Below are 43,704 nucleotides of genomic sequence, written 5' to 3' on the forward strand. Positions count from 1 at the left end.
CTCAACCAGATCCGTCATGCACTGCTCAACGAACGATCACGCCATCAGAAACGGCGCCTAATAGGGAGCTGACGAACATGGCCGACCTTATCGCGCGTGCCCTCGCATGCCTGTGTGCGCTGCTGCTGCCCGCCCGGGGGGACGGGCGAACCAGCACCGCGAAGTAGTGCGCCGCGGCGCTTGGTCTCAGGTGTGGGGGAGGACCCGCCGGCGTGCCGCCGACGCGCTCGCCGAGGCATACGACACCGCGCACGCGGCATGGGTTCGCAGTGGCAAGCCCGAAGGCCGTGAACCGGCCCGCGTCACCATTCCGGAGGGCGCCAGCCTGCACGACCTACGGCACTTCTACGCGTCGCTCCTCATCAAGCACGGGGAGAACGTCAAGACCGTTCAGAAGCGACTCGGGCACACCAAGCCGTCGATCACGCTCGACACCTACACCCACCTGTGGCCCGACGAGGAGGACACAACGAGGGCAGCGGTCGAGGCCGTTCTCGGCGACGTGCCCCCGTTGTGCCCTGCGAAGTCTGCCTAGCTCCGTCTGCGCAGGTCAGAGCCGTTCATCAGCGGTAGTTCACGAACTGCAGCGCGAAGTCGAAGTCCTTGCTCTTCAGCAGCGCGATGACGGCCTGCAGATCGTCACGGCTCTTGGAGGAGACGCGCAGTTCGTCGCCCTGCACCTGTGCCTTCACACCCTTCGGGCCCTCGTCACGGATGATCTTCGCCACCTTCTTGGCGTTCTCCTGGGAGATGCCCTCCTGGATCGTGGCGAAGATCTTGTACTCCTTGCCCGAGAGCTGCGGCTCACCCGCGTCCAGGGCCTTCAGCGAGACGCCACGCTTGATCAGCTTGGACTGGAAGACGTCGAGGACGGCCTTCACCCGGTCCTCGGAGTTGGCCTCCATGAGGATCTTGTCCCCGGACCACGAGATCGCGGCGCCAACGCCCTTGAAGTCGTAGCGCTGCGAGATCTCCTTGGCGGTCTGGTTGAGGGCGTTGTCGACCTCCTGCCGCTCGACCTTCGAGACGATGTCGAAACTGGAGTCGGCCATGTCCTGTGGCTCCTTGTATCGGGGTGCGTATCGGCTGCGGGCCGGATGCGTACCTGCGTACCTGGGGCGGCCATCGACCCGGTTGCCGGTCCCCGGCCGCATCCGGACAAGCCTAGCCACCCCCCGTCCTCCGGGTGGCGATCAATCGGGTGGCGAACCACCCCCGTCCATCAGGTATTGTTTACGTCGTTGCCGGGGAGCACCGCGGAAACGCGGTACCCGAGCAGCAACCCAGGCGGTGTGCCCGAGCGGCCAAAGGGAGCAGACTGTAAATCTGCCGGCTCAGCCTTCCCAGGTTCGAATCCTGGCGCCGCCACGCTGAGAAAGTTGAAAAGAGACCCCCTCCGAACTGCGGAAACGCAGGACGGAGGGGGTCTTGCTCGTTGACCGGCCCGCCCTGATCGTTATGGGCGCTTTTTCCCAGTGTGTCTCACCCTGATTCGGGTGCTGACCAGTCCGTGTGGGGCAGGCGTGGGGCAGCTTCGGCCCCCTAGTTGCCGCTCCTCAGTGCCCGCTCGATCCGGGCGTTCGCTGTGGCCGCACCGCCGTCCAGGCACTTGGCGTACACCCGGAACAGCACGGCCACACTGTGGCCGGCGCGCGCGGCTACTTCCTGCGGTTCCACCCCGGAACTGAGCCAGGTGGACACGGCCGCGTGGCGAAGATCATATGGACGCTTGGCGAGCGGCGACGCGCACTGAGCGGGCGTGAGATGGGGCGGCCAATGCCTGCGCCCGTTCCGTCATAGACCGCCATGGCTCGTTGCGGCAAGTTGTGCTCAGCGGCGCCCGGTAGGCGTCCCAGACGGCCACCGCGACCAGCACCGCGACCACGGCCACAATGAGCCAGAGAGGGCGTCCGGGGCCAGCACGATCGACAGCGACGCCGTCACCAGCAAGGTGGCCCCGGGTAGGAGCAGCTGCACCATGATCCCTGTGCTGCCGCCATAGTACCGCGGGACTGACGGGGCGGGTACATGCCAACGGCGCCGCTGTTCCCCGAAGTGTCGCACGGCCATTGGCATCAGCACCCCGACCTTGCGTCGCAACTCCCCGATTCGCCTGCGAGATCGGGCAAAGTCGATCCAGAGCACGGACAGCGACTTCGTAGGAGCCTGAGCATGGGACGCATCGACTACCTGCACGATCCCGACGCTCCGCCGGCCAACTCGGTCGTGCCGTCCGTGGTCGCGTTCGTGCGGAACGAGGCGGGCCAGGTACTGATGATCCAGCGGTCCGACAACGGGCGTTGGGCGCTGCCCGGGGGTGGGCACGACGTGGGGGAGTCGATCAGTGACACCGTCGTACGTGAGGTGCGGGAAGAGACCGGCATCGAAGTGGAGGTCGTCGACGTCTCCGGGATCTACACCGACCCGGGGCACGTGATGCAGTACGACGACGGAGAGGTCCGGCAGCAGTTCAGCATCTGCTTCCGGGCCCGCCCGGTCGGCGGTGAGCTGCGTACGAGCAGTGAGACGACACAGGTCCGCTGGGTCGACCCGGCGGATCTGCCCAAGCTCGACGTCCACCCCACGATGCGCCTCCGCATCGAGCACGCCGCGGACGACGCCCGGACGACCCCCTACATCGGCTGACGCTCGGCTGTGGGGCACTTGCCAACACGCGGGACGTACCCGCCAGGATCTCCGGCTCGGCCCGGCGGATGAACTGCCCGATCAGGCTGCCCGGTCCGTACCGTTCGGCGATCTCCTTGACCCCGTCGACCAGATTCGGCGGCGTGTCGTCCGGCGTGCGTCACCCCTGAAGGTCGCCGATACGAAGAGAGCGAGGCCCTCGAGGGTCGCCCACACGAAGATGGCGTCGCCCTCGAAGGTCGCTGACTCGAACATGGCGTTGCCCTCGAAGGTCGCCGACACGAACCAGGCGTCGCCCTTGAAGGTCGCCGACGTGAGCATGGCGTTGCCATCGAAGGTCGCCTCATGGAACGCGGCTTTGCCTATGCAGGCGTTACCGGTTGCAGGGCCCCGGAGGGCGTTGAGCAAAGCGTTGAGGAGGGGGTTCGGTGAAGGTGGTGCCGCGGTGGTCGATGCTGGCGCCTGGAGTCAGGGCGGCCAGATAGGCGTCACGGTCTGCGTCGGCAAGATGGGCGAGGCACGCGGTGTGGCCGGGGACGTGGATGCCTCGGCACCCAACGGGGTCGTAGGGTCCGCCCCGTGTGCGCAGTGCGGCCAGGGTGGCGGTTCGGATGTGCTCACTGTGCGGCGACTCCAGGTGTCAGGGTGCCCGTATGGACGGCCCTGGGGTCGGAAACGGTTCAGGCTCGACGGTGACGGCAGCGTCGGGGACGTCCCACCCTGCGGAGATGCGTACATGCCTGACCAACCCGTAGGCAGTAGCGATGAGAGATACATGCCTATCGCCCGCTCGACACCCGAGATCACAGCCAGACGCAGAGGGGGAGGCGTATGGAGCGCCACGCTCCTGCCGCGCTGAGGTGTGCGGGAAGGGAGAGGCCTGCATAGTCTGATGGTGCTCGGGGCTGCATCGGAAGGACGTGTGCCATGCCCCGCACTATCTGGAGCGGCGCCATCTCCTTTGGCCTGGTCAGCGTGCCGATCAACGTGGTCAGCGCGACGGAGGACCACTCCGTGCGGTTCCACCAGTACCACCTGGAGGACATGGGACGTGTCCGGGTGCGCAAGTTCTGCGAGGTGGAGGACCGCGAGGTCAGCAGCGACGAGATCGGCAAGGGCTACCAGCTCACCAAGGAGCAGGTCATCCCGATCAGCGACGACGAGCTGAGCAATCTGCCGCTGCCGACCGCGAAGGCCATCGAGATCGAAGCGTTCGTGCCGCTGGAGTCGGTCGACCCCATCCGGATCGGTGAGGGCTACTACCTGCAGCCCTCGGGGCAGGTCGCGGCCAAGCCGTACAAGCTGCTGCGTGATGCGCTGGCCCGCTCGTCGAAGGTCGCCGTGGCCAAGTTCGCCTGGTCGGGCCGCGAGCGTCTGGGCCTGCTCCGGGTGCGTGACGACGTGATCGTGCTGCACGCGATGCGCTGGCCGGACGAGATCCGTGACCCGTCCGAGCTGGTGCCCCCGCCCGTCGACCTCTCCGAGGAGGAGATCGAGGGTGCCTTGGCGCTGATGGAGACCATGACCCGCGAGGACCTGGAGGGCGAGGAGTTCCGGGACACCTACACCGAGGCCCTGGAGCAGATCATCGAGGCCAAGCGCGAGCATCAGGAGCTGCCGGAGGCGCCCGAGCCGGCCGAGACGTCGGGCCAGGTCGTGGACCTCATGGCGGCTCTGCAGGAGTCCGTGAAGAAGGCCCGTTCCTCCCGGGGCGAGCGGGAAGCCGACGTGCACGAGATGCCGAAGCAGAAGAAGACCGCGGGCAAGAAGACCGCGAAGAAGTCGGCAGCGAAGAAGACGGCAGCGAAGAAGACGGCAGCGAAGAAGACCGCCCGGAAGCCGCGCAAGACCGCCTAGATGTGCTGTCGGGGGAAGCCCAGCTCGCTGTCCGGCCGGGGAGTGGGAAGGGGGGTGGGGCTGCGGATACCGATTCCAGTCCCGAGCCGGCTGCCGGGGACCTTCCTACCCACCCCCCATGGCCGCGAGTCCCCAACGATCTCCGTCCGGCCCAGCAATCGCGCACCGTAGCCGAAGCCACTGACAACGCCCCCTTCGATAGAGACTCACCCCTGCACAACGCCCCCCTCGATGGTCGCCCCGCCCTGCACAACGCCCCATGGAGCCGGTGCTCCTAGCCGTCGATGAAGCCGAGTTCGTTGTCCGGACGGCAGGCCCCGCATGCCTTGACTCCGTCCGCGAGGGCTCGCAGTGCCTCGTCCCGGCTGATGCCCCTGGACCGCTTGCCGGCGTTCCAGCAGCCGCCCACGTGTACCTGGACGGGCGGTGCGTCGCGGCTGAGCCCCAGTTCCAGGAGCCAGTCCGGCGCCGGCGGGCGGGCCTGGATGCCGCGCTGCCGTTCGGCCTCCCGCTGCTCGGCGTGGGCGATGGCACGCCGTACCTCGTCGAGGAGGAGCTGGAGGTAGGTCTCCAGGGTGCGGAGTCTGAGCAGGTCGGGCGGGAGGGTGGTCACGCCTCCAGCTTGCCTCAAAAATCGAACAAGGTTTCTACTGGGGGCATGGTCAGGCGTAAGGTTCAGCACCTCACCGAGACGCAGGAGCGGATCCTCCGCGAGATCCGCCTGGCCATCGTCGACCAGGGTGACGCTCCCACGATCGCCGAGCTCGCCGACACGGTCGGCCTGCGCTGGTCCTCGGTGCACTATCAGCTGCGCGAGCTGGAGGCCAAGGGGGCGATCATCCGGGAGCCGGGCCGACCACGTGGGATACGGCTCGCGTGAGCATGCTGGATCCCAGACCGGCAGAACACCGGGCCACACCGGTTCCGTCGACCTGCTCAGGTATCTCATATGCCCCCGACAGGTCACCACGGAGGGCAATCGGCCGGTCACCGTACCAGGGCCAGCGCAGCGGCCCGCTCTGCTTCCTGCGGTGTGAGGTCGGTACGGGAGAGCAAGGACTCCAGGACGAAGCGGCGACCGTAGGCTGCGGCATGGAGCTCCACCCACTCCAGCGCCATGGACACGGCCCGCCGCACCTCCTCGTTTCCCAGGTCGCGGCGAGCAAGCAAAGGCGCTACGACGAAGCTTGCGTCCGAGGCGGCGCCATGGCGTTCCAGCCAGGCCAACGCCACCGGAACCGTCCGCCGCACGTCTTCGTCGCCGAGATCGGGGCGGGCGAGCAACCGTCCCAGGACGAAGCTGGCCTCGGCGGTTTCGACATACCTCTCCAGCCAGCTCTGCGCCTGGTCCATCGCCTGCCGTGCTTCCCCGGCCTCCAGGTCGGAGCGAGAGAGCAACGCGCGCAGGACGAAGCAGGCATCGGCGGTCTCCGTGTACTTCTTCAGCCAAATCTGCGCACCGTCCATCGCCGGCCGCGCTTCCTCGCCCGCGAGGTCGGAGCGAAGAAGCAGCGGCCACAGGACGAAGCGCGCCTCAGCGGATCCGGAGTTCGCCTTCAGCCAGGTCACTGCCCGGGACACGGCCCGCCGCACCTTCTCGACCTCGAGGCCACCCTGGGGGTGCAGTGCGCGCAGGACGACCCGCGCCTCGGTGGTTTCGGCGTACTTGTCCAGCCAGGTCACGGCCGCGGAGATCGCGCGCTGCTCATGCCCTGCCTGGAGGTCGGAGCGGGACAGCAGCGCCTGGAGGACGTAACGAGCCCTGACGGTTTCGATGTTCTGGTCCAGCCAGGCCAAGGTGAGGGAGACCGTCCGCCGCACGTCGTCGGTCCCGAGGTCGGAGCGGGCGAGCAACGGAGCCAGGACGAAGCTGGCTCCGGCGGTCGCAGCGTATTTCTCCAGCCAGTTCAGCGCATGGGCCACCGTCCGCCGCGCCGCCTCTGCCCCGAGGCCGGAACGAGACAGCAGCCGATCCAGCACGAAGCGAGCCTGACCAGTTCCCGCGTTTCCGTCCAGCCAGTTCAGCGCCACGGCAACTGCCCGCTGCGCATTCTTCTCCTCGAGGTCGGAGCGAGTGATCAGCGCGCGCAGGACGAAGCTGGCGTCGGCGGTTTCACCATGGGTCTCCAGCCAGGTCAGGGCCGCGGCGACTGCCTGCTGCACCTCCTCGGCGCCGAGGTCGGAACGGCTGACGAGCCCTTCCAGGACCCAACTGGCCTCCGGAGCTCTGGGGTGCGTCTCGAGCCAGGTGAGCGTTCTGGTGATCGCCCGCCGGAGTTCCTGGGCCTCCAGACGGCGGTGAGCAAGCAGCCCTCCCAGGACGAAGCTGCCCTCTGGGACGCCGGCGTATGTCTCGAGCCAGTCGAAGGCTCGGGTGATCGCCTGCCGGAGTTCTGGGGCCTCCAGACGCCGGTGAGCAAGCAGCGCTCCGATGACGGGGCCGTCCTCCGCGGAAGCGGCGTCCTCCTCGAGCCGGGTGAGCGCCACGGCAACTGCCCGCCGTGCGTCGTCGGCCGTGAGGTCGGAGCGAGGGAGCAGTGCGCGCAGGACGTAGCCGGCCTCTCGGGTTCTGGCGTATGTCTCGAGCCAGGTGAGTGCTGCGGAGATTGTCTGCCGGGCCTCTCGGGTCTCCAGAACGGAGCGGGATGACAATGCTGCCAGGACGAAGCTGGCCTCAGCAGTCTCCACGTTCTCGTTCAGCCAGGTGAGCGCCACGGCAACTGCCCGCCGTGCGTCGTCGGCCGTGAGGTCGGAGCGAGCGAGCAGTTCGCGCAGGACGAAGCTGGCCTCAGCAGTCCCCACGTTCTCGTTCAGCCAGGTGAACGCCACGGCAACTGCCCGCCGTGCGTCGTCGGCCGTGAAGTCGGAGCGAGCGAGCAATTCCCCGAGGACGAAGCTCGCCTGAGTGGTTCTGACGTATCTGTCGAGCCAGGACAGTGCCGCGGAGGCCGCGTGCTGCACGTCGTCGTCCCGTAGGTCGGGGCGGGCGAGCAACGGAGCCAGGACGAAACCGGCTTCGGCAAGGTCGCTGTGACCCTCCAGCCAGGTGAGCGCCACGGCAACGGCCCGCCGTGCGTCGTCGGCCGTGAGGTCGGAGCGAGCGAGCAATTCCGCGAGGACGAAGCTCGCCTGAGTGGTTCTGACGTATCTGTCGAGCCAGGACAGTGCCGCGGAGGCCGCGTGCTGCACGTCGTCGTCCCGTAGGTCGGGGCGGGCGAGCAACGGAGCCAGGACGAAACCGGCTTCGGCAAGGTCGCTGTGACCCTCCAGCCAGGTCAGTGCCCTGGACACCGTTCGCCGTGCGTCCTCGGCCGTGAGGTCGGAACGGCCGAGCAGCCCGCGCAGGATGAAGTCGACCTCCGCGGTTTCGGCGTACATCTCCAGCCAGGTCAGTGCCCTGGACACCGTTCGCCGTGCTTCCTCGGCCGTGAGGTCGGAGCGGCCGAGCAGCCCGCGCAGGACGAAGTCGGCCTCCGCGGCGCTGGTGTGCCTCTCCAGCCAGCTCAGTGCGGCGGCAACTGCCCGCTGCGCGTCCTGGGCCTCGAGGTCGGGGCGGGCCAGGATGGCCCGCAGGGCGAAGCCGGCTTCGGCAACCTCGGTGTTGTCCTCCAGCCAGGTCAGTGCCGCGGCTACGGCTCTCCGCGCGTCGTGCGCCTCGAGGTCGGGGCGGGCCAGGAGGGCCCGCAGGGCGAAGCCGGACTCGGCCGGTTCGGTGTTGTCCTCCAGCCAGGTGAGTGCCGCCGTGACTGCTCGCTGTACGTCACCGGTCTCGAGGTCGGAGCGAGAGAGCAACGCGCGCAGGACGAAGCCGACCTGGACGCCTGCAGCACTCTCCTCCAGCCATGACAGCGCTGCGGCCACTGCTCGCTGCGCCCCCTCGGCTTCCAGTCCGGGGTGAGCGAGCAGCGGTCCCAGGATGAAGCGGGCGTCGGCGGTTTCGGTGTGGCCGTTCAGCCACCTCAGTGCCGCGGCTACGGCTTCCCGTGCGTCCTGGGGCTCGAGGTCGGAGCGAGCAAGGAGCGCGCGCAGAACGAAGCCGGCCTCGGCGGTCTCGGCGTACGTGGCCAGCCAGGTCAACGTCCCGGACACCGCATCTCGCACCTCCTCGGCCGTCAGGTCGGGGCGCGAGAGCACCCGCTCCAGCACGAAGCGAGCCTCGGTGGTCCCGGTGTTGTCCTCCAGCCAGGTCAGGGCTGCGGCGACTGCTCGTCGTACGTCCTTGCCCTCGAGGCCGGGGCGCGCCAGGAGCGCGCGCAGGACGAAGTCGGACTCGGTCGAGCCGAGGTGGCGATCCAGCCAGCGAAGCGTCCACCGCACAGACCGCTCCAGAGTGTCAGGGGGGAGGTCGGTGCGGTGGAGCAGGGAACTGAGAACGTAGCTGGCCTCCCGCCGCCGGCCGTGGATGCCGAGCCAGTCGAGGGCGACCGGTACCAGGAGCAGGGCACCCGCCGAAGGAAGGTGGCGCAAGCCCCGGTAGAGCAGGTGGCGAGCGTTGACGCCCGTGCCGAACCGTGCCAGCCAGGGACCGACGATCTCTTCCCAGCAGAGGACGGAGGCGGTGTGCCAGGGAGGACCGGAGCAGACGGCGCCAAGGGCGTAGCTGCCCACATCGGCGTCGTACCGCATGACGCGGCCGATGGCCGACGCGTTCTCGGCGAACCAGTCGTTCAAGGCCGTGGACAGCGCATCGGCACGGTCGACGAGCGACAGATCATTGACGAGCCGGCCGAGGTTCACGGCGTAGCGGCCGATGGTGCGCGGGTGGGTGAGACAGCCCGCCAGCAGGGCGCGGATTCCGGAGAGGTCCGGGGAGGCGTTGCGTTCGGGCAGGACGACGGACTCGATGAGCTGGTCGGACACCACGTCGTGCGCCACCGTCACGACATCGTCCTCGACCTCGAACCACTCGAGCGAGACAAGCGTCGCAACGATGTCCTCGGCCTCCGGCGCTTCACCTGGCGCTTCGGCAAGGGCGGCGCGAGCGGCCGCCGTCACCTCCGATCGCGGCTGGGGGCAGGCGGCCGCAGCCGCGGCCGCGGCCACCAGACCGTACGAGGCGCGGGCGGGTGTGAAGGTTTCGGTGCGGCCGCGGACCGTCAACCCGTCCTCGGCAAGCCTCCGTTCCAGCCATCCCGGCAGTTCTCCGCCGGAGCGCAGGCCCGCGGTGAGGGGTACGGAAAGACCGGCCTCGACCCGGCGTTCGATCTCGCGTGCGATCAGGAGAGCGATAATGGGCCGGTTCCCGCATATCTCCATCATGCGGTCCTTGCCCAGCTGGTGTACTGCCCTGGGTGCCAGCTTCGTCAGCGCCGTGAGGGCGACTTCGCGCCTGAACTCGTCGTCCTGCCGCAGCTCCACCTCGTCGAACAGTTCGTGCAGCGGCGCACGGTCCACCTTCTGCAACCACCCGGGCCGAACGGACGCGAGCAGCGCCATCGGAATGCCCTTGCGGTGGGCGGCGGGTATGAGACGGTGCCGCAGTGCCGGCAGATCGAGTTGTGACTCGTTGAGGTAGTCGATCACCACCAGGACGGGGCCGGGCTCGGCCAGGACGTGCTCGGCCAGTTCGTCGGTGAGGCTGTGATTCTCACCGGGCAGGACATGCAGCACGCGCCAGCCGGCCCGCAGCGCCAGCCGGCCCACTTCGAGGCCCGTACGCGTCTTGCCGGTACCGGCTGCCCCCACCAGCAGGACGCCCCGGTCGGACCCGACCAGCTTCTCGAACAGTTTCTGCGGATCGGCCGGGTGCTCCTTGCCGGGTGAGACAAAGCGCAGATGATCAGGGGTGAGGTTCTTCTTGAACTCCCCCAGCCCTTCGACAAGGTCCTCCTGTGACACCACGGCCGGCAGGGAGTGCCCCGGCTCGTTTCCGGGAGGTTCTACGGGCACTGGCTGCGGCCGTACGCCGTCGAGCGTGACGGTACGTACGAATTCGGGGTCGTCCAGTGCGGCGGCGATGGGCTCACCCTCGGCGCTCCCGGTACCCGCTGCGGGAAGCCGGTGCGCCTGCACGCCGATCAGCAGCGTGTTGTCCTGGGCGAAGAGTGCCGTACCCGAGATGCCCTTCCAGGGGTCTTGCCCATCAGGTCCTCTGTCGACGGGCGGGGAGGTGGTGAAGATCAGGTCCAGGAGCCCGGACTTCATGTTGGAACCCAACTGGACGTACCCCTTGACCTCCCTGCTGTCCCGCCGACGGAGCCCTCGTACCAGGCCGGACTCGGGCCGCGTCGCATACGCCGGAAACCCGATCCCGTTGAACAGCACGCTGCCCGGGCCTTCCGGCAGCCGGCCCAGGGCGATCGGCGGCACGACCCCGAGTGTCCGGTCAGCGGCCCTCTCCGCGTCCTCCGGGGAGGACAGCCGTAGCAGCGCCAGATCCCTGCCAGCGGCGCGCCACACCGGTGAGGCGGGGTGCTCTGTGTCGTTGCCGCCGAGCCGGACGGTGCAGTCCGGACTTTGCTCTGGGGGGCCGAGCAGATGCTTCACGGTCAGGACGAGGTGGGTGCTGATGCGGTAACCGGACCCGTATTCCGTGCGGTTCCCTCGTCTGACGACTACTTCGGCAACTCGGGCTTTGTCGAACGGCCGCATGGTGCGGTCAGCCCGCGGAGAGCAGGTCCGAGACGTCGTCGCCGGTCAGCACGGGATCGCCATCGCGCGTTTGGGCGTCCAGACTGAGCCTGATCGTGTGCGTGTGTGCCGACTTGGCGCTCCCACCACCGCCGGCTGAGACCACCCAGAACCGCACCCCGGCCTTGGCCTCTGCCGACTTCTCCACCGCCACCTGAAGCTCCAGATCGATGGAATTGATGCGGAAACGTACGTCCTTGCCGGCGGCGTCGAGCCGGGCCCTGTCGATCTCAGAACGCAGTGACGCGAGCAACTCGGCCAGCTCGATGTTCATGCAGCCCCCCGGCGAAGCAGCTGTTTCGGTTCAACACCTTTCCTGCAAACTACAACTGACAGCACGCCAGGCGCTATGACCTTGCCGCAGTCGGCCGGCTGCCGGCCTCGGCTCGTCGGCAGCCGGCATGACGTTGCACCCGGCATTCACTCAAAGGGGGCGGGTAATGCTCCGGGTTGACTGCGACGTGCGGCTACATGATGTGGCGTCGTGATGCGCGGCACGCGCACACTGGCCGCATGTCGTCGTCCCGTCGCAGGATCTGCCCCGAGTGCCGTCGCGAGATCGCCGTCGTCGCGGGGCGGTTCGCGCGTCACGATCCGCCCGGCGCGCGGCAGAACGGGGAACTGACCTCGTGCCCCGGGTCCCGGCGGCGGGCCCTGCCCGGCCCTGAGCAGCCGGGCCTCGACGGGTACGTCGTGCCGGAGTTCCCGGGGCAGTTGCCGTTGTTTTAGCGACCGGGACCAACTGGCCGGCCGAACGCCCCGTCGCCGAGGCGAAGCCGAGCCAGGTGTGGCGGTTGCCCGCCCAGCACCAGCCGACCTTGGGGGCGTTGCGGCGCTCGCGGCCGTCCCGGCCCGTGCCGTTGCTGATCCATATCGCCGGGGTGCGGGAGTCCAGCGTGCCGTTGGCCTTGCGGAGGCGGGAGCCGATGGTCATGAAGCAGTGGTTGCGCTCCAGGGCCTCCGGCTGCTGGAGCACCCAGTGGATGCCCTCGGTGAGCACCAGCGGCGTACGGGACTCCTTGGTGAGCGCGGGCAGCGCCTCGTCCGGACTCCAGTTGGCCATGTGGTCGCCGCGGTCGATGCCGGCGACGAGGTAGAGAGGCCCCTCGGGGAGCGTCACCGAGTCGAGCGGGGTGAACTCGTCGACGTCGGGCATGTCGGTGACCACGAATCCCGGCTTGCCCTCGCGGCGCAGCAGCGGGGCCAGCGCCGAGGCGGGGGGCCGCCTCCGGGTGCACGGCGAGGAGCGTGCCGGCCACACACCGGCCCGTGGCCCGCCGGTCGCGGAAGTCCGCGGCCGACGCCGGTGTGTGCCGTAGGACGCGTCCGCGGGGGCCTCGGCCGTCTTGGCGAACGACCGGATCTGGTCGGCGGGCAGCCCCGCGATCTCGTGCACCCCCAGCTCGATCAGCCGCTCGGCCTGCGCGGTCAGCGCCGGAAGCTCGGGGACGAAGGCGGAGGTGACGGGTGTGGTCTCGGGCACGACGCTCCTAGCCAGGTCGGGGAGCCGACGCGATCAGCGGTCGCCGGTCGGGGGGAGAACGGGCCGCGTTCTACGGAACGTTCCCCTCCGCCGTGCCGGGCGCGGGAGCGAGTGCCGGGGAGTGCGCGAATGCCGCGCAGCGCGGGAGTGCGACGTCGTGCGCCGTGCGCGAGTGCCACGCCGTGCTCCGGTCCCGCGCCGTGCGCGAGTGCCGCGCCATGCACGACTGCCCCGGCGTCCGCGAGTACCGCCGTGGGTAGGCGCCCCGGCGTCCGCGAGCACCGCCTTCGGTAGGCGCCCCGGCGTCCGCGAGCACCGCCTTCGGTAGGCGCCCCGGCGTCTGCGAGCACCGCCTTCGGTAGGCGCCCCGGCGTCTGCGAGTACCCCGCGCCCCCTCACCCGCCCGCGACCGACTTCACCGCCACCGAAATGGGCACCTTCCCGCTGATCAGCTCCAGGGTCAGCCCGGCCGTGGCCGGTGTGTCCAGCAGCTCCGCCAGTACGGCGGCCACGTCGTCGCGCGGGATCGAACCGCGACCGGTGTGCGCCTCCAGGCGGACCAGGCCGGTTCCGGGGTCGTTCGTCAGCCGGCCCGGGCGCAGGATCGTCCAGTCCAGCCCGTCCAGGTTGCGGATGTACTCGTCGGCCTCGCCCTTGGCGCGCAGGTAGACGTCGAAGACCTCGTCACCCTGGTGCGAGGGGTCGGCGCCCATGGACGACACGATCAGGAACCGCCGTACGCCCGCCCGCACCGCCGCGTCGGCGAACAGGATGGCCGCCGCCTTGTCCACCGTCTCCTTGCGAGCCGCACCGCTGCCCGGCCCCGCCCCGGCCGCGAACACCGCGCCGTCCGCGCCGGCCAGCCGCTCCGCGACCTCCTCCACCGACGCCGACTCCAGGTCCAGCACGACCGGTTCGGCGCCCCGCTGCCGCAGGTCGTCCGCCTGTTCGGGCTTGCGGATCAAGCCCACCGCCTCGTCCCCGCGCGCCGCGAGCAGCCGCTCCAGCCGCAGCGCGATCTGACCATGACCACCAGCGATGACAATGCGCATGCTTCCGACGGTACGCCCGGCCAGCGGGAATCGCCGCGCGACACAGAGCCCACTGAGTCCCGACTCAGAGCCCACAGATGCGACAGAGCCCACAGATGCGACAGAGCCCACAGGAGCCACAGAAGCGCAGAGGGTACAGAGTCCCCAGCAGCCCCGGCCCACCCCCAGCGGGACCGACGCCCCGCGGCCGGTCGCTAGGACTCGCCGCTAAGACTCTTCGCCCCGCCCCTGCCGCGGCAGCCCCGCATCCGCCGTTCCCGCCGTACCGCAGTACTCCCGCACCGCGCTGGTGCGGGCCACCACCCGCCCCCCGTGCACCACGATCCTGCTGTACGCCAGGGAGAGCACCCCGGCCAGCCCGTCCCCGCGCACCGCCAGCAGCTCCGCCGGGAAGCCGGCCTCCACGCGCACCTCGGGCAGCCCGAGGACCGCGCGGGCCGAGGTGCTCACCGCGTCGTAGGCGTCCTGGGGGGAGAGGCCGTGGCGGGAGGCGAGCAGGTACGCCGCCTCCAGGGGGTCGCCGCGGCCGACCGGGTTGGACACATCCCGCAGGGCGCCGCTCCCGGCGGCCACCCGCACCCCGGCCGCGCGCAGCAGCCGTACCGGAGCGGTGCCCCGGCGTTCCGCGCCGCCGCAGCCGCCCTGCGGCAGGCAGACCACCGAGACTCCCGCCGCGGCCAGCTGGTCCGCCGCCCGCGCCGCGACCTCGGCGGGCAGCTTGGCCAGCCCGCCGCAGGGACCGAGGGTCACCCCGGGGCGCAGTCCGCCCGCCATCGCCGCGATCCGGGCGAGCCGGGCGGGGTCGGAGGCGTCGGTGTGCAGGTCGACGGGGCAGCCGTGCTCGGAGGCGAGCTCCAGTACCGCCTCGGCATAGCCGGTGGGGTCGGGGTCGAGATCCGGACAGCCGCCGACCACCGAGGCGCCCATCTTCACCGCGTCCCGCAGCACCGCGAGCCCGTCCGCCCCTGCGACGCCGGTCAGCAGCCGGGGCACGGCCACCGTCGAGAGTTCCGCCAGCCCGCACAGCGAGCGCCGGGCCTGCAGTACGGCGGTGAGCGCGCCGAGTCCGGCCAGGTCGCCCACTCGCACCTGGGCCCGCAGCGCGGTCGCCCCGTGCCCGAGCTGCAGCAGTGCCGCCTCCGTGGCCCGGCGCTGGACGTCCCCGGGGTCGTAGGACGGGGGGCCCGCGGTGTCGGCGGACAGCGCGGTGTCGGCGTGGGCGTGCGGCTCCGCGGGTGCCGGCAGCAGCAGGTAGCCGGTGAGGTCGATCCGGCTGCCGCAGACGCGTGCGGCGGGCGCCGCGAGGCTGCCCGCCGTGCCGACCGCCTCGATGCGCCCGCCGCCCAGCCGTACGTCCACGGTCCGCCCGTCGGTGAGCCGCGCACCGCACAGCAGCAGCGGCGGCGCCGCCCCGGCGACGCCCCACGACGGCGAGGACCCCGTGAAGGGCGAGGACGAGTGGTGCGGCGGCTGCGGCTGGCTTTCGGGCATCGCACTCCCGGGCAGTGACGAGATCACACGCGAGACAAGATCACGCAGAGTGGGACGAGCCTAGGATGGCGGCCCGCCCGGGGACGGGAGGAGCGCAATAGTCGTACCGGTGTGGTCGGCCGCGCCGGGAACGTACGGCGGGAGGCGAGTGTTACTCAACGAGAGGACGAGTGGCAGCCGACGGCCACCCGACGGTCACCCGACGGCCACCCGAGGCCCCCCAATGGAAGCGCAACGGGAAGCGCAACGGGACCGGAAACGGATTTGGGCGAACGGCGGAGGACCGTGTAATGTCTTCATCGCTCGCCCCAATAGCTCAGTCGGCAGAGCGTCTCCATGGTAAGGAGAAGGTCAACGGTTCGATTCCGTTTTGGGGCTCTGGTGCACGCGTCGCTCGCGGCGCAGGCACCGCAGCGGTGTAGCTCAGTCGGTAGAGCAAGCGGCTCATAATCGCTGTGTCACCGGTTCAAGTCCGGTCACCGCTACTCTCAGTAGCCGATTGCCGGGTCGGTCCGACGATCGGCTACTCTTCATGTGCGTCAATCTCTAGTCCACCGTTCGTCAAGGAGCACTCACGTGGCTGCCACCGACGTCCGCCCGAAGATCACGCTGGCCTGCGTGGAGTGCAAGGAGCGGAACTACATCACCAAGAAGAACCGGCGTAACAACCCGGACCGTCTTGAGATGAAGAAGCACTGCCCGCGTTGCAACGCGCACACCGCGCACCGCGAGACGCGATAAACCAGGCTCGTTCGCGAGGCCGTCCCCGAAGCACTGGGGGCGGCCTCGCGTCGTTTGGCACCCGTCCGGCACCCGGCACACGGCACCCCCTCGGTGCCACCCGATGTGCCCACATGGCCCCCGTCACGTGCCACCCATGTGCGGCCGCCACCCGCCACACGTGGCACGCTTCACGCGGCCCCTCACGCATCGGCTACGACACCATCGGCTACGACACCAGACACAGGAGGCACGCGCGCATGGCGCTCGACCAGTCCTTCGTGGGGCGGAGCTACCCGCCCACCGCCCCCTACGAGGTGGGCCGGGAGAAGATCCGTGAGTTCGCCGAGGCGGTGGGCGACACCAACCCGGTCTACACGGACGCGGAGGCCGCCAAGGCGCTCGGCTACCCGGATGTGATCGCCCCGCCGACCTTCGTCTTCGCGGTCACCTTCAAGGCCGCCGGACAGGTCATCGAGGACCCGCAGCTCGGCCTGGACTACAGCCGGGTGGTGCACGGCGACCAGAAGTTCGTCTACTCCCGCCCCGTGCGCGCCGGCGACCGGCTGACGGTCACCTCCACCATCGAGGGGATCAAGTCCCTGGCCGGCAACGACATACTGGACGTCCGCGGCGAGGTGCACGACGAGGCCGGCGAGCATGTCGTGACCGCCTGGATCAAGCTGGTGGCCCGCGCGGCCGAGGAGGCGTGAGCAACACGATGACCGCAAAGATCTCCTACGCCGATGTCGAGGTCGGCACCGAGCTGCCCGCGCAGTCCTTCCCGGTGACCCGCGCCACACTGGTGCAGTACGCGGGCGCCTCCGGCGACTTCAACCCGATCCACTGGAACGAGAAGTTCGCCAAGGAGGTCGGGCTGCCCGACGTCATCGCGCACGGCATGTTCACCATGGCCGAGGCGATCCGGGTCGTGACCGACTGGACCGGCGACCCGGGCGCGGTCGTCGAGTACGGCGTCCGCTTCACCAAGCCGGTCGTCGTCCCCAACGACGACAAGGGCGCCGTCATCGAGGTCAGCGGCAAGGTCGGCGCCAAGCTCGAGGACAACAAGGTCCGCGTGGACCTCACCGTGACCAGCGCCGGCCAGAAGGTACTGGGCATGTCGCGGGCGGTCGTGCGGCTGGCGTGAGCCGCAGCCGATCAACAGCCGATCACAAGCTCCAGGGGCGTCCGCAGCGGCGGGCGCCCCTCGCCGTTCCCGACGGCCGGCCCCCTGATCCACAACCGCGAAAAGGGCTGACGGACGGGCCGCGCGCGCCGTAGGCTTCCGGCAGCGTCGCGTGCCGGTGGCAGACCGTGCCAGGCATGGAGGCGCCGGACCGAAGGAGAGCCGACGATGCACTCGTCGCACCCTTCGCTCGCGCATGACTGAGCGCGAGACGACCAGGCTGGTCGCCTGGAGGCAGGAACTGAGCCGGGTGCACACCCGGCTGCGGGAAGCGCTGGACGTCACCCGCACCGCCCTCGCCGCCGGCACCCCCGGCGAGACGGCCACCCGTGATCTGCTGCTCTACTGCCACGGCTTCTGCACGGCCCTCGACGTCCACCACCAGGGCGAGGACCGCACCCTCTTCCCGGCCATCGCTGCCGCGCACCCGGAACTCCGCCCGGTGCTGCGCGCGCTGGAGCAGGACCACTCGATGATCGCCCACCTGCTCGGCGGCCTGCGCACCGCGGTGGACCACGCGGCCCCGCCCGAGGAGCTGGAACGCCACCTCGAAGGCATCGCCGCGATCATGGAGAGCCACTTCCGCTACGAGGAGCGGCACCTGCTCGCGGTGCTCGAGACCCTGGAGCTGAAGGCCGCCCCCGAGGAGGTCCTCGGCCCCCTCTGATCCCCTCCGAACGCGGCCGCCCGCCGCATGGAAGACCGCCGCGTGCAGCTCCGGCCCATAACCCCTTGACGTAGTTAGTGATTGAGTACTAACTTACTGTCCATGGTCAGGATGAGTGCGGAAGAGCGGCGCGAGAGCGTGATCCGTGCGGCGACCGCCGAGTTCGCCCGTGGCGGCTACTACGGCACGTCGACCGAGGCGATCGCCAAGCGGGTCGGCGTCTCACAGCCGTATCTCTTCCGGCTCTTCCCGGGCAAGAAGGCGATCTTCCTCGCCGCGGCCGAGCGCTGCATCGAGGACACCATCCGTACGTTCAGCGAGGCCGCCGAAGGGCTGGAGGGCGAGGAGGCCCTGCATGCCATGGCCGACGCCTATACGCGCGTCATCGCGGAGCAGCCCGAGCGGCTGATGATGCAGATGCAGACGTATCTGGCCGTGGCCGCCGCGGAGCAGGAAGGTGACCACGAGTTCGGTGAGGCGGTGCGGGCCGGCTGGATGCGGCTGTGGGACACCGTCCATCTGCCGCTGGGGGCCGACATCGGCGAGACGACGACCTTCATGGCGTACGGAATGCTCATCAACTGCCTGGTCGCCATGGGCTTCCCGCCCGGGCACCGGGTCTGGGAAGGCGTCTACGAGTCGGCCCGGACGAAGGGCCGCCCGGAACACTGACGCGCCCGCAGGAGAGGCGGACTCCGCCTTTTCATGAGCGCAGAAGTTAGTCATCAATAACTAACAGCGACACTCCCTGGGGGAGAGATGTCAGCGATCTCACAGCAGAGCCCACGCCGAGTGGTCTGGGCGCTCGTCATCACCAGCGTCGCCGGCTTCATGGCGGCCCTCGACAACCTCGTCGTCACCACCGCCCTGCCCTCCATCCGCGAGGACCTCGGCGGCGAACTGCACGACCTGGAATGGACCGTGAGCGCCTACACGCTCACCTTCGCCGTACTCCTGATGCTCGGTGCGGCCCTCGGCGACCGCTTCGGGCGCCGCCGGATGTTCATCGCCGGCCTCTCCGTCTTCACCCTGGCCTCGGCGGCCGCGGCCATGGCCCCCGGCATCGACACCCTGATCGCCGCCCGCGCGGTGCAGGGCGCCGGAGCCGCGGTCATGATGCCGCTCACCCTCACCCTGCTGACCGCCGCCGTGCCCGAGGCCCGGCGCGGCATGGCCTACGGCATCTGGGGCGCGGTCAACGGACTGGCCGTCGCCTCCGGGCCACTGGTCGGCGGCAGCCTCACCGAGCACATCGCCTGGCAGTGGATCTTCTGGCTCAACGTCCCGCTGGGCCTCGCCCTGATCCCGCTCGCCCGGCTGCGCCTCGCCGAGTCCCATGGCACCGGAGCACCGCTCGACATACCCGGCACCCTGCTGGCCAGCGGCGGCCTCTTCGGCATCGTCTACGGGCTGGTCCGCGGGCCGGTCGACGGGTGGACCGGCGGCACGGTGCTCACCGGCCTGGTCGCCGGAGGCGCGCTGCTCGTCGCCTTCGTCCTCTACAGCATCCGCGCCAGGAACCCCATGCTGCCGATGCGGCTGTTCCGCTCCCGTGCCTTCTCCGGCATCAACGCGGCGAGCCTGCTGATGTTCCTCGGCATGTTCGGCTCGATCTTCCTGCTCAGCCAGTACCTCCAGGGCGTGCTCGGCTACTCGCCCACCGAGGCCGGGCTGCGCATGCTGCCCTGGACGGGCATGCCCATGCTGGTCGCGCCCATCGCCGGGATCCTCTCCGACCGCATCGGCGGGCGGCCGGTCGTCGCCACCGGGCTGCTCCTCCAGGCGCTCGGGCTCGCGTACTTCGCGGTGATCGTCACCGCCGACGTCTCCTACGCCACGCAGCTGCCCGCGCTGATCATCAGCGGGGTCGGCATGGCGCTGTTCTTCGCGCCGGCCTCCAACATCGTGATGTCCAGCGTGCTGCCGAAGGAGCAGGGCATCGCCTCCGGGGCCAACAACGCGCTGCGTGAGGTGGGCGGGGCGCTCGGCATCGCCGTGATGGCCTCGATCTTCTCCGCGCAGGGCGGCTACGAGACGCCGCAGGCCTTTGTCGACGGGCTGCGGCCGGCCCTGGTGGTGGGGGCGGCGGCCGTCGGCCTCGCGGCCGTGGCGGCGCTGGTCGTGCCGGGGCGCAAGGCGGGGCGCCCGAGTGAACCCCCGGCCGCCGGCCGTCCGGCCGAGCAGGTTCTGGAATCCACGACCGCCTGAACGGGCGGAACCCAAAGGAGCACGATCATGCCTACTCTTCCCTGGACCGTTCCGAACACTCCGCCGGCCGGTGCCGAGGCGCATGTCTTCGCCTCGCGGTTCGAGACGAAGTCGCTGTGGGGGGCGCTGAAGTTCTTCTTCAGGACGCCTGGTGTGTGGCGCCAGGTGAGCAGGGCGCCGGGGGCGTACGGGGCGACGCTGAAGGCGGAGGTGTTCAAGCGCACCTTCTGGACTCTTTCGGCCTGGGAGTCGTCGAAGGCGCTCGGTGAGTTCGCTCGGTCTGCGCCGCATGCGGGTACTTCTCGGGGGCTGGCTGGGCAGATGCGGGAGGCGAAGTTCGTCAGCTGGACGGCGAAGGGCGGTGAGCTGCCGGTGGAGTGGGAGGAGGCGCAGCGGCGTCTGAATTGAGGGGGTGGGCTGTGCGGTGTGCCTGCGGCGCTGCGGGGTCCGACCTTCCTAGGGCACCCGGGGTGGGTGCTGGGCGGGGGTGGGTTGCGCTAGCCCCGCTGGAGGGGTGCCCCCACTCTCGGCTGCGCTCGAGCGGGGGCACCCCCATCGCCCACCCTCCCCCACTCTCGACTTCGCTCGAGCGGGGGGACCCCCATCGCCCCAGCGGCACGACTGCCCGCAGCTACGGCAGTCGCGCACGGCGCGCGAGCGAAGTCGGCCGTAGGCGGCCGCGGACGCGCGCGGCGGGGAGGGGTCGGGGTGGTGGTGTCCGCCCGCAGCGGCTGGCGCGTCCGCGCCAGTAGTCGAAAAGTGACCGATTTCGCGCCAGACCGAGGACGGATACCACCACCCCGGCCCCGACTCACTCACCGGCAGTAGGCGCTACGCGCACCCCCCACCGGAGGAGCAGTTGCGCCGCAGGCATGGCCACGCGAACCCCCACCCACCTCCAGCCACAGTCGACGCGCACCCCCACCCACCCGGCCCCGTAGGTCTCAGCGACCAGCGCCCCCGTACGCTTGGCGGCGTGCAGGAACTCTTTGATGCCCCGCTCGCCCCGCTGACCACCTTCCGGCTGGGCGGACCCGCCGCCCGCCTGGTCACCGCGACGACCGACGACGAGGTGATCTCCGTCGTCCGCGAGGCCGACGACACCGGCACCCCGCTCCTCATCATCGGCGGCGGCTCCAACCTCGTCATCGGCGACAAGGGCTTCGACGGCACCGCCCTGGTCATCGCCACCAAGGGCTTCACCCTCGACGGCACCCGCCTGGAACTCGCCGCCGGCGAGGTCTGGACCGACGCCGTGGCCCGCACCGTGGAGGCCGGCCTCGCCGGCATCGAGTGCCTGTCCGGCATCCCCGGCTCCGCCGGAGCCACCCCCATCCAGAACGTCGGCGCCTACGGCCAGGAGGTCTCCTCCACGATCACCGAGGTGATCGCCTACGACCGCCGCACCCGCGAGACGGTCACCCTCTCCAACGCCGACTGCGCCTTCTCCTACCGCCACAGCCGCTTCAAGGGCGACCCCACCCGCTACGTCGTCCTGCGCGTCCGCTTCGACCTGGAGGACGCCGGCGGCCTCTCCGGCCCGATCCGGTACGCCGAGACCGCCCGCGCCCTCGGCGTGGAACCCGGCGACCGCGTCCCCCTCGCCACGGCCCGCGAGACCGTGCTCAAGCTGCGCGCCGGCAAGGGCATGGTCCTCGACCCCGAGGACCACGACACCTGGTCGGCCGGCTCCTTCTTCACCAACCCGATCCTCACCGACGACGAGTTCCAGGCGTTCCGCACCCGCGTGAAGCAGCACCTCGGCCCCGACGCCGAGCCCCCCGCCTACCCGGCCGGCGACGGACACACCAAGACCTCCGCCGCCTGGCTCATCGACAAGGCAGGCTTCACCAAGGGCTACGGCGAGGGCCCCGCCCGCATCTCCACCAAGCACACCCTCGCCCTGACCAACCGAGGCAACGCCACCACCGAGGACCTGCTGGCCCTCGCCCGCGAGGTGGTCACCGGCGTCCGCGGCACCTTCGGGATCACCCTGGTCAACGAGCCGGTGACGGTGGGCGTCAGCCTCTGAACCCTGGGCGTCAGCCTCTGGAGAGCCCCCCTCCTCCAGAAAGACCCCGCAAGCTCAGGCGAGCGGCGTGTTGAGCCAGTCGTCGATCCCGGACAGCAGCTTCGCCTTCACGTCCTCCGGAGCCACCGACCCCCGCACCGACTGCCGGGCCAGCTCCGCCAGCTCCGCGTCCGAGAACCCGTGGTGCCGCCGCGCGATCTCGTACTGCGCCGCCAGCCGCGACCCGAACAGCAGCGGATCATCGGCGCCCAGAGCCAGCGGCACCCCCGCGTCGAACAGCGTCCGCAGCGGAACGTCCTGCGGCTTCTCGTACACCCCCAGCGCCACGTTCGACGCCGGGCACACCTCGCACGTCACCTGCCGGTCCGCCAGCCGCTGCAGCAGCCGCGGGTCCTCCGCGGCCCGCACCCCGTGACCGATCCGGTCGGCCTCCAGGTCGTCCAGGCAGTCCCGCACCGACGCGGGCCCGGTCAGCTCGCCCCCGTGCGGCGCCGACAGCAGCCCGCCCTCGCGCGCGATGGCGAACGCCCGGTCGAAGTCGCGGGCCAGGCCGCGCCGCTCGTCGTTGGAGAGCCCGAACCCGATCACTCCCCGGTCCGCGTACCGCACCGCCAGCCGGGCCAGGGTGCGCGCGTCCAGCGGGTGCTTCATCCGGTTGGCGGCCACCAGGACCCGGATCCCGAGGCCGGTGTCCCGCATCGCCGCGTCCACCGCGTCCAGGATGATCTCCAGCGCCGGGATCAGCCCGCCGAGCCGGGGCGCGTACGAGGTCGGGTCGACCTGGATCTCCAGCCAGCCGGAGCCGTCCTGCAGATCCTCCTCCGCAGCCTCCCGCACCAGGCGCCGGATGTCGTCCGGCTCGCGCAGGCAGGAGCGGGCGGCGTCGTACAGCCGCTGGAAGCGGAACCAGCCCCGCTCGTCGGTGGCCCGCAGCCGGGGCGGCTCCCCGCTGATCAGCGCGTCGGTCAGCGTCTCGGGCAGGCGCACACCGTACTTGTCGGCCAGTTCCAGCAGGGTGGCGGGCCGCATCGACCCGGTGAAGTGCAGGTGCAGATGGGCCTTCGGAAGCTCAGAGAGATCACGTACACGCTCCATCCCAGGATCCTGCCGCACGCCCCGCCCGCCCCGGTAGCGCTTTCCCCATACGTGGTCTTGCTCGCACAAACGACCCCCCTGACGTGAACGCACCCCTGCCCGTACCCCCACGACCCACGACAAAGGGCGCCCGGGAAACCCGGGCGCCCAAGCCGCACAGAACCGGAACCGGACCGGAACCTCAGTCCCGCCGGTCCCGTCAGTCCCGCGCCTCCGCCAGCAGCTTCTGGATCCGCGAGACCCCCTCGACGAGGTCCTCGTCCCCCAGCGCGTACGACAGCCGCAGATACCCGGGCGTGCCGAACGCCTCACCCGGCACCACCGCGACCTCGGCCTCCTCCAGGATGAGCGCCGCCAGCTCCACCGTGTTCTGCGGACGCCTGCCCCGGATCTCCTTGCCGATCAGCGCCTTCACCGACGGGTAGGCGTAGAACGCGCCCTCCGGCTCCGGGCAGACCACGCCGTCGATCTCGTTGAGCATCCGCACGATGGTCTTGCGGCGCCGGTCGAACGCCTCCCGCATCTTCGCCACCGCCTCCAGGTCGCCGGAGACCGCGGCCAGCGCCGCCGCCTGCGCCACGTTGGAGACGTTGGAGGTGGCGTGCGACTGCAGGTTGGTCGCCGCCTTGACGACGTCCTTCGGGCCGATGATCCAGCCCACGCGCCAGCCGGTCATCGCGTACGTCTTGGCCACACCGTTGACCACGATGCACTTGTCGCGCAGCTCGGGCAGCAGCGCGGGCAGCGAGACGGAGACCGCGTCGCCGTAGACCAGGTGCTCGTAGATCTCGTCGGTCAGCACCCACAGCCCGTGCTCGACGGCCCAGCGGCCGATCGCCTCGGTCTCGGCCTCGCTGTAGACGGCGCCGGTCGGGTTGGAGGGGGAGACGAACAGGACGACCTTGGTCTTCTCGGTGCGGGCGGCCTCGAGCTGCTCCACGGTGACCCGGTAGCCGGTCGTCTCGTCGGCGACCACCTCGACCGGCACACCGCCGGCCAGCCGGATCGACTCGGGGTACGTCGTCCAGTACGGCGCGGGCACGATGACCTCGTCGCCCGGGTCCAGGATCGCGGCGAAGGCCTCGTAGATGGCCTGCTTGCCGCCGTTGGTGACCAGGATCTGCGAGGCGTCCACCTCGTAGCCGGAGTCGCGCAGCGTCTTCGCGGCGATCGCGTTCTTCAGCTCGGGCAGGCCGCCGGCCGGGGTGTAGCGGTGGTACTTCGGGTTCTTGCAGGCCTCGATCGCGGCCTCGACGATGTAGTCCGGAGTCGGGAAGTCGGGCTCACCGGCACCGAAGCCGATCACCGGCCGCCCGGCGGCCTTGAGGGCCTTGGCCTTGGCGTCCACGGCGAGAGTGGCGGACTCGGAGATCGCGCCGATGCGGGCGGAGACCCGGCGCTCGGTGGGAGGGGTTGCAGCGCTCATGGGCCCATCGTTTCAGACCGGAAACCGGCACGGCACCGGGGTTTCACAGACTGAACAGGACCGGGCAAACCCTGAACATCCGTCCGGATCGGCCGCCCGTGAGCGGCGTCGATGTATGTGATCCGTACGTGATCTTCGCCCCGGGCGGCCCACCGCCGGAGGTATCTGTTCGACGCCCGGCCGCAGACCACGTACACTCTCACCTCGTTGGCCTCCAGCAGCCCGCGATCATCCGGTGCACACCTAGCATCCGGTTGGATGCGGTACGTTGGGGAACACACAAAGGGTCGTAGCTCAATTGGTAGAGCACTGGTCTCCAAAACCAGCGGTTGGGGGTTCAAGTCCCTCCGGCCCTGCTACACACACCTTCGCCAGGATGTGTGCGCATGTACGTACAGCTATGCACCGCCGTGCGGCTCAGACCGGGCGCGGCACGGCCACGACCCGGAATCAGGTGAGGACGAGTGACGGACGCCGTGGGCTCCATCGACATGCCTGATGCCCAGGACGAGGCGCCGGACTCCAGGAAGAAGCCCCGTAAGGGCGGCAAGCGAGCCAAGAAGGGCCCGCTGAAGCGGCTCGCGCTCTTCTACCGTCAGATCGTTGCTGAGCTCCGCAAGGTCGTCTGGCCCACCCGCAACCAGCTGACGTCGTACACGACCGCAGTGATCATCTTCGTCGTCATCATGATCGGCCTGATCACCCTGTTCGACTATGGCCTCAGCAACGCCGCCAAGTACGTCTTCGGCTGAGCCGAGAGCGAAGGGCGCCGAGGTACCCGGCGCCCCTTTCGCGTGTTCCACCCCTCTGTATCCAGGAAGAAGCAGCCACCGTGTCTGACCCGAACGTGAACGACGCCGTTGAGCCTCGCGGCGAGGGGGCCGAGTTCGTCGTCGAGGACGAGCTCGAGACTGCCAAGGGCGCGGACAGCGAGGACACCGCGGCCTCGGAGGAGGCCGGGGCTGCGGACGCCGCCGCGGACGAGGCCGGCACCGAGGAGACCGAGGCTGCCGAGGCTGAGGCCGCCGAGGGCGAGGCGGGCGAGGAAGCCGCCGAGGAAGAGGCCGAGGACGAGCGCGACCCCGTCGAGAAGCTCCGCGAGGAGCTGCGGGGCCTGCCCGGCGAGTGGTACGTCATCCACACCTACGCCGGTTACGAGAACCGGGTGAAGACCAACCTCGAGCAGCGCGCCGTCTCGCTGAACGTCGAGGACTACATCTTCCAGGCCGAGGTGCCGCAGGAAGAGGTCGTCCAGATCAAGAACGGCGAGCGCAAGACGATCAAGCAGAACAAGCTGCCGGGCTACGTCCTGGTCCGGATGGATCTGACGAACGAGTCCTGGGGCGTCGTGCGCAACACGCCGGGTGTCACCGGCTTCGTCGGCAACGCCTACGACCCGTACCCGCTGACCCTGGACGAGATCGTCAAGATGCTCGCCCCGGAGGCCGAGGAGAAGGCCGCCCGGGAGGCCGCCGAGGCCGAGGGCAAGCCGGCTCCGCAGCGCAAGGTCGAGGTCCAGGTGCTGGACTTCGAGGTGGGCGACTCGGTCACCGTCACCGACGGCCCGTTCGCCACGCTGCAGGCGACCATCAACGAGATCAACCCCGACTCGAAGAAGGTCAAGGGCCTGGTGGAGATCTTCGGCCGCGAGACGCCCGTCGAGCTGTCGTTCGACCAGATCCAGAAGAACTGAGCGCGCTCAGTACTTTCTGGACGTACTACTTCCGAGCAGGTCAGACAGGCGCTCGCGTCTCGTCTGACCTGCTCGGTTTTTGGCCGCGCATCTCTACCCGTTAAAGTTGCGCGGTATGCCTGCGTCCGGGTGGTCCCCGATGACGCGGGCAGGACCCGAATGCGAAAGGACCCGGAGAGCCATGCCTCCCAAGAAGAAGAAGGTCACGGGGCTCATCAAGCTCCAGATCCAGGCCGGTGCCGCCAACCCGGCCCCGCCGGTCGGCCCCGCGCTGGGTCAGCACGGCGTGAACATCATGGAGTTCTGCAAGGCCTACAACGCCGCGACCGAGTCGCAGCGCGGTTGGGTCATCCCGGTGGAGATCACGGTCTACGAGGACCGTTCCTTCACCTTCATCACCAAGACCCCGCCGGCCGCCAAGATGATCCTCAAGGCCGCGGGCGTGGAGAAGGGCTCCGGCGAGCCGCACAAGACCAAGGTCGCCAAGATCACCCGCGACCAGGTCCGTGAGATCGCCCAGACCAAGATGCCCGACCTCAACGCCAACGACCTGGACGCCGCCGAGAAGATCATCGCCGGCACCGCCCGTTCCATGGGCGTCACGGTCGAGGGCTGACCTCCACCTCCCCAAGCCACCACAGAAGTGTGGAAGGGCCTGCTCGGCCCGGACCACAACTCCTAAGAACCTCCAGGAGCTTTAAGTGAGCAAGCGCAGCAAGGCTCTCCGCGCTGCGGACGCCAAGGTCAACCGGGAAAAGCTCTACGCCCCGCTTGAGGCCGTCCGTCTCGCCAAGGAGACCTCCACGACCAAGTTCGACGCCACCGTCGAGGTCGCCTTCCGCCTGGGTGTCGACCCGCGCAAGGCCGACCAGATGGTCCGTGGCACCGTGAACCTCCCGCACGGCACCGGTAAGACCGCCCGGGTCCTGGTCTTCGCGACCGGCGACCGTGCCGAGGCCGCGCGTGCCGCGGGCGCCGATATCGTCGGCGCCGACGAGCTGATCGACGAGGTCTCGAAGGGCCGTCTGGACTTCGACGCCGTCGTCGCCACCCCGGACCTCATGGGCAAGGTCGGCCGCCTCGGCCGCGTGCTCGGTCCCCGTGGTCTGATGCCGAACCCCAAGACCGGCACCGTGACCCCGGACGTCGCCAAGGCTGTCAACGACATCAAGGGCGGCAAGATCGAGTTCCGTGTCGACAAGCACGCGAACCTGCACTTCATCATCGGCAAGACGTCGTTCGACGACACCCAGCTGGTGGAGAACTACGCCGCCGCGCTGGAGGAGATCCTCCGTCTGAAGCCGTCGGCCGCCAAGGGGCGCTACATCAAGAAGGCCGCCATCACCACCACGATGGGCCCCGGCATTCCGGTCGACCCGAACCGCACCCGCAACCTCCTCGTCGAGGAGGACCCGGCCGCGGCCTGAGCCCGGCCGGTCCGCGCGCGCTGTGAAGCCCGCCCCCACGCCCGCCAGGGCGAGGGGGCGGGTTTTTTCCTGCGCCTGTGTCAGCGCGGTGCGTTAACGTTCCAGGCATTGATCCGAGGTGCGTGCACGGCGCAGGGAGACGCGTGCACGGCGCGGGACACAGCAGATACAGCAGATACAGCAGATACAGCTGGGCAGAGACAGCTGGAAGAAACACAGGGGGGAATTCATGGCCATGTCCGCATGGAAGCGCGCAGGTGTCTGTCTGACGGCAGCGGCCGTCGTGGCGGGGGTCGCGGGCTGCCAGGACGGTGACGGGGGCGGGAAGAAGGCGGCGGGCTCCTCGGACTCCGGGGCCAGGTCGCAGAGCAGCATGACCGAGGTGCTGCAGGCCGCCTACAGGAAGACCTCCGAGGTCAAGTCAGCCAAGGTGCGGATCACCATGGCCATGCCGGCCGCGGCGGGCGGCGGCACCACGGAGATCTCGGGTGTCCAGGGCTGGGACCCGGGCGTCATGGACGTCACCATGAGGGGCTCCGCGCTCGCCGCCGGCGACCCGGAGGCGCCCGAGCAGATGCGCATGATCATGCTCGACGACGTCATGTACATGAACATGGGCGCCAAGCAGGTCGCCGAGATGGACGGCAAGCACTGGATGAAGATGGACTTCGGCGCACTGGCCGAGAAGTCCGGTGACGCCGACGCGCAGCGGCAGATGACCCAGAGCCTGCAGAACATGAACCAGGACCCGGCCCAGCAGCTCGCCCTGCTGCTGGAGTCGCCCAACCTCAAGCACGTCGGCCCGGAGAAGGCCGACGGCGTCGACACGGAGCACTACAAGGGCACGCTGAGCGTCCAGGAGATGCTGGAGGCCAACCAGGGCGCCGAGAGCATGCTCTCGAAGAAGGAGCGCCAGGAGCTGGTCGACGGCCTGGAGAAGGCCGGCATGAAGGGCTACGACACCGAGGTCTGGGTCAACGAGGACGACCTGCCGGTGAAGATGGTCGTCGGGATGAAGTTCCCGCAGGGCACGATGAAGATGACGGCCCACTACTCCGACTACGGCGCGAAGGCCGACGTCCAGGCCCCGCCGGCCGGCGACACCTTCGACTTCATGGAGATGCTCGAGGAGCTGGAGCGCCTCGGCGGTGAGTCCGGTGCGGGCCTCGGTGAGGAGTCCGGTGCGGACCTGGGGGCCTGAGCCCCTTGCAGCCCCCGTCCGGCCGATTTGCCTGACGACGATCCGGTCACGTACTCTTCCACGGAAGCCAAAGACCGCTGGTCGTTGCCGTGCGCTCGTAAGAGGGCTCGGTGGCCGAAGGATCCGCTGAACTGCGGACGACCCGCGCAGGTGACAGTGGAAGAGTTCCCGTGACTCGCCGCCCCGTGCGTCGAGGAAGCGGTTGAGCTACGCCCCGTGTGCCTGCGCCCGGGGCGTTTCGTTTTCCCCAGTCCTCCTTCGGGTCCGCGCGGTCCGAATCACCCGGAAGGAGGCCGAGGCTCTATGGCGAGGCCCGACAAGGCTGCCGCGGTTGCCGAGCTGACGGACAAGTTCCGCAACTCCAACGCCGCCGTGCTGACCGAGTACCGCGGTCTCACCGTGGCGCAGCTCAAGACGCTGCGTCGTTCGCTCGGTGAGAACGCCCAGTACTCCGTGGTGAAGAACACGCTGACCAAGATTGCGGCCAACGAGGCCGGGATCACGCTGGACGACCAGCTCTTCGCTGGTCCGACGGCCGTCGCCTTCGTCACCGGTGACCCGGTGGAGTCGGCGAAGGGTCTTCGTGACTTCGCCAAGGAGAACCCGAATCTCGTCATCAAGGGCGGTGTCCTTGACGGCAAGGCGCTGTCCGCCGACGAGATCAAGAAGCTTGCGGACCTCGAGTCCCGCGAGGTTCTGCTCAGCAAGCTGGCCGGTGCCTTCAAGGCGAAGCAGTCCCAGGCTGCCTCCGTCTTCCAGGCGCTGCCCTCGAAGCTCGTCCGCACCGTCGACGCGCTTCGTGCCAAGCAGGCCGAGCAGGGCGGTGCCGAGTAATTCGGCTCGCTTTCCGATCCTCGCTGCATGAGGCGAGGGTCGATGCGGGCCCGACGTACGCCCGCCTCACCCAGTACATCCGGCACCTGCCGATTTAGTGGAAGGACCCGCCACCATGGCGAAGCTCACCCAGGACGAGCTGCTGGCCCAGTTCGAGGAGATGACCCTCATCGAGCTCTCCGAGTTCGTGAAGGCCTTCGAGGAGAAGTTCGACGTCACCGCCGCCGCGGCCGCTCCGGTCGTCATGGCCGGTGGCGCTGCTCAGGGCGGCGGCGAGGCCGGCGCTGCTGAGGAGAAGGACGAGTTCGACGTCATCCTCACCGGTGCCGGCGACAAGAAGATCCAGGTCATCAAGGTCGTGCGCGAGCTGACCTCCCTGGGCCTGAAGGAGGCCAAGGACCTGGTCGACGGCACCCCGAAGCCGGTTCTCGAGAAGGTCAACAAGGAGGCCGCCGACAAGGCCAAGGAGGCCCTCGAGGGCGCCGGCGCCTCGGTCGAGGTCAAGTAAGACCTTGTCGCACAGGGTCTCGTAGGGGCCTTGTAACGCTGCAGGACCGAAGAGCGATCATCCAACCGGGTGGTCGCTCTTCGGCGTTCCGGCGGGCGTCCCCGTGGTTGCCTTGCACGCCCGGTGACGGGGGGTATGGTGATCATCGTCGTCTCTTCGGGCGTCTCGGTTCGGGCAGTTCGGGCAAGGGGGCCTTGACGAACCGCACGCAGCGCGCAATTCTCAGGACGCGTCGTCACAAGGATCCGAATCCGAGGCATGGATCGACGACGAAGAGGGCAGTATCAACGTGCATTGAGGGCAGGCATGCCGAGGGCGTTGAGAACAACGAGGGTCGTGAAAACCCGCACTGGACATCAGTGTGCCGAGTGGCTACACTGACCCTTTGCGCTGCCTGTTAGCTGCCCCCTGCCCGTCACCAGGGGTCTGCCCTCGCCTCAGCACCGACGTACAGAACGCCTCTGACCTGGCCTTTCGGTCACGTCAGAAGGAGTCTGTCCCGGGGCACGGTGGGGGACCGGTACGCGCGTAGTGAGTCCGAGCCCTCGGAAGGACCCCCTCTTGGCCGCCTCGCGCAACGCCTCGACCGCGAATACGAACAACGGCGCCAGCACCGCCCCGCTGCGCATCTCCTTTGCAAAGATCAAGGAGCCCCTCGAGGTTCCGAACCTTCTCGCGCTCCAGACCGAGAGCTTCGACTGGCTGCTCGGCAACGACGCGTGGAAGGCTCGCGTCGAGGAGGCTCTCGAGAACGGTCAGGACGTCCCCACCAAGTCCGGTCTGGAGGAGATCTTCGAGGAGATCTCTCCGATCGAGGACTTCTCCGGGTCGATGTCGCTGACCTTCCGTGACCATCGCTTCGAGCCGCCGAAGAACAGCATCGACGAGTGCAAGGAGCGCGACTTCACCTACGCGGCTCCGCTCTTCGTCACCGCCGAGTTCACCAACAACGAGACCGGCGAGATCAAGTCCCAGACCGTCTTCATGGGCGACTTCCCGCTCATGACGAACAAGGGCACCTTCGTCATCAACGGCACCGAGCGTGTCGTGGTGTCGCAGCTGGTCCGTTCGCCTGGTGTCTACTTCGACTCCAGCATCGACAAGACCTCGGACAAGGACATCTTCTCCGCCAAGATCATCCCCTCCCGGGGTGCCTGGCTGGAGATGGAGATCGACAAGCGCGACATGGTCGGTGTGCGCATCGACCGCAAGCGCAAGCAGTCCGTCACCGTGCTGCTCAAGGCGCTCGGCTGGACCACCGAGCAGATCCTGGAGGAGTTCGGCGAGTACGAGTCGATGCGCGCCACCCTGGAGAAGGACCACACCCAGGGCCAGGACGACGCACTGCTCGACATCTACCGCAAGCTGCGTCCGGGCGAGCCCCCCACGCGTGAGGCCGCGCAGACGCTGCTGGAGAACCTCTACTTCAACCCCAAGCGCTACGACCTCGCCAAGGTCGGCCGCTACAAGGTCAACAAGAAGCTGGGTACGGACACCCCGCTGGACGCGGGCATCCTGACCGTCGAGGACATCATCGCGACGATCAAGTACCTGGTGAAGCTGCACGCCGGCGAGACCGAGACGGTCGGCGACAACGGCGAGACGGTCGTCGTCGAGACCGACGACATCGACCACTTCGGCAACCGCCGTCTGCGCAGCGTCGGCGAGCTCATCCAGAACCAGGTCCGCACGGGTCTGGCCCGGATGGAGCGCGTCGTGCGCGAGCGCATGACCACGCAGGACGTCGAGGCGATCACGCCGCAGACCCTGATCAACATCCGGCCGGTCGTCGCCTCCATCAAGGAGTTCTTCGGCACCAGCCAGCTGTCCCAGTTCATGGACCAGAACAACCCGCTGTCCGGGCTGACGCACAAGCGTCGTCTGTCCGCGCTCGGCCCGGGTGGTCTCTCCCGTGAGCGGGCCGGCTTCGAGGTCCGTGACGTGCACCCCTCGCACTACGGCCGCATGTGCCCGATCGAGACGCCGGAAGGCCCGAACATCGGTCTGATCGGCTCGCTCGCCACCTACGGCCGGGTCAACGCCTTCGGTTTCGTCGAGACGCCGTACCGCAAGGTCGTCGACGGCCAGGTCACCGACGAGGTGAACTACCTGACCGCCGACGAGGAGGACCGCTACGTCATCGCGCAGGCCAACGCGCCGCTCACCGACGACCTGCGGTTCGCCGAGAACCGCGTGCTGGTCCGCCGCAAGGGCGGCGAGGTCGACTACGTCGGCCCCGAGGACGTGGACTACATGGACGTCTCGCCGCGCCAGATGGTGTCGGTCGCGACCGCCATGATCCCCTTCCTGGAGCACGACGACGCCAACCGTGCCCTCATGGGCGCGAACATGATGCGCCAGGCCGTTCCGCTGATCCAGGCGGAGGCCCCGCTCGTCGGCACCGGCATGGAGTACCGCTCCGCCGTCGACGCCGGCGACGTCGTCAAGGCCGAGAAGTCCGGTGTGGTCCAGGAGGTCTCCGCGGACTACATCACCACCGCCAACGACGACGGCACGTACATCACGTACCGCCTGGCCAAGTTCGCCCGCTCCAACCAGGGCACCTCGGTCAACCAGAAGGTCATCGTCTCCGAGGGCGACCGCGTCGTCGAGGGGCAGGTCCTGGCCGACGGCCCGGCCACCCAGAACGGCGAGATGGCGCTCGGCAAGAACCTCCTGGTCGCGTTCATGCCGTGGGAGGGCCACAACTACGAGGACGCGATCATCCTGTCGCAGCGCCTCGTGCAGGACGACGTCCTCTCCTCGATCCACATCGAGGAGCACGAGGTCGACGCCCGTGACACCAAGCTCGGCCCCGAGGAGATCACCCGGGACATCCCGAACGTCTCCGAGGAGGTCCTCGCCGACCTCGACGAGCGCGGCATCATCCGCATCGGTGCCGAGGTCATCGCCGGCGACATCCTCGTCGGCAAGGTCACCCCGAAGGGTGAGACCGAGCTGACCCCCGAGGAGCGCCTGCTGCGCGCGATCTTCGGTGAGAAGGCCCGTGAGGTCCGTGACACCTCGCTGAAGGTGCCGCACGGCGAGACCGGCAAGGTCATCGGCGTGCGCGTCTTCGACCGCGAGGAGGGCGACGAGCTGCCGCCGGGCGTGAACCAGCTGGTCCGCGTCTACGTCGCGCAGAAGCGCAAGATCACCGACGGTGACAAGCTCGCCGGCCGCCACGGCAACAAGGGCGTCATCTCCAAGATCCTGCCGATCGAGGACATGCCGTTCCTGGAGGACGGCACCCCGGTCGACATCATCCTCAACCCGCTGGGTGTGCCGTCCCGCATGAACCCGGGACAGGTCCTGGAGATCCACCTCGGCTGGCTCGCCAGCCAGGGCTGGGACGTCTCCGGCCTCCAGGAGGAGTGGGCCAAGCGCCTCCAGGCGATCGGAGCCGACCGCGTCGAGCCGCGCACCAACGTGGCCACCCCGGTCTTCGACGGTGCCCGCGAGGACGAGCTCGCCGGTCTGCTGGAGCACACCATGCCCAACCGCGACGGCGACCGCCTGGTGCTGCCGTCCGGCAAGGCGCGGCTGTTCGACGGCCGCTCCGGTGAGCCGTTCCCGGACCCGATCTCCGTCGGGTACATGTACATCCTCAAGCTGCACCACCTGGTCGACGACAAGCTGCACGCCCGCTCGACCGGTCCGTACTCGATGATCACCCAGCAGCCGCTGGGCGGTAAGGCCCAGTTCGGTGGCCAGCGGTTCGGCGAGATGGAGGTGTGGGCACTCGAGGCGTACGGCGCCGCCTACGCCCTCCAGGAGCTGCTGACCATCAAGTCCGACGACGTCACCGGCCGCGTGAAGGTCTACGAGGCCATCGTCAAGGGCGAGAACATCCCCGAACCCGGCATCCCCGAGTCCTTCAAGGTGCTCATCAAGGAGATGCAGTCGCTCTGCCTGAACGTGGAGGTGCTGTCCAGCGACGGTATGTCCATCGAGATGCGTGACACCGACGAGGACGTCTTCCGCGCAGCGGAGGAGCTCGGTATCGACCTGTCCCGGCGCGAGCCGAGCAGCGTCGAAGAGGTCTGACGGGAGTCCGGCGGCCTTCCCACAGGAGGCCGCCGGCCCCAGGACCCCCGTTTCAGACCACAGACTTACGACCCTGAGAGGGATTGACGCATAGTGCTCGACGTCAACTTCTTCGACGAGCTCCGGATCGGCCTGGCCACCGCTGACGACATCCGTCAGTGGAGCCACGGCGAGGTCAAGAAGCCCGAGACCATCAACTACCGCACCCTCAAGCCCGAGAAGGACGGACTCTTCTGCGAGAAGATCTTCGGTCCGACCCGGGACTGGGAGTGCTACTGCGGCAAGTACAAGCGCGTCCGATTCAAGGGCATCATCTGCGAGCGCTGTGGCGTCGAGGTCACGCGCGCCAAGGTGCGCCGTGAGCGGATGGGCCACATCGAGCTGGCCGCCCCTGTCACGCACATCTGGTACTTCAAGGGCGTCCCGTCGCGCCTGGGCTACCTGCTGGACCTGGCGCCGAAGGACCTCGAGAAGGTCATCTACTTCGCCGCCTACATGATCACGTGGGTCGACGAGGAGCGCCGTGCCCGCGACCTGCCCTCGCTGGAGGCCCAGGTCTCCGTCGAGCGCCAGCAGATCGAGCAGCGCCGCGACGCCGACCTGGAGGCCCGCGCCAAGAAGCTCGAGGCCGACCTCGCCGAGCTGGAGGCCGAGGGCGCCAAGGCCGATGCGCGCCGCAAGGTGCGCGAGGGTGCCGAGCGCGAGATGAAGCAGCTGCGCGACCGCGCGCAGCGCGAGATCGACCGCCTCGACGAGGTGTGGAACCGGTTCAAGAACCTCAAGGTCCAGGACCTCGAGGGCGACGAGCTGCTCTACCGCGAGCTGCGTGACCGCTTCGGCACGTACTTCGACGGCTCGATGGGTGCCGCGGCGCTGCAGAAGCGCCTGGAGTCCTTCGACCTCGAGGAGGAGGCCGAGAAGCTCCGCGAGATCATCCGCACCGGCAAGGGCCAGAAGAAGACCCGCGCCCTGAAGCGGCTGAAGGTCGTCTCCGCGTTCCTGCAGACCTCCAACAGCCCCAAGGGCATGGTCCTGGACTGCGTCCCGGTCATCCCGCCGGACCTGCGTCCGATGGTGCAGCTGGACGGTGGCCGCTTCGCGACCTCCGACCTGAACGACCTGTACCGCCGGGTCATCAACCGCAACAACCGTCTGAAGAGGCTGCTGGACCTCGGCGCGCCCGAGATCATCGTCAACAACGAGAAGCGCATGCTTCAGGAGGCTGTTGACGCCCTCTTCGACAACGGCCGCCGCGGCCGTCCGGTCACCGGCCCCGGCAACCGTCCGCTGAAGTCCCTCAGCGACATGCTCAAGGGCAAGCAGGGCCGCTTCCGCCAGAACCTGCTCGGTAAGCGTGTCGACTACTCGGCGCGTTCCGTGATCGTGGTCGGTCCGCAGCTGAAGCTGCACCAGTGCGGTCTGCCGAAGGCGATGGCGCTGGAGCTGTTCAAGCCGTTCGTGATGAAGCGCCTGGTCGACCTGAACCACGCGCAGAACATCAAGAGCGCCAAGCGGATGGTCGAGCGCGGCCGCACCGTGGTGTACGACGTCCTCGAAGAGGTCATCGCCGAGCACCCGGTGCTGCTGAACCGTGCGCCCACCCTGCACCGTCTGGGCATCCAGGCCTTCGAGCCGCAGCTGGTCGAGGGCAAGGCCATTCAGATCCACCCGCTCGTGTGCACCGCGTTCAACGCGGACTTCGACGGTGACCAGATGGCCGTGCACCTGCCGCTGTCCGCGGAGGCCCAGGCCGAGGCCCGCATCCTGATGCTGTCCTCGAACAACATCCTCAAGCCGGCCGACGGCCGTCCGGTGACGATGCCGACCCAGGACATGGTCCTCGGTCTGTTCTTCCTCACCACCGACGGCGAGATGCGCGACCTGAAGGGCGAGGGCCGTTCCTTCTCCTCGGTCGCCGAGGCGATCATGGCCTTCGACGCGGGCGAGCTGTCGCTCCAGTCGAAGATCGACATCCGCTTCCCGGTCGGCACCATCCCGCCGCGCGGCTGGACCCCGCCGGCGCGCGAGGAGGGTGAGCCCGAGTGGCAGCCCGGTGACAGCTTCCGGCTGAACACCACCCTGGGCCGGGCGCTCTTCAACGAGCTGCTGCCCGAGGACTACCCGTTCGTCGACTACGAGGTCGGCAAGAAGCAGCTCTCCGAGATCGTCAACGACCTCGCCGAGCGCTACCCGAAGGTCATCGTGGCGGCGACGCTCGACAACCTGAAGGCGGCCGGCTTCTACTGGGCCACCCGTTCCGGCGTCACCGTCGCCATCTCCGACGTGGTCGTCCCCGAGGCGAAGAAGGAGATCGTCGCCAAGTGGGAGGCCGCTGACGAGAAGGTCCAGAAGCAGTACGAGCGCGGTCTGATCACCAAGGACGAGCGCACGCAGGAGCTCATCCAGATCTGGACCCAGGCGACCAACGAGGTCGCCGAGGCGATGAACGACAACTTCCCCAAGACCAACCCGATCTTCATGATGGTGAACTCGGGTGCGCGAGGCAACATGATGCAGATGCGTCAGATTGCCGGTATGCGCGGTCTGGTGTCGAACGCCAAGAACGAGACGATCCCGCGGCCCATCAAGGCCTCGTTCCGTGAGGGTCTGTCCGTGCTGGAGTACTTCATCTCCACGCACGGTGCCCGTAAGGGTCTGGCGGACACGGCTCTGCGTACCGCCGACTCGGGTTACCTCACCCGTCGTCTGGTCGACGTCTCCCAGGACGTCATCATCCGCGAGGAGGACTGCGGCACCGACCGCGGCCTGCGCCTGAAGATCGCCAACCGCGACGCCGACGGCGTGCTGCGCAAGGCGGAGAACGTCGAGACCTCGGTGTACGCGCGCTGCCTCGCGGAGGACATCGTGGTCGACGGCCAGGTGCTGGCCCCGGCCGGCACCGACCTGGGCGACGTGCTCATCGAGGAGCTGATCTCCCGCGGCGTCGAGGAGGTCAAGACCCGCTCGGTCCTGACCTGCGAGTCCGCCGTCGGCACCTGCGCGATGTGCTACGGCCGTTCGCTGGCCACCGGCAAGCTGGTGGACATCGGCGAGGCGGTCGGCATCATCGCCGCCCAGTCCATCGGTGAGCCCGGTACCCAGCTGACGATGCGTACCTTCCACACCGGTGGTGTGGCCGGTGACGACATCACCCAGGGTCTGCCGCGTGTCGTCGAGCTCTTCGAGGCCCGTACCCCGAAGGGTGTCGCCCCGATCTCCGAGGCCTCCGGCCGCGTGCGGATCGAGGAGACCGAGAAGACCAAGAAGATCGTCATCACGCCGGACGACGGCAGCGACGAGACGTCCTACCCGATCTCGAAGCGTGCCCGTCTCCTGGTCAGCGAGGGCGAGCACGTCGAGGTGGGCCAGAAGCTCACCGTGGGTGCCACCAACCCGCACGACGTGCTGCGCATCCTGGGCCAGCGTGCCGTCCAGGTCCACCTGGTCGGCGAGGTCCAGAAGGTCTACAACTCGCAGGGTGTGTCGATCCACGACAAGCACATCGAGATCATCATCCGGCAGATGCTGCGCCGGGTGACGATCATCGAGTCCGGCGACGCCGAGCTGCTGCCCGGTGAGCTGGTCGAGCGCTCGAAGTTCGAGCAGGAGAACCGTCGTGTGGTCCAGGAGGGCGGTCACCCGGCCTCCGGCCGTCCGCAGCTCATGGGCATCACCAAGGCCTCGCTGGCCACGGAGTCCTGGCTGTCGGCGGCGTCCTTCCAGGAGACGACGCGAGTCCTCACGGACGCGGCGATCAACGCCAAGTCCGACTCGCTGATCGGCCTCAAGGAGAACGTCATCATCGGTAAGCTCATCCCGGCCGGTACGGGCCTGTCCCGCTACCGCAACATCCGGGTCGAGCCGACCGAGGAGGCCAAGGCCGCGATGTACTCGGCCGTCGGCTACGACGACATCGACTACTCGCCGTTCGGCACCGGCTCCGGCCAGGCCGTCCCGCTGGAGGACTACGACTACGGTCCGTACAACCAGTAAGGCGCACGTCCGCTGAAGGGCGGCCACTCCGCGAGGGGTGGCCGCCCTTCGGCGTTCCCCGGCGGGTCCGCCGGTGCGTCTGTCGGTGCCTGAACGGGCCGCTGGGCGCATCATGGAGACACTCCGGTCTTCCGGGAGGTGCCCCGTGTCGCAGCCGCCGTATCCCTCGTGGCAGCCCTGGCAGCAGCAGCCCGGTGTCCCGCAGCCGTGGCAGCCGTGGGGCCCTCAGAACGCGCCGTCGATGCTCGCCTCGCACGCCGACCGGGAACGGGCCGTGGACGTGCTCAGAGCCGGGTACGGCGAGGGGCGCATGGAGCAGCAGGAGTTCGAGCGGCGCGTGGCACGGGCGTACGCGGCGCGCACGGTGGGGGAGCTGGCGCTGCTGGTGGCGGATCTGCCGCAGGGGCCCGCTCCGCACCCCGTGGCGCATCCCGTGCCCCCGGCGTTCCTGCCGGCGCCCAGGCCGCGGGTGAACGGCAAGGCGGTCGCCTCGGCCGTGTGCGGGGGGCTGTGTCTGCTGACGTTCGGGCTGACCGGCATCCCGGCGGTGGTGCTGGGGCATGCCGCGCGGGCGGAGATGGCGCGCACCGGTGAGGAGGGGGACGCGCTGGCGCTGACCGGGCTGGCGCTCGGGTGGCTGTCGAACGCGGCGTGGGCGGTGCTGCTGATCCTGTCGTTCGTGCTGGCGCTGGTGGCTGCCTGAGGGGAGTTCCCCCGGGTCCGGAGCCCGGCCGCGGGGCTTCCGCCGAGAGCCAGGGACCGGTGGGTCTACGATGGACAAATCACCTGAATCACCCGTGGGCCGGAGATTTGAAGATCGTCTTCGACGCGGGGTCTTGACATGTGTCCCGCACCCCTGTGGGAGGCGCCCATTTGTTTTGACCGCAGCGAATGCGATAGGTACGCTCAGACCTTGTGCCTGGGGTGTGCCCTGGCCTTCGTGCGTGCCATCACAACCGCACCGGAGGCCGATGAACGGCCACCGCAATCTGCGCTTCTTTTCGCCTTGTGGCGAAGGTCCGCACGATTCGACACACCCGACCGCGTGGGTCGGCGACGTTCCAGGTTAGCTGTACCCATCGGCACACAGAAACCGGAGAAGTAGTGCCTACGATCCAGCAGCTGGTCCGTAAGGGCCGGCAGGACAAGGTCGAAAAGAACAAGACGCCCGCACTCGAGGGCTCGCCCCAGCGTCGAGGCGTCTGCACGCGTGTGTTCACGACCACCCCGAAGAAGCCGAACTCGGCCCTCCGCAAGGTCGCGCGTGTGCGTCTGACCAGCGGCATCGAGGTCACCGCTTACATTCCGGGTGAGGGACACAACCTGCAGGAGCACTCCATCGTGCTCGTGCGAGGCGGCCGTGTGAAGGACCTGCCGGGTGTTCGTTACAAGATCATCCGTGGCTCCCTCGACACCCAGGGTGTCAAGAACCGCAAGCAGGCCCGCAGCCGTTACGGCGCCAAGAAGGAGAAGTAAGAATGCCTCGTAAGGGCCCCGCCCCGAAGCGCCCGGTCCACGTCGACCCGGTTTACGGCTCCCCCCTGGTGACCTCCCTGATCAACAAGGTGCTGCTGAACGGCAAGCGCTCCACCGCCGAGCGCATCGTTTACGGCGCCATGGAGGGCCTGCGTGAGAAGACCGGCAACGACCCGGTCATCACGCTCAAGCGCGCTCTCGACAACATCAAGCCGACCCTCGAGGTCAAGTCCCGCCGCGTCGGTGGTGCCACCTACCAGGTCCCGGTCGAGGTCAAGCCCGGCCGTGCCAACACGCTGGCACTGCGCTGGCTGGTCGGTTACTCCCGCGCCCGTCGCGAGAAGACCATGACCGAGCGTCTGCTCAACGAGCTCCTCGACGCCAGCAACGGCCTCGGTGCCGCTGTGAAGAAGCGCGAGGACACGCACAAGATGGCCGAGTCCAACAAGGCCTTCGCGCACTACCGCTGGTAGTCGCAGACCCCATCGAGACCGAGAGAAGACTGAAGCCTTATGGCTACCACTTCGCTTGACCTGGCCAGGGTCCGCAACATCGGGATCATGGCCCACATCGACGCGGGCAAGACGACGACCACCGAGCGGATCCTGTTCTACACCGGCGTTTCCTACAAGATCGGTGAGGTCCACGACGGCGCTGCCACCATGGACTGGATGGAGCAGGAGCAGGAGCGTGGCATCACGATCACCTCTGCTGCCACCACCTGCCACTGGCAGCTGGACGACGTCGACCACACCATCAACATCATCGACACGCCTGGCCACGTCGACTTCACCGTCGAGGTGGAGCGTTCCCTGCGCGTGCTCGACGGTGCCGTGACGGTGTTCGACGGCGTTGCCGGCGTCGAGCCTCAGTCCGAGACCGTGTGGCGTCAGGCGGACCGCTACGGCGTTCCGCGCATCTGCTTCGTCAACAAGCTCGACCGCACCGGTGCCGAGTTCCACCGCTGCGTCGACATGATCAAGGACCGCCTGGGCGCGCAGCCGCTGGTCATGCAGCTGCCGATCGGTGCCGAGGCCGACTTCAAGGGCGTCGTGGACCTGGTCCGCATGAAGGCGCTCGTGTGGTCCGCCGAGGCCGCCAAGGGCGAGATGTACGACGTCACCGACATCCCGGCCACGCACACCGAGGCCGCCGAGGAGTGGCGCGGCAAGCTGCTCGAGGCCGTCGCGGAGAACGACGAGGAGCTGATGGAGCTGTACCTCGAGGGCCAGGAGCCCACCGAGGAGCAGCTGTACGCGGCGATCCGCCGCATCACCATCGCCTCCGGCAAGGGCGGCGGCACCACCGTCACCCCCGTGTTCTGCGGTACCGCGTTCAAGAACAAGGGCGTGCAGCCCCTGCTCGACGCGGTCGTGCGCTACCTGCCCTCGCCGCTCGACGTCGAGGCCATCGAGGGTCACGACCCGAAGGACCCGGAGACGATCGTCCGGCGCAAGCCGTCCGACGAGGAGCCGCTGTCGGCGCTGGCGTTCAAGATCATGAGCGACCCGCACCTCGGCAAGCTCACCTTCGTCCGTGTGTACTCCGGCCGCCTGGAGTCCGGCACCCAGGTGCTGAACTCCGTGAAGGGCAAGAAGGAGCGCATCGGCAAGATCTACCGCATGCACGCCAACAAGCGTGAGGAGATCGAGTCGGTGGGCGCCGGCGACATCGTCGCCGTCATGGGTCTGAAGCAGACCACCACCGGTGAGACGCTCTCCGACGACAAGAGCCCGGTGATCCTGGAGTCCATGGACTTCCCGGCGCCGGTCATCCAGGTCGCCATCGAGCCCAAGTCGAAGGGCGACCAGGAGAAGCTCGGCGTCGCGATCCAGCGCCTGGCCGAGGAGGACCCGTCCTTCCAGGTCCACTCGGACGAGGAGACCGGCCAGACCATCATCGGCGGCATGGGCGAGCTGCACCTCGAGGTGCTGGTCGACCGCATGCGCCGTGAGTTCAAGGTCGAGGCCAACGTCGGCAAGCCGCAGGTGGCGTACCGCGAGACCATCCGCAAGGCGGTCGAGAAGGTCGAGTACACCCACAAGAAGCAGACGGGTGGTACCGGCCAGTTCGCTCGCGTCATCATCTCGATCGAGCCGATCGAGGGCGGCGACGCCTCGTACGAGTTCGTCAACAAGGTCACCGGTGGCCGCGTGCCGAAGGAGTACATCCCCTCGGTCGACGCCGGCTGCCAGGAGGCCATGCAGTTCGGCGTCCTCGCCGGCTACGAGATGACCGGCGTCCGCGTGACGCTGCTCGACGGTGCCTACCACGAGGTGGACTCCTCCGAGCTCGCGTTCAAGATCGCCGGTTCGCAGGCCTTCAAGGAGGCCGCGCGCAAGGCTTCGCCCGTGCTCCTGGAGCCGATGATGGCCGTCGAGGTCACCACGCCCGAGGACTACATGGGTGAGGTCATCGGCGACATCAACTCCCGCCGTGGCCAGATCCAGGCCATGGAGGAGCGGGCCGGTGCCCGCGTCGTGAAGGGCCTCGTGCCCCTGTCGGAGATGTTCGGCTACGTCGGAGACCTCCGCAGCAAGACGTCGGGTCGCGCAAGCTACTCGATGCAGTTCGACTCCTACGCCGAGGTTCCGCGGAACGTCGCCGAGGAGATCATCGCGAAGGCCAAGGGCGAGTAACGGACTCCGTCCACACGCCGTAGGCTTGACCCCGGAGCCTGCAAGGGGCATTCCGCCATCAACCCGTCGGAATGCCCCGGGCCCGGGTTTCCCAGCAAAGATCACCTGGCGCCGATGAGTAAGGCGTACAGAACCACTCCACAGGAGGACCCCAGTGGCGAAGGCGAAGTTCGAGCGGACTAAGCCGCACGTCAACATCGGCACCATCGGTCACATCGACCACGGTAAGACGACCCTCACGGCCGCCATTACCAAGGTGCTGCACGACAAGTACCCGGACCTGAACGAGGCTTCGGCCTTCGACCAGATCGACAAGGCTCCCGAGGAGCGCCAGCGCGGTATCACCATCTCCATCGCGCACGTCGAGTACCAGACGGAGGCGCGTCACTACGCCCACGTCGACTGCCCGGGTCACGCGGACTACATCAAGAACATGATCACCGGTGCTGCCCAGATGGACGGCGCCATCCTCGTGGTCGCCGCCACCGACGGCCCGATGCCGCAGACCAAGGAGCACGTGCTCCTGGCCCGCCAGGTCGGCGTGCCGTACATCGTGGTCGCCCTGAACAAGGCCGACATGGTGGACGACGAGGAGATCCTGGAGCTCGTCGAGCTCGAGGTGCGTGAGCTCCTCTCCGAGTACGAGTTCCCCGGCGACGAGGTTCCGGTCGTCAAGGTCTCGGCGCTGAAGGCGCTCGAGGGCGACCCGAAGTGGGCCGAGTCCGTCATGGAGCTCATGAACGCTGTCGACACCTCGATCCCGGAGCCGGAGCGCGATGTCGACAAGCCGTTCCTGATGCCGATCGAGGACGTCTTCACCATCACCGGTCGCGGTACGGTCGTCACCGGCCGTATCGAGCGTGGTGTCCTCAAGGTCAACGAGGAAGTCGAGATCATCGGCATCAAGCCGGAGAAGACCAAGACCACGGTCACCGGCATCGAGATGTTCCGCAAGCTGCTCGACGAGGGCCAGGCCGGTGAGAACGTCGGTCTGCTGCTCCGCGGCATCAAGCGCGAGGACGTCGAGCGCGGCCAGGTCATCATCAAGCCGGGCTCGGTCACCCCGCACACCGAGTTCGAGGCCCAGGCCTACATCCTGTCGAAGGACGAGGGTGGCCGCCACACCCCGTTCTTCAACAACTACCGCCCGCAGTTCTACTTCCGTACCACGGACGTGACCGGTGTGGTGCACCTCCCCGAGGGCACCGAGATGGTCATGCCGGGCGACAACACCGAGATGCGCGTCGAGCTGATCCAGCCCGTCGCCATGGAGGAGGGCCTGAAGTTCGCCATCCGCGAGGGTGGCCGGACCGTCGGCGCCGGCCAGGTCACCAAGATCATCAAGTAAGACTTGCTGGTCTGACCTGGTAGCTCCACTGCGAGCAACCGC

Annotated in this window: 37 protein-coding genes, 4 tRNA genes and 2 pseudogenes; 32 read left to right on the plus strand and 11 right to left on the minus strand. The window is 68.7% G+C overall.

What is annotated here, in order from left to right:
* Positions 1 to 190: 190 nt before the first annotated feature.
* On the plus strand, positions 191 to 535 hold the full coding sequence (locus ABD207_RS17775) for a tyrosine-type recombinase/integrase (RefSeq protein ID WP_344014074.1): 345 nt from the start codon (positions 191 to 193) through the stop codon (positions 533 to 535).
* A 28-nt stretch (positions 536 to 563) separates the two neighbouring features.
* Here the strand turns inward: ABD207_RS17775 and ABD207_RS17780 are convergent, their stop codons facing one another.
* A complete protein-coding gene (locus ABD207_RS17780; RefSeq protein ID WP_344014075.1) occupies positions 564 to 1,052 on the minus strand; it encodes a YajQ family cyclic di-GMP-binding protein in 489 nt (162 codons plus the stop codon).
* Positions 1,053 to 1,286: 234 nt separating this feature from the next.
* On the opposite strand from ABD207_RS17780, the gene ABD207_RS17785 reads away from it, so the two are divergent.
* A tRNA-Tyr gene (locus ABD207_RS17785) sits at positions 1,287 to 1,368 on the plus strand.
* A gap of 174 nt (positions 1,369 to 1,542) precedes the next feature.
* Here ABD207_RS17785 and ABD207_RS17790 read toward each other — a convergent pair.
* A pseudogene (locus ABD207_RS17790) lies at positions 1,543 to 1,764 on the minus strand (site-specific integrase); the annotation flags it as partial.
* Positions 1,765 to 2,172: 408 nt separating this feature from the next.
* On the opposite strand from ABD207_RS17790, the gene ABD207_RS17795 reads away from it, so the two are divergent.
* Positions 2,173 to 2,646 carry an NUDIX domain-containing protein gene (locus ABD207_RS17795; protein ID WP_344014076.1) on the plus strand — a complete coding sequence of 158 codons (474 nt, stop codon included), beginning with the start codon at positions 2,173 to 2,175 and terminating at the stop codon, positions 2,644 to 2,646.
* An 81-nt stretch (positions 2,647 to 2,727) separates the two neighbouring features.
* Here the strand turns inward: ABD207_RS17795 and ABD207_RS17800 are convergent, their stop codons facing one another.
* Positions 2,728 to 3,054, minus strand: a complete 327-nt coding sequence (locus ABD207_RS17800; protein WP_344014077.1) for a pentapeptide repeat-containing protein — start codon at positions 3,052 to 3,054, stop codon at positions 2,728 to 2,730.
* A gap of 519 nt (positions 3,055 to 3,573) precedes the next feature.
* Between ABD207_RS17800 and ku the strand changes: the two genes are divergently transcribed.
* Positions 3,574 to 4,503 (plus strand): non-homologous end joining protein Ku, encoded by a 930-nt coding sequence (gene ku / locus ABD207_RS17805; protein ID WP_344014078.1) that lies wholly within the window; start codon positions 3,574 to 3,576, stop codon positions 4,501 to 4,503.
* A 274-nt stretch (positions 4,504 to 4,777) separates the two neighbouring features.
* Here the strand turns inward: ku and ABD207_RS17810 are convergent, their stop codons facing one another.
* On the minus strand, positions 4,778 to 5,116 hold the full coding sequence (locus ABD207_RS17810) for a DUF6233 domain-containing protein (RefSeq protein ID WP_344014079.1): 339 nt from the start codon (positions 5,114 to 5,116) through the stop codon (positions 4,778 to 4,780).
* A gap of 45 nt (positions 5,117 to 5,161) precedes the next feature.
* On the opposite strand from ABD207_RS17810, the gene ABD207_RS17815 reads away from it, so the two are divergent.
* Entirely contained in the window at positions 5,162 to 5,383 is a 222-nt protein-coding gene (locus ABD207_RS17815) for a LexA family protein (protein ID WP_344014080.1), read from the plus strand.
* Positions 5,384 to 5,490: 107 nt separating this feature from the next.
* On the opposite strand, the gene ABD207_RS17820 is transcribed toward ABD207_RS17815, so the two are convergent.
* Positions 5,491 to 9,939 carry a hypothetical protein gene (locus ABD207_RS17820; RefSeq protein WP_344014081.1) on the minus strand — a complete coding sequence of 1,483 codons (4,449 nt, stop codon included), beginning with the start codon at positions 9,937 to 9,939 and terminating at the stop codon, positions 5,491 to 5,493.
* A 117-nt stretch (positions 9,940 to 10,056) separates the two neighbouring features.
* Here ABD207_RS17820 and ABD207_RS17825 point away from each other — a divergent pair, with 117 nt between their 5' ends.
* Positions 10,057 to 10,266, plus strand: a complete 210-nt coding sequence (locus tag ABD207_RS17825) for a hypothetical protein (RefSeq protein WP_344014082.1) — start codon at positions 10,057 to 10,059, stop codon at positions 10,264 to 10,266.
* A gap of 835 nt (positions 10,267 to 11,101) precedes the next feature.
* Here the strand turns inward: ABD207_RS17825 and ABD207_RS17830 are convergent.
* Positions 11,102 to 11,407: a trypco2 family protein gene (locus ABD207_RS17830; RefSeq protein ID WP_344014083.1), complete on the minus strand. Its 306-nt coding sequence runs from the start codon at positions 11,405 to 11,407 to the stop codon at positions 11,102 to 11,104.
* A 239-nt stretch (positions 11,408 to 11,646) separates the two neighbouring features.
* On the opposite strand from ABD207_RS17830, the gene ABD207_RS17835 reads away from it, so the two are divergent.
* A complete protein-coding gene (locus tag ABD207_RS17835; RefSeq protein WP_344014203.1) occupies positions 11,647 to 11,862 on the plus strand; it encodes a hypothetical protein in 216 nt (71 codons plus the stop codon).
* Positions 11,863 to 11,887: 25 nt separating this feature from the next.
* On the opposite strand, the pseudogene ABD207_RS17840 reads toward ABD207_RS17835, so the two are convergent.
* The 3 genes and pseudogenes from ABD207_RS17840 to ABD207_RS17850 all read right to left on the minus strand — a co-directional run.
* Positions 11,888 to 12,616: pseudogene (locus tag ABD207_RS17840) on the minus strand (DUF5701 family protein); the annotation flags it as partial.
* A 395-nt stretch (positions 12,617 to 13,011) separates the two neighbouring features.
* Positions 13,012 to 13,668: an SDR family oxidoreductase gene (locus tag ABD207_RS17845; RefSeq protein ID WP_344014084.1), complete on the minus strand. Its 657-nt coding sequence runs from the start codon at positions 13,666 to 13,668 to the stop codon at positions 13,012 to 13,014.
* Between the two features lie 207 nt (positions 13,669 to 13,875).
* Positions 13,876 to 15,159 carry an amidohydrolase family protein gene (locus ABD207_RS17850; RefSeq protein WP_344014085.1) on the minus strand — a complete coding sequence of 428 codons (1,284 nt, stop codon included), beginning with the start codon at positions 15,157 to 15,159 and terminating at the stop codon, positions 13,876 to 13,878.
* Between the two features lie 305 nt (positions 15,160 to 15,464).
* Between ABD207_RS17850 and ABD207_RS17855 the strand changes: the two genes are divergently transcribed.
* From ABD207_RS17855 to ABD207_RS17900, 10 genes are all read left to right on the plus strand, one after another.
* Positions 15,465 to 15,537: transfer RNA gene (locus ABD207_RS17855), tRNA-Thr, on the plus strand.
* A gap of 34 nt (positions 15,538 to 15,571) precedes the next feature.
* Positions 15,572 to 15,644 (plus strand) — tRNA-Met (locus ABD207_RS17860).
* 91 nt (positions 15,645 to 15,735) lie between these two features.
* Positions 15,736 to 15,900 carry a 50S ribosomal protein L33 gene (gene rpmG, locus ABD207_RS17865; protein ID WP_003948671.1) on the plus strand — a complete coding sequence of 55 codons (165 nt, stop codon included), beginning with the start codon at positions 15,736 to 15,738 and terminating at the stop codon, positions 15,898 to 15,900.
* A gap of 239 nt (positions 15,901 to 16,139) precedes the next feature.
* Positions 16,140 to 16,592: an FAS1-like dehydratase domain-containing protein gene (locus tag ABD207_RS17870; protein ID WP_343997507.1), complete on the plus strand. Its 453-nt coding sequence runs from the start codon at positions 16,140 to 16,142 to the stop codon at positions 16,590 to 16,592.
* Between the two features lie 8 nt (positions 16,593 to 16,600).
* The gene (locus ABD207_RS17875; RefSeq protein ID WP_343997598.1) at positions 16,601 to 17,029 is read left to right on the plus strand and encodes a MaoC family dehydratase; all 429 of its coding nucleotides are present in this window, start codon (positions 16,601 to 16,603) and stop codon (positions 17,027 to 17,029) included.
* 235 nt (positions 17,030 to 17,264) lie between these two features.
* Complete coding sequence (locus tag ABD207_RS17880) at positions 17,265 to 17,735, plus strand: hemerythrin domain-containing protein (protein ID WP_344014086.1); 471 nt, start codon at positions 17,265 to 17,267, stop codon at positions 17,733 to 17,735.
* A gap of 102 nt (positions 17,736 to 17,837) precedes the next feature.
* Positions 17,838 to 18,407 carry a TetR/AcrR family transcriptional regulator gene (locus ABD207_RS17885; RefSeq protein WP_344014087.1) on the plus strand — a complete coding sequence of 190 codons (570 nt, stop codon included), beginning with the start codon at positions 17,838 to 17,840 and terminating at the stop codon, positions 18,405 to 18,407.
* Positions 18,408 to 18,503: 96 nt separating this feature from the next.
* Positions 18,504 to 19,943, plus strand: a complete 1,440-nt coding sequence (locus ABD207_RS17890) for a DHA2 family efflux MFS transporter permease subunit (protein WP_344014204.1) — start codon at positions 18,504 to 18,506, stop codon at positions 19,941 to 19,943.
* A 27-nt stretch (positions 19,944 to 19,970) separates the two neighbouring features.
* Positions 19,971 to 20,351, plus strand: a complete 381-nt coding sequence (locus tag ABD207_RS17895) for a DUF3291 domain-containing protein (RefSeq protein ID WP_344014088.1) — start codon at positions 19,971 to 19,973, stop codon at positions 20,349 to 20,351.
* 568 nt (positions 20,352 to 20,919) lie between these two features.
* Positions 20,920 to 21,975 carry a UDP-N-acetylmuramate dehydrogenase gene (locus ABD207_RS17900; RefSeq protein ID WP_344014089.1) on the plus strand — a complete coding sequence of 352 codons (1,056 nt, stop codon included), beginning with the start codon at positions 20,920 to 20,922 and terminating at the stop codon, positions 21,973 to 21,975.
* A gap of 54 nt (positions 21,976 to 22,029) precedes the next feature.
* Here the strand turns inward: ABD207_RS17900 and ABD207_RS17905 are convergent, their stop codons facing one another.
* Both ABD207_RS17905 and ABD207_RS17910 read right to left on the minus strand, forming a co-directional pair.
* Positions 22,030 to 23,070 (minus strand): adenosine deaminase, encoded by a 1,041-nt coding sequence (locus ABD207_RS17905; protein ID WP_344014090.1) that lies wholly within the window; start codon positions 23,068 to 23,070, stop codon positions 22,030 to 22,032.
* 199 nt (positions 23,071 to 23,269) lie between these two features.
* Positions 23,270 to 24,496: a pyridoxal phosphate-dependent aminotransferase gene (locus tag ABD207_RS17910; protein WP_344014091.1), complete on the minus strand. Its 1,227-nt coding sequence runs from the start codon at positions 24,494 to 24,496 to the stop codon at positions 23,270 to 23,272.
* A 283-nt stretch (positions 24,497 to 24,779) separates the two neighbouring features.
* On the opposite strand from ABD207_RS17910, the gene ABD207_RS17915 reads away from it, so the two are divergent.
* The 15 genes from ABD207_RS17915 to tuf all read left to right on the plus strand — a co-directional run bounded on the left by ABD207_RS17915 (position 24,780) and on the right by tuf (position 43,662).
* A tRNA-Trp gene (locus ABD207_RS17915) sits at positions 24,780 to 24,852 on the plus strand.
* A 108-nt stretch (positions 24,853 to 24,960) separates the two neighbouring features.
* The gene (secE, locus tag ABD207_RS17920; RefSeq protein WP_167991094.1) at positions 24,961 to 25,248 is read left to right on the plus strand and encodes a preprotein translocase subunit SecE; all 288 of its coding nucleotides are present in this window, start codon (positions 24,961 to 24,963) and stop codon (positions 25,246 to 25,248) included.
* 80 nt (positions 25,249 to 25,328) lie between these two features.
* Entirely contained in the window at positions 25,329 to 26,189 is an 861-nt protein-coding gene (gene nusG / locus ABD207_RS17925; RefSeq protein ID WP_343997513.1) for a transcription termination/antitermination protein NusG, read from the plus strand.
* Between the two features lie 181 nt (positions 26,190 to 26,370).
* Complete coding sequence (gene rplK, locus ABD207_RS17930; RefSeq protein ID WP_028420794.1) at positions 26,371 to 26,805, plus strand: 50S ribosomal protein L11; 435 nt, start codon at positions 26,371 to 26,373, stop codon at positions 26,803 to 26,805.
* Between the two features lie 85 nt (positions 26,806 to 26,890).
* Entirely contained in the window at positions 26,891 to 27,616 is a 726-nt protein-coding gene (rplA, locus tag ABD207_RS17935; RefSeq protein ID WP_344014092.1) for a 50S ribosomal protein L1, read from the plus strand.
* A 229-nt stretch (positions 27,617 to 27,845) separates the two neighbouring features.
* Complete coding sequence (locus ABD207_RS17940; RefSeq protein WP_344014093.1) at positions 27,846 to 28,817, plus strand: SCO4651 family lipoprotein; 972 nt, start codon at positions 27,846 to 27,848, stop codon at positions 28,815 to 28,817.
* A gap of 303 nt (positions 28,818 to 29,120) precedes the next feature.
* The gene (gene rplJ, locus ABD207_RS17945; protein WP_344014094.1) at positions 29,121 to 29,651 is read left to right on the plus strand and encodes a 50S ribosomal protein L10; all 531 of its coding nucleotides are present in this window, start codon (positions 29,121 to 29,123) and stop codon (positions 29,649 to 29,651) included.
* A 115-nt stretch (positions 29,652 to 29,766) separates the two neighbouring features.
* The gene (gene rplL / locus ABD207_RS17950) at positions 29,767 to 30,159 is read left to right on the plus strand and encodes a 50S ribosomal protein L7/L12 (protein ID WP_167991104.1); all 393 of its coding nucleotides are present in this window, start codon (positions 29,767 to 29,769) and stop codon (positions 30,157 to 30,159) included.
* Positions 30,160 to 30,720: 561 nt separating this feature from the next.
* Positions 30,721 to 34,206 (plus strand): DNA-directed RNA polymerase subunit beta, encoded by a 3,486-nt coding sequence (rpoB, locus tag ABD207_RS17955; RefSeq protein WP_344014095.1) that lies wholly within the window; start codon positions 30,721 to 30,723, stop codon positions 34,204 to 34,206.
* A 93-nt stretch (positions 34,207 to 34,299) separates the two neighbouring features.
* Positions 34,300 to 38,199, plus strand: a complete 3,900-nt coding sequence (locus ABD207_RS17960) for a DNA-directed RNA polymerase subunit beta' (RefSeq protein WP_344014096.1) — start codon at positions 34,300 to 34,302, stop codon at positions 38,197 to 38,199.
* A 145-nt stretch (positions 38,200 to 38,344) separates the two neighbouring features.
* Positions 38,345 to 38,902: a DUF1707 and DUF4190 domain-containing protein gene (locus tag ABD207_RS17965; RefSeq protein ID WP_344014097.1), complete on the plus strand. Its 558-nt coding sequence runs from the start codon at positions 38,345 to 38,347 to the stop codon at positions 38,900 to 38,902.
* 401 nt (positions 38,903 to 39,303) lie between these two features.
* Complete coding sequence (rpsL, locus tag ABD207_RS17970; RefSeq protein ID WP_003948652.1) at positions 39,304 to 39,675, plus strand: 30S ribosomal protein S12; 372 nt, start codon at positions 39,304 to 39,306, stop codon at positions 39,673 to 39,675.
* A 2-nt stretch (positions 39,676 to 39,677) separates the two neighbouring features.
* Entirely contained in the window at positions 39,678 to 40,148 is a 471-nt protein-coding gene (gene rpsG, locus ABD207_RS17975) for a 30S ribosomal protein S7 (RefSeq protein WP_167991111.1), read from the plus strand.
* Between the two features lie 39 nt (positions 40,149 to 40,187).
* Complete coding sequence (fusA, locus tag ABD207_RS17980; protein WP_344014098.1) at positions 40,188 to 42,314, plus strand: elongation factor G; 2,127 nt, start codon at positions 40,188 to 40,190, stop codon at positions 42,312 to 42,314.
* Between the two features lie 154 nt (positions 42,315 to 42,468).
* A complete protein-coding gene (gene tuf / locus ABD207_RS17985) occupies positions 42,469 to 43,662 on the plus strand; it encodes an elongation factor Tu (RefSeq protein ID WP_343997519.1) in 1,194 nt (397 codons plus the stop codon).
* Positions 43,663 to 43,704 lie beyond the last annotated feature (42 nt).

Source organism: Streptomyces thermospinosisporus, assembly GCF_039526425.1.
GTDB classification, from domain to species: Bacteria; Actinomycetota; Actinomycetes; order Streptomycetales; family Streptomycetaceae; genus Streptomyces; species Streptomyces thermocarboxydovorans.

Excerpts from the sequence above, each read along its gene's own strand:
- ABD207_RS17895 (WP_344014088.1), top strand. The coding sequence starts at position 19,971 with ATGCCTACTCTTCCCTGGACCGTTCCGAACACTCCGCCGGCCGGTGCC.
- ABD207_RS17940 (WP_344014093.1), top strand. The coding sequence starts at position 27,846 with ATGGCCATGTCCGCATGGAAGCGCGCAGGTGTCTGTCTGACGGCAGCG.
- ABD207_RS17880 (WP_344014086.1), top strand. The coding sequence starts at position 17,265 with ATGACTGAGCGCGAGACGACCAGGCTGGTCGCCTGGAGGCAGGAACTG.
- ABD207_RS17885 (WP_344014087.1), top strand. The coding sequence starts at position 17,838 with ATGGTCAGGATGAGTGCGGAAGAGCGGCGCGAGAGCGTGATCCGTGCG.
- fusA (WP_344014098.1), top strand. The coding sequence starts at position 40,188 with ATGGCTACCACTTCGCTTGACCTGGCCAGGGTCCGCAACATCGGGATC.
- ku (WP_344014078.1), top strand. The coding sequence starts at position 3,574 with ATGCCCCGCACTATCTGGAGCGGCGCCATCTCCTTTGGCCTGGTCAGC.
- ABD207_RS17780 (WP_344014075.1), bottom strand. The coding sequence starts at position 1,052 with ATGGCCGACTCCAGTTTCGACATCGTCTCGAAGGTCGAGCGGCAGGAG.
- ABD207_RS17820 (WP_344014081.1), bottom strand. The coding sequence starts at position 9,939 with ATGGCGCTGCTCGCGTCCGTTCGGCCCGGGTGGTTGCAGAAGGTGGAC.
- ABD207_RS17815 (WP_344014080.1), top strand. The coding sequence starts at position 5,162 with ATGGTCAGGCGTAAGGTTCAGCACCTCACCGAGACGCAGGAGCGGATC.
- rplL (WP_167991104.1), top strand. The coding sequence starts at position 29,767 with ATGGCGAAGCTCACCCAGGACGAGCTGCTGGCCCAGTTCGAGGAGATG.
- rplK (WP_028420794.1), top strand. The coding sequence starts at position 26,371 with ATGCCTCCCAAGAAGAAGAAGGTCACGGGGCTCATCAAGCTCCAGATC.
- ABD207_RS17905 (WP_344014090.1), bottom strand. The coding sequence starts at position 23,070 with ATGGAGCGTGTACGTGATCTCTCTGAGCTTCCGAAGGCCCATCTGCAC.
- ABD207_RS17845 (WP_344014084.1), bottom strand. The coding sequence starts at position 13,668 with ATGCGCATTGTCATCGCTGGTGGTCATGGTCAGATCGCGCTGCGGCTG.
- ABD207_RS17870 (WP_343997507.1), top strand. The coding sequence starts at position 16,140 with ATGGCGCTCGACCAGTCCTTCGTGGGGCGGAGCTACCCGCCCACCGCC.
- rpsG (WP_167991111.1), top strand. The coding sequence starts at position 39,678 with ATGCCTCGTAAGGGCCCCGCCCCGAAGCGCCCGGTCCACGTCGACCCG.
- ABD207_RS17875 (WP_343997598.1), top strand. The coding sequence starts at position 16,601 with ATGACCGCAAAGATCTCCTACGCCGATGTCGAGGTCGGCACCGAGCTG.
- ABD207_RS17850 (WP_344014085.1), bottom strand. The coding sequence starts at position 15,159 with ATGCCCGAAAGCCAGCCGCAGCCGCCGCACCACTCGTCCTCGCCCTTC.
- ABD207_RS17795 (WP_344014076.1), top strand. The coding sequence starts at position 2,173 with ATGGGACGCATCGACTACCTGCACGATCCCGACGCTCCGCCGGCCAAC.
- rplJ (WP_344014094.1), top strand. The coding sequence starts at position 29,121 with ATGGCGAGGCCCGACAAGGCTGCCGCGGTTGCCGAGCTGACGGACAAG.
- ABD207_RS17910 (WP_344014091.1), bottom strand. The coding sequence starts at position 24,496 with ATGAGCGCTGCAACCCCTCCCACCGAGCGCCGGGTCTCCGCCCGCATC.
- ABD207_RS17835 (WP_344014203.1), top strand. The coding sequence starts at position 11,647 with ATGTCGTCGTCCCGTCGCAGGATCTGCCCCGAGTGCCGTCGCGAGATC.
- ABD207_RS17830 (WP_344014083.1), bottom strand. The coding sequence starts at position 11,407 with ATGAACATCGAGCTGGCCGAGTTGCTCGCGTCACTGCGTTCTGAGATC.